The organism is Streptomyces sp. NPDC033845 (genome assembly GCF_055576225.1).
This window is the reverse complement of the sequence record NZ_JBVIRI010000011.1, coordinates 172,449-230,119: the sequence shown is the minus strand read 5'-3', so window position 1 is coordinate 230,119 and position 57,671 is coordinate 172,449. Positions and strand designations below refer to the sequence as shown.

37 protein-coding genes (1 of these 37 only partly in view) are annotated in these 57,671 nt (G+C 74.8%); 8 read left to right on the top strand and 29 right to left on the bottom strand.

What is annotated here, in order from left to right; genetic code table 11:
* From ACZ50K_RS24080 to ACZ50K_RS24030, 11 genes are all read right to left on the bottom strand, one after another.
* Nucleotides 1-490, bottom strand: the start of a protein-coding gene (locus ACZ50K_RS24080) for an amino acid adenylation domain-containing protein (RefSeq protein ID WP_468906517.1). The gene continues 13,829 nt to the left of window position 1, outside the view; only the first 490 of its 14,319 coding nucleotides appear in the window; its start codon is at nucleotides 488-490; the stop codon falls past the left edge of the window.
* A gap of 72 nt (nucleotides 491-562) precedes the next feature.
* A complete protein-coding gene (entS, locus tag ACZ50K_RS24075) occupies nucleotides 563-1,927 on the bottom strand; it encodes an enterobactin transporter EntS (protein WP_468906675.1) in 1,365 nt (454 codons plus the stop codon).
* Entirely contained in the window at nucleotides 1,924-2,202 is a 279-nt protein-coding gene (locus ACZ50K_RS24070; RefSeq protein WP_468906515.1) for a phosphopantetheine-binding protein, read from the bottom strand. The genes entS and ACZ50K_RS24070 overlap by 4 nt, the downstream gene beginning before the upstream one ends.
* A gap of 80 nt (nucleotides 2,203-2,282) precedes the next feature.
* Complete coding sequence (locus ACZ50K_RS24065; protein ID WP_468906512.1) at nucleotides 2,283-2,492, bottom strand: MbtH family protein; 210 nt, start codon at nucleotides 2,490-2,492, stop codon at nucleotides 2,283-2,285.
* 17 nt (nucleotides 2,493-2,509) lie between these two features.
* Nucleotides 2,510-4,024, bottom strand: coding sequence for a condensation domain-containing protein (locus ACZ50K_RS24060; RefSeq protein WP_468906509.1), 1,515 nt, complete (start codon nucleotides 4,022-4,024; stop codon nucleotides 2,510-2,512).
* A 287-nt stretch (nucleotides 4,025-4,311) separates the two neighbouring features.
* Nucleotides 4,312-5,088: a hypothetical protein gene (locus ACZ50K_RS24055; protein ID WP_468906506.1), complete on the bottom strand. Its 777-nt coding sequence runs from the start codon at nucleotides 5,086-5,088 to the stop codon at nucleotides 4,312-4,314.
* 47 nt (nucleotides 5,089-5,135) lie between these two features.
* Nucleotides 5,136-7,022 (bottom strand): SIP domain-containing protein, encoded by a 1,887-nt coding sequence (locus tag ACZ50K_RS24050; protein ID WP_468906504.1) that lies wholly within the window; start codon nucleotides 7,020-7,022, stop codon nucleotides 5,136-5,138.
* A gap of 84 nt (nucleotides 7,023-7,106) precedes the next feature.
* Entirely contained in the window at nucleotides 7,107-8,144 is a 1,038-nt protein-coding gene (locus ACZ50K_RS24045) for an ABC transporter substrate-binding protein (protein ID WP_468906503.1), read from the bottom strand.
* A 12-nt stretch (nucleotides 8,145-8,156) separates the two neighbouring features.
* Complete coding sequence (locus ACZ50K_RS24040) at nucleotides 8,157-8,981, bottom strand: ABC transporter ATP-binding protein (RefSeq protein ID WP_468906500.1); 825 nt, start codon at nucleotides 8,979-8,981, stop codon at nucleotides 8,157-8,159.
* Entirely contained in the window at nucleotides 8,978-10,093 is a 1,116-nt protein-coding gene (locus ACZ50K_RS24035; protein ID WP_468906498.1) for a FecCD family ABC transporter permease, read from the bottom strand. Before ACZ50K_RS24035 ends, ACZ50K_RS24040 begins: the two co-directional genes overlap by 4 nt.
* The gene (locus ACZ50K_RS24030; protein WP_468906495.1) at nucleotides 10,090-11,151 is read right to left on the bottom strand and encodes a FecCD family ABC transporter permease; all 1,062 of its coding nucleotides are present in this window, start codon (nucleotides 11,149-11,151) and stop codon (nucleotides 10,090-10,092) included. Before ACZ50K_RS24030 ends, ACZ50K_RS24035 begins: the two co-directional genes overlap by 4 nt.
* Nucleotides 11,152-11,396: 245 nt before the next feature.
* On the opposite strand from ACZ50K_RS24030, the gene ACZ50K_RS24025 reads away from it, so the two are divergent.
* Together ACZ50K_RS24025 and ACZ50K_RS24020 are read left to right on the top strand one after the other, a co-directional pair.
* Entirely contained in the window at nucleotides 11,397-15,344 is a 3,948-nt protein-coding gene (locus tag ACZ50K_RS24025; protein WP_468906493.1) for a Pls/PosA family non-ribosomal peptide synthetase, read from the top strand.
* Between the two features lie 16 nt (nucleotides 15,345-15,360).
* Nucleotides 15,361-16,683 (top strand): M1 family metallopeptidase, encoded by a 1,323-nt coding sequence (locus ACZ50K_RS24020; protein WP_468906491.1) that lies wholly within the window; start codon nucleotides 15,361-15,363, stop codon nucleotides 16,681-16,683.
* Between the two features lie 63 nt (nucleotides 16,684-16,746).
* Here the strand turns inward: ACZ50K_RS24020 and katG are convergent, their stop codons facing one another.
* Nucleotides 16,747-18,978 carry a catalase/peroxidase HPI gene (gene katG, locus ACZ50K_RS24015; RefSeq protein ID WP_468906488.1) on the bottom strand — a complete coding sequence of 744 codons (2,232 nt, stop codon included), beginning with the start codon at nucleotides 18,976-18,978 and terminating at the stop codon, nucleotides 16,747-16,749.
* A 224-nt stretch (nucleotides 18,979-19,202) separates the two neighbouring features.
* Here katG and ACZ50K_RS24010 point away from each other — a divergent pair, with 224 nt between their 5' ends.
* Nucleotides 19,203-19,622 carry a Fur family transcriptional regulator gene (locus ACZ50K_RS24010; RefSeq protein WP_468906485.1) on the top strand — a complete coding sequence of 140 codons (420 nt, stop codon included), beginning with the start codon at nucleotides 19,203-19,205 and terminating at the stop codon, nucleotides 19,620-19,622.
* Between the two features lie 100 nt (nucleotides 19,623-19,722).
* Nucleotides 19,723-20,451, top strand: coding sequence for a hypothetical protein (locus ACZ50K_RS24005; RefSeq protein WP_468906483.1), 729 nt, complete (start codon nucleotides 19,723-19,725; stop codon nucleotides 20,449-20,451).
* Nucleotides 20,452-20,540: 89 nt separating this feature from the next.
* Here the strand turns inward: ACZ50K_RS24005 and ACZ50K_RS24000 are convergent, their stop codons facing one another.
* A complete protein-coding gene (locus ACZ50K_RS24000) occupies nucleotides 20,541-21,764 on the bottom strand; it encodes an amidohydrolase (RefSeq protein WP_468906481.1) in 1,224 nt (407 codons plus the stop codon).
* Between the two features lie 161 nt (nucleotides 21,765-21,925).
* On the opposite strand from ACZ50K_RS24000, the gene ACZ50K_RS23995 reads away from it, so the two are divergent.
* Nucleotides 21,926-22,099 carry a thiazolylpeptide-type bacteriocin gene (locus tag ACZ50K_RS23995; protein ID WP_007268044.1) on the top strand — a complete coding sequence of 58 codons (174 nt, stop codon included), beginning with the start codon at nucleotides 21,926-21,928 and terminating at the stop codon, nucleotides 22,097-22,099.
* A gap of 73 nt (nucleotides 22,100-22,172) precedes the next feature.
* Here ACZ50K_RS23995 and ACZ50K_RS23990 read toward each other — a convergent pair whose 3' ends face one another.
* The 12 genes from ACZ50K_RS23990 to ACZ50K_RS23935 all read right to left on the bottom strand — a co-directional run bounded on the left by ACZ50K_RS23990 (nucleotide 22,173) and on the right by ACZ50K_RS23935 (nucleotide 40,423).
* Nucleotides 22,173-24,107 (bottom strand): TOMM precursor leader peptide-binding protein, encoded by a 1,935-nt coding sequence (locus ACZ50K_RS23990; RefSeq protein WP_468906479.1) that lies wholly within the window; start codon nucleotides 24,105-24,107, stop codon nucleotides 22,173-22,175.
* Nucleotides 24,104-24,859, bottom strand: coding sequence for an ABC transporter permease (locus tag ACZ50K_RS23985; protein WP_468906476.1), 756 nt, complete (start codon nucleotides 24,857-24,859; stop codon nucleotides 24,104-24,106). Before ACZ50K_RS23985 ends, ACZ50K_RS23990 begins: the two co-directional genes overlap by 4 nt.
* Nucleotides 24,856-25,782: an ABC transporter ATP-binding protein gene (locus ACZ50K_RS23980; protein ID WP_468906473.1), complete on the bottom strand. Its 927-nt coding sequence runs from the start codon at nucleotides 25,780-25,782 to the stop codon at nucleotides 24,856-24,858. The genes ACZ50K_RS23985 and ACZ50K_RS23980 overlap by 4 nt, the downstream gene beginning before the upstream one ends.
* A 44-nt stretch (nucleotides 25,783-25,826) precedes the next feature.
* Nucleotides 25,827-26,975, bottom strand: coding sequence for a peptidase M50 (locus tag ACZ50K_RS23975; protein WP_468906471.1), 1,149 nt, complete (start codon nucleotides 26,973-26,975; stop codon nucleotides 25,827-25,829).
* A complete protein-coding gene (locus tag ACZ50K_RS23970; RefSeq protein ID WP_468906468.1) occupies nucleotides 26,972-28,036 on the bottom strand; it encodes a thiopeptide-type bacteriocin biosynthesis protein in 1,065 nt (354 codons plus the stop codon). The genes ACZ50K_RS23975 and ACZ50K_RS23970 overlap by 4 nt, the downstream gene beginning before the upstream one ends.
* The gene (locus tag ACZ50K_RS23965) at nucleotides 28,024-30,858 is read right to left on the bottom strand and encodes a lantibiotic dehydratase (protein WP_468906466.1); all 2,835 of its coding nucleotides are present in this window, start codon (nucleotides 30,856-30,858) and stop codon (nucleotides 28,024-28,026) included. Before ACZ50K_RS23965 ends, ACZ50K_RS23970 begins: the two co-directional genes overlap by 13 nt.
* Nucleotides 30,859-30,905: 47 nt before the next feature.
* Nucleotides 30,906-32,450 carry a SagB family peptide dehydrogenase gene (locus tag ACZ50K_RS23960; protein WP_468906672.1) on the bottom strand — a complete coding sequence of 515 codons (1,545 nt, stop codon included), beginning with the start codon at nucleotides 32,448-32,450 and terminating at the stop codon, nucleotides 30,906-30,908.
* A gap of 185 nt (nucleotides 32,451-32,635) precedes the next feature.
* A complete protein-coding gene (locus ACZ50K_RS23955; RefSeq protein ID WP_468906464.1) occupies nucleotides 32,636-34,567 on the bottom strand; it encodes a TOMM precursor leader peptide-binding protein in 1,932 nt (643 codons plus the stop codon).
* A complete protein-coding gene (locus ACZ50K_RS23950; RefSeq protein ID WP_468906461.1) occupies nucleotides 34,557-36,809 on the bottom strand; it encodes a TOMM precursor leader peptide-binding protein in 2,253 nt (750 codons plus the stop codon). Before ACZ50K_RS23950 ends, ACZ50K_RS23955 begins: the two co-directional genes overlap by 11 nt.
* An 89-nt stretch (nucleotides 36,810-36,898) precedes the next feature.
* Nucleotides 36,899-38,956: an AfsR/SARP family transcriptional regulator gene (locus ACZ50K_RS23945; RefSeq protein ID WP_468906458.1), complete on the bottom strand. Its 2,058-nt coding sequence runs from the start codon at nucleotides 38,954-38,956 to the stop codon at nucleotides 36,899-36,901.
* A gap of 282 nt (nucleotides 38,957-39,238) precedes the next feature.
* Nucleotides 39,239-39,892 carry a nucleoside/nucleotide kinase family protein gene (locus ACZ50K_RS23940; protein ID WP_468906455.1) on the bottom strand — a complete coding sequence of 218 codons (654 nt, stop codon included), beginning with the start codon at nucleotides 39,890-39,892 and terminating at the stop codon, nucleotides 39,239-39,241.
* Nucleotides 39,893-39,904: 12 nt separating this feature from the next.
* Nucleotides 39,905-40,423, bottom strand: a complete 519-nt coding sequence (locus ACZ50K_RS23935; protein WP_468906452.1) for a nucleoside deaminase — start codon at nucleotides 40,421-40,423, stop codon at nucleotides 39,905-39,907.
* A gap of 108 nt (nucleotides 40,424-40,531) precedes the next feature.
* Here ACZ50K_RS23935 and ACZ50K_RS23930 point away from each other — a divergent pair, with 108 nt between their 5' ends.
* Nucleotides 40,532-43,195, top strand: a complete 2,664-nt coding sequence (locus ACZ50K_RS23930; RefSeq protein WP_468906450.1) for an FUSC family protein — start codon at nucleotides 40,532-40,534, stop codon at nucleotides 43,193-43,195.
* A gap of 19 nt (nucleotides 43,196-43,214) precedes the next feature.
* Here the strand turns inward: ACZ50K_RS23930 and ACZ50K_RS23925 are convergent, their stop codons facing one another.
* From ACZ50K_RS23925 to ACZ50K_RS23910, 4 genes are all read right to left on the bottom strand, one after another.
* Nucleotides 43,215-44,129 carry an anti-sigma factor gene (locus tag ACZ50K_RS23925; protein WP_468906447.1) on the bottom strand — a complete coding sequence of 305 codons (915 nt, stop codon included), beginning with the start codon at nucleotides 44,127-44,129 and terminating at the stop codon, nucleotides 43,215-43,217.
* Nucleotides 44,126-44,716, bottom strand: coding sequence for an ECF RNA polymerase sigma factor SigK (gene sigK / locus ACZ50K_RS23920; protein WP_468906445.1), 591 nt, complete (start codon nucleotides 44,714-44,716; stop codon nucleotides 44,126-44,128). The genes ACZ50K_RS23925 and sigK overlap by 4 nt, the downstream gene beginning before the upstream one ends.
* Nucleotides 44,717-44,898: 182 nt before the next feature.
* Complete coding sequence (locus ACZ50K_RS23915; protein ID WP_468906443.1) at nucleotides 44,899-45,585, bottom strand: NAD(P)H-binding protein; 687 nt, start codon at nucleotides 45,583-45,585, stop codon at nucleotides 44,899-44,901.
* 116 nt (nucleotides 45,586-45,701) lie between these two features.
* Complete coding sequence (locus tag ACZ50K_RS23910; protein ID WP_468906441.1) at nucleotides 45,702-50,429, bottom strand: FG-GAP-like repeat-containing protein; 4,728 nt, start codon at nucleotides 50,427-50,429, stop codon at nucleotides 45,702-45,704.
* Nucleotides 50,430-50,712: 283 nt separating this feature from the next.
* Between ACZ50K_RS23910 and ACZ50K_RS23905 the strand changes: the two genes are divergently transcribed.
* Nucleotides 50,713-57,276, top strand: a complete 6,564-nt coding sequence (locus ACZ50K_RS23905) for an RHS repeat domain-containing protein (RefSeq protein WP_468906439.1) — start codon at nucleotides 50,713-50,715, stop codon at nucleotides 57,274-57,276.
* 133 nt (nucleotides 57,277-57,409) lie between these two features.
* Complete coding sequence (locus tag ACZ50K_RS23900; protein ID WP_468906436.1) at nucleotides 57,410-57,526, top strand: cell envelope biogenesis protein OmpA; 117 nt, start codon at nucleotides 57,410-57,412, stop codon at nucleotides 57,524-57,526.
* The last annotated feature ends 145 nt before the right edge of the window (nucleotides 57,527-57,671 follow it).

Genomic DNA, 57,671 nt, shown 5'->3' with positions numbered 1-57,671 from the left:
CCGAGTAGACCTCGGCGGTCCGCCGGGACAGCAGCGCGAACCCGAAGGCGTCCAGGGTGATGTGGTGGGCGCGCTGGTACCACAGGACCCGCTCGGGGCCGACCCGGTGCAGGGCGAACCGGTAGAGGGTGTCGGCGGTCAGGTCGAGCGGGCGGCCCATGTCCTGGCGCATCGCCTCCACCGCCGCACCCACCGGGTCGCTGTCGGCGGAGTGGTCCAGTACCGCCACCAGCGGGCCGGAGGCCGGGCCCGGCCAGGTCTGCTGGTAGGGCTCGCCGGCCTCGTCCTCGGCGAACCGGGCGGTCAGCGCCTCGCTCTCGGCCACCGTCCGCCGCAGGGCGGCGAGGAACACGTCCGGGTCGAGCGGGCCTTCGATCGCGACGTACTGGCCCACGTTGTACACGGGGGAGGCGGGGTCGAGTCGCTGGCCGTACCAGACACCGGCCTGTGCCCCGGTGAGGGGAAGACGCTGGGAGGGGCGGTCGCTCATGGGATCGTGCTCCAGGATTCGGCAGCGGCGGAGAAGGGGGGAGGGGAGGGGGGAAGTGCCGGGCGGGGCCGGTCAGGGGAGCGGGGGCCCGGTGGGGGCGGGCGCCGGGGTGTCCTCGGCGACGGGCCCGGCCTGGTCCTCGTCGGACCCGTCCTCGCGGGGGAGGGTGGCGCGCCGCAGTCCCGGTACGGCCACGGCGACGGCCACGGCGGCCACGGCGCAGACCGCGCCGTTGACCAGTGCGGCCCCGGCCGGGCTGAACCAGCGCGCGACGGCGGCGACTTCGACGTCACCGACGATGTCCCCGGTGGTGCCCTGGGTGGTGATCACGCTGACGATCCGGCCGCGCAGCCGGTCCGGGGTGCTGTGCTGCACCAGTGCGTACTCCAGGATCTCGTACACGGTGCCGCAGGCCCCGCCCACGGCGAGGGCGGCGCAGGCGAGGAGCACGTTGCCGCTGAGGGCGAAGGCGATGGTGGCCAGGCCGCCGCCGAAGGCGGCCAGCAGCAGCAGCCGCCCGGGGCGGGCCGTACGGGTCAGCCAGCCGCTGGTCGCGGAGACCGCGACGGCGCCGACCGCCGGAGCGGAGTACAGCAGGCCCAGCATGACCTCGCCGCCGCCGAACTGGCGGTCCACCATCTCGGGGAACAGCACCACCGGCACGTTGAACAGCGCGGTGACCCCGCCGAGCAGCACCAGTCCGCCGACCACGCGGTTCTTCACGGCGTAGCGGAAGGCGACCAGCAGGGAGCCGGAGTCCTCCTCCTCGCCCTCCTCGTCGGGGTCGCCGGAGCCGGGCGGCAGCGGCCGGATCCGGGAGATCAGGAAGGTGGTCACGGCCGTGGTCACCGCGGCGAGGGCGAAGACCGGGGCGGGCCCGGTCGCCGCCAGCAGCAGACCGCCGAGGAAGGGGGCGGTGATGGAGCCGATCTCCCCGGTGAGGGAGATCAGCGCCCCGGCGGCGGGCAGTTGGTCGGACCGGACCAGGGTGGGGGCCACGGCCATCAGGGCGGTCACGCTGACGCCCGTGGCCAGCCCGTCCCAGGCGACGCACAGGTAGATGATCCACAGGGAGGGGTCGTCGAGCATCGCGTTGACGGCCAGTCCGGCGAAGGCGAGGGCGGCGGCACCGCGGGCCCGGACGATGAGCGTGCGGCGGTCGCCGCGGTCCGCCATCACCCCGCCCCACAGCGAGCCGAGCAGCACCGTGATGCTCATGATCATGCTGACGACGGCGACGTCGAAGGTGGAGCGGGTCATGCCGTACACCTGGGCGTACAGCGCGACGGTCGCCATGCCCAGGCCGAACAGCGAGACCACACGGGCGATGAAGATCGCCCGGAAGTCCGGGCTGGTGCGCAGTGGTTCGATGTCGATGACGAGGTCACGCAGGGGCACGGGGAGCTCCGGGGGAGGGGTGGCGGTCCGGGGGGTCAGGCGGCGGGGGCGAGGATCTCGGCCCAGGCGTCGAGCGTGGGGCGCTCGGCCAGGTCGACGAAGGAGACGGCGGCCCCTTCGGCGCGCCAGCGCTCGAACAGGGTCATCAGCCGGATGGAGTCCAGGCCCTGGTCGAGGAGGCTCTCGTCGGTGAGCACCTCGGCGGGTTCCACGTACAGCACCTCGGCCACGTCACGGACGAGCCGGTCCAGGGCGAAGGTCTCGGGGGTGGGGGAGGGGACGGGGGCGGGGGCGGGGGCGGGGCTCGGGTTCATGGGGGAGTTCCTGGGGTGGGGCCGGCCGGGAACGGCCGGCGGGCGGGCTCGGCGGGAGGGAGTCGCGGGAAGGGGTGGCGTCAGCCCTGGGCGATCAGGCTGGCGGGCCGCATGTCGGTCCAGTGCTCCTCGGTGTAGCGGGCGCAGCCCTCCCGGCTGTCCTCGCCGTGCGCGACGGTCCAGCCGGCCGGCACCTCGGCGAAGGAGGGCCAGAGCGAGTGCTGGTTCTCGGCGTTGACGAGCACGAAGAAGCGGCCGTTCTCGTCCTCGAACGGGTTGGTCGTGGCCATGGGAACTCCTAGGGGTGTCAGGGGGTGGTGGGCGGCGCGGTGCGCAGGCGGAGGGCGATGTCGGCCGCGTGTCCGGTGGCCTCGTCGCTCAGCTCCCGGGCCTCGGCCTCGGTGAACAGGGCGTCCGACCAGCGCCAGTCGAGGGTGGCGGTGCCCAGTCCGTCCGGCTCCGGCGCGAACCGGGTGACGGTGAGCCGCAGCGGTCCGGGCAGCGGGAGCCCGCCGCCCGAGGGATCGGTGGCGTACGGCTCGGGCCACAGCTCGGCGGCCGCCGGCGCCCAGCGGGCGTCGCCCGCCGACGGGCCGGGTGCCGAGCGGCGCTGGTACTGGACCCCTCGGCGGGGCAGATCGGCGAGCAACTGGGCGGTCTGCGGGTTGAGATGGCGCAGCTGCTCCAGACCGCGTCCCAGTGCGGGCGCCGCCCCCAGGGTCAGTACGGCCCGGTCGTACGCGTCCTCCGGGTCGGCCCGGCCCGTCGGCAGCGGCAGCCGGAGCAGGTGCACGGTGCTGAGCCGCCCGGCGGTCCGGGGTGCCCGGTCCGGGCGCGGCAGTTCCAGTTCCGCCACCAGGCCGGTGCCGTCGTGCAGCCGGGGCCGGGAGTGCGCGGTCCGCGCCAGGGCGGCTAGGAGCAGTACGTCGAGCGGGTGCGGGGCGCCCGTCGCGTCGGCCGATCCGGCGGATCCGGCGGATCGGACGGGTGCCGCGGGGTCCAGTCGGGTCGCGAGCCGGGTCACCATGCGGTGGCCCGTACCGGCGGGCGGCCAACTGCGGCCGGCCGGAGCCCTGGTGAGCTCCGCCCAGTGCCCGAGCTCGGCGACCCGCGGGGCCGAACCGGCCTCCGCCCCGAGCCGTCCGGCCCAGTCCAGCAGACCGCCGGCCGGGACGGCCGGGATCGCCGGGATGGTCGGGGTGATCGGCTGCGCCGCGAAATCGGCGTACAGCGCCGGGAGTTCGTCGATCAGCAGCTGCCAGCCGAGATCGTCCACACAGAGCAGATGGGCCACCAGGAGCAGCAGTCCGGGCTCGGTGGGACCGGAGTCGAACCAGACGGCCCGCAGGACCCTGGCCCGGTCCGGGTCGAGCTCGCCGACGGCCGTCCGCAGGGCGTCCCCGACCTGCCGGTCCCGGTCCCCGGCGGCGGCCCCGGCCACCGGGACCCGCCGCAGGGTGTCGGCCTCGGTGCCGGCGGGCGCCGAGGCGGCCGTCCTGATCTCCTGGCTCCAGACCCCGTGCGAGCGGTCCAGGGACAGCCGCAGGGCCGGGTGCCGGCGGGCCAGCCCGAACAGCGCCAGCCTGAGCGGCCCTTCGGCCAGTCCGGCCGGCACGCTCAGCAGTACGGCCTCGTGCGGGGAGTCCACCGGCCCGCCCGCCGCGCGCAGCCGGTGGGCCGAGGGCAGCAGGGGCATCGGTCCCGCCTCCTCGCCGGCCCGGGTCTCGGGGGCGGATCGGTCACGGGTGAGGGGATCGGGGGTGAGGGGTTCCGGGGCGGTCAGGAGTTCCCCGGGCCCCGGGTTCGCGTGTCGTGCGGGCATGCCCGTCCTTCCTTGGCCTCACCCGGGTAGTTAGGTAAGGCTTACCTAAGTTGAACCATAGGTCAGAGCTTGTCAAGTCGCCCTGGAACCGCCCGATTCGGGCATGCGAAACCCACCGCCCGGCCTCGCCGATCCGACAACCGATGCCGAAAGGGCGGCTGTTGGCATACGGGGGCGAGGGGACGGCGGAGCGGCCGCCGGACGCGCCGGCCGACGCGGGGCCATGCCCCGCCCGGGCGTGGCCGGCGGGTCACCCGGCGGTTACGCCCTGGTCCGGAAGGGACGGTCTAGAGCGGGCGGTCGGACGGGGAAGGGGAAGAGGAGGGCGAAGGGGGGTTCTCGGGGGATGGGTCGGCGGGGGCCGGGAGGTGGTGGAGGCGGCCCGGTGAGAGCAGTGGGTCGTCCAGGTGGACCAGGCGGTAGCCGGTGGAGGGCCGGGAGCGGGCGGAACGACCGGCCGGGGAGGAGCCCCGGGAACCGGCCGACCCGGTCCGGGCCACACCGGCCCGGGCGCTGGGCCGGGCCCGCTGGGCGGCCGACACCAGTGCCCCGACCGCCGGCACCTCCTGGCGCAGCCGGTTGAAGCCGCGGACGGAGAACCCGGCCAGCTTGGCCGCGTACGGCCATGGCGCGCCCTGCCGGACGGCCTTCAGCACCAGTTGGACCATCGCCGGGGTCGGCCCGTGCTCACCGTGCAGACCGCGCGAGGCGGCCAGCGAGCCGGCGGCGGCCATGGCGTGCGCGAACGCCGGGTCCCTGAGGAGCCATTCGCGGAGCATCCGCTCGCTCATCCCGGCCGCCGTCGCGGCGGCCTCCACGGTCAGGCCCTGGGCCGCGGCCTTCAGGGCCTCGGCCATCCGGCCGGCGATCTCCCAGCGGTGGCTGGACATCTCCGGCAGCGCCATCCGCAGACGGTGCTCCAGCCGCTCCTGTCCGTCGAGCCAGCCGATCAGCTCGGCGGCCCATTCCCGGCCCGCCGGGTCGCCGGCCGAGCCGCCGACCGGGTCACCGGCCGGGCCGCCCGCCGGGCCCGCCGCCGGTTCCGGAATCCTGTTCCCCCGCATCCTCCACACCCCCACTGCGATGTCATCCGGTCACTGTCGAGTACGGCCTACCGGCCGTCGTCCGGTGCGAGCACCCACAGCCGGTGGTCCCAGCCGATGTCCTTGCAGCCCCGCACGGCCAGCCCGGCCGCCTCCGCCAGGGCGGTGATCTCCGCCTGGGTCCGGACCGCCGAACCGAACGCCGCGGCCAGCCGCAGCTGGTGCAGCGCCGTCTCGGAGTCGTCGGTGCCGGCACCGGCCACCTGCTCCGCCAGCAGCAGCGTCCCGCCGGCCGGCAGGGCCGCGCCGGTCTCGCGCAGCACCAGCGCCGCGTCCTCGTCCGGCAGCAGGTCCAGCAGTCGGACCAGCAGCACGGTCTCGTCGCCCGGCGGCACCGGACCGGTGGTGCCCACGAGCCCCACCCGGGGCCGCACATCGGGGTCCAGCACCACCTCGTCCAGCGCCCGCAGGGCGGAGGGCTGCGCCGCGATGGTCACCTTCAGGCCCGGAAACTCCCGGACCAGCGAGTTGACCACGGCGCCCGCACCGTGCCCGCCGGCGGTCAGCGATCCGGCCGACGCCCAGTCGTGGCCGCCGACGACACCCGGCGCGATCCACAACGCCTCGTCCTCGATCGCCGTCCGCGCCGAGCCGGCCAGCCGCTCGTCCGAGGCCATCGCCTCGGCCAGGGGCAGCCCGGACAGGGTCCGGTAGCCGGCCCGCCCGGTCCACAGGCTCTCCGCCAGTCCGGACAGCGACAGGTCCAGGGCCGCCTGCGCACCGCGCAGGTCGTACTCCTCCCGGGAGTGGTCGTCCTCGACGAGTTCCTCGCCGACCGGGGTCAGCCGGTAGCCGCCCCCGCCGAACTCGGTGTCCTCGGCGAACACGTCCAGCTCCACCAGATAGGCCAGCAGCGCCTTGAGGGTCCGGGGGCTCGCCCCGGTGCGGGCCGCCAGCTCGGGAGCCGTGCGCACCCCCTGGTAGACCAGGTCCACCAGTCCGAGGGTGACGGCCGCCCGGATGGCCAGCCCCGGGGCGATGTCGGTCAGTTCGTGCAGCCGGTCGTGCGGGTCCTGCTCCTCCTCGGCGGAGTCGCCCGACTCGACGGCACCGACGGACCCGGCGGCGGTACCCGGCTCGGGCAGTGCCTCGGTGCGCCGCCAGTAGCCGGTGATGTGGGTGCGCTCCCGCGGCACCTGGCGGTCCGCGGCCAGATGGCGGCGGATCCCCTTCAGGGTGACCGCCTCGCCCGCGGCCCAGGCGAAGACCTCGCCCGGAAGCCACTCCATCCCGCGCACGGCCTGCTCCAGCAGGTCGCTGCGGCCCGCCGGGGCGCCGTGCCGGACCAGCCAGGTGATCTCCGCGTCCGCCCGGGTGGGCAGCTCCTGCCGGTGGTCCTCCTCGGCGACCTCGATGAACACCCGCGCCCGGGTCCCGGCCGGCATCTCGGCCAGCCACCGCCCGATCGCGGGCAGCGCGGTCTCGTCACCGATGACCAGCAGCCAGTCGGCGCCCTCGGGGTGCCCGTGCGACATCTTGGGCCCGGCGATCCAGGTCACGTCCCCCGGCTTCGCGGACAGTGCCCAGGAGGAGGCCACCCCGCCCTCGTGGTTGACGAAGTCGAAGTCGATCTCCCCGGCCTCCGGGTCGTACCGGACCGGGGTGTAGTCCTTGGTCAGCGGGCGGGCGTCCGGCCAGTCCAGGCTGGAGACGTTCTGCCCGGGCAGCACCGGAAGGTCCGCGCCCTCCTCGGCGAAGAAGAACTTCACATGGTCGTCGAAGCCCTCGGAGCGGAGCGCCGGAAGCTCCAGGCCGTCCTTGGCGAACGCGCCCAGCTGGGCGCCGCCCAGGGTGAGCCGCCGCATCCCCGGGGTGACGTCCCGTACGCGGAGCACGGTCAGTTCGCGCAGCACGATGGGGAAGGTGACGACCGGGCGGGGGTTGCGGCTGGACATCGGCAGGACTCCTGGAGGGTGCGGGAAGGGGCGGCGGGGCCCCGCGCCGGGCGCGGGGGCCGCCGGGTGGTGCGGCGGGGCCGGCTACTTGCCGGCGACCGCCTTGGCGAGGATCGGGACGAGCTTCTCGGTGACCCAGGGGGCGCTCAGCGCGTCCGGGTAGGCGATCGACTGCGCGAGGGAGTTGTCGGAGGGGATCACCGCGAAGTGCTTGGACTTCACCGAGTTCAGCGACGTGAAGAGCTTGTTGCCCTCCAGCTCCTTGGGGCTGATCACCCCGCGGTCGCCGAACGGGTAGGTGACCAGCAGCACGTCGGCGTCGAGCTGGTCCAGGTTCTCCAGGCTGACCTCGTTCTTGTCGGGCCCGTAGTTCTTCGCCTTGTCGGTCTTGGTGAAGCCGAGCTTCTCGAAGACGCCCGGGTCCTGGGCCGCGTAGGACATGAAGCTGATCTGCTCGGGGTGGACCACCGTGTAGGTGTAGGTCTTGCCCTTGAACTCCGGGTGCGCGGCGGCGGCGTCGGCGGTCGCCTTCTCGTTGGCGGCGATCACCTCGTCGGCCTTGGCGTCCAGGCCCAGCGCCTTCGCTGCCGTCTTCAGCCGCTCCTGCCAGGTCAGGGTGTCGGCCTGCGCCTTGTCCGTGTAGGTGACCACGGGGGCGATCGGGGACAGCTTCGCGTAGTCCTTGTCCATGTCCCAGGTGTTGATCCCGAGGATCACGTCCGGGGCCTCGGCGGCGATGGCCTCGTAGGCCGTGCCGTCGGTGTCGTCGTACGTCTTGGGCTTGGCGGCGCCGAGCTTGGTGAGGGCGCGCTGCTTGTACTCGGCGACCGGGTCGCCGTCCTCGACGTCCGGGGTGATGACGGGGACGATGCCGAGGGCCAGCGCGATCGCGGTGTCGCCGTCCGAGACGGTGGCGACCTTCAGCGGCTGCTTCTTGACCTCGGTGCTGCCCCAGGCGTTCTTCAGGCTGACGGGGAACGCCCCGGCCGCCGCGGCCGGGCCGGACGCGGCGGGCTTGTCCGCGGTGTCCTTCGAGCCGTCGCCGCAGGCGGTCAGCAGCCCGAGGCAGGCGGCGGTGGCGGTGAGGGCGGCGAGGCCGCGGCGTCTGGTCAGGTTGCGCATGGGGGGTCTCTCCTACTGGATGGTGCGACGGCCCAGGGGGAAGATCTGGGGCCGGTCGGTGCGGGGATGGGGGACGACGAGGCAGTCGAGGCCGAAGACCTCGGCGACGGTCCGCTCGGTGAGGACCTCTTCCGGGCTGCCCTGCCGCACGATCCGTCCGTCGCGCATGGCGGCGATGGTGGAGGCGTACAGGGCGGCCTGGTTGAGGTCGTGGGAGACCAGCACGATGGTCTTCCCGGACTGCTCGTTCAGTTCGGCGAGCAGGTCCATGACCTCGATCTGGTGGGCGATGTCGAGATAGGTGGTCGGTTCGTCCAGGAGCAGCAGCGGAGTCTCCTGGGCCAGGGCCAGGGCGATCCACACCCGCTGGCGCTGGCCGCCGGACAGCTGGTCCACCGGGCGGTCCACGAGGGCCTCGGTGCCGGTGGCGGCCAGCGAACGGGCGATGACCTCGTCCTCGGCCGGGGTGCGGCGCTGTCCGAACCGCTGGTGCGGATGGCGTCCGCGCCACACCAGGTCCGCGACCGTGATGCCTTCGGGGGCGATCGGCGACTGCGGCAGGATGCCGAGCCGGCGGGCCACCTCGCGGGTCGGCAGGGCGTGGATGTCCCGCCCGTCGAGGAGCACCGAGCCGGAGGCCACCGGCAGCAGCCGGGCGAGGGACTTCAGCAGCGTGGACTTGCCGCAGGCGTTCGGGCCGACCAGGGCGGTGACCCGGCCCGGCTCGATGTCGAGCGACAGCCCCTCGATGACCTTCCTCCGGTCGTAGCCGGCACTGATCGCCCGGGCTTCCAGCCCGGGGGCCGTTTCCGGCCCGGTGACCGAGACGTCGTTCATGAGGGAGCTCCTTGCCGCCGCCGCAGCAGCAGCCAGACGAAGTAGGGGGCGCCGATCAGCGCCGTCAGGACACCGGTGGGCACCGGGCTGACCAGGGGGCCGTGCTGGGCCAGGACGTCCGCGCCCAGCACGATCGCCGCGCCGACCGCGGGCGCCACCAGCAGGGCCCGCTCAGCGCCGACCAGCCGGACCGCGATGGGCCCGCTGATCAGCGAGACGAACCCGATCGGCCCGGTCACACCGGTGGCCAGGGCGGCGGCCGCGGCGCCGAGCAGCAGGGTGGCCGTACGGGTGGCCCGGACCCGGGAGCCCAGCCCGAAGGCCAGCTGGTCGCCCAGCGACAGCGCGGCCAGCCCCCGGTTCAGCGGGGCCGCGCACACCAGGGCGACGCCCAGGGAGACGGCGAGCACGCTCACCCCGGACCATTCGGCGCCGGAGACGCTGCCGACGAGCCAGCGGGTCACCTGGGCGATGCTGGCCTGACCGGCCATGGAGAACAGGTAGTTGACGTAGGCGGTGCCCACGGCGGCCAGTCCGATGCCGATCAGGACCAGCCGGTTGGTGTCGACCCGGCCGCCCCGCCGGCTGAGCGTCATGATCAGACCGACCATCAGGAAGGCGCCGGAGATGGCGGCGATCTCCACGCCGAAGGGCATGGCGGGGGCGAGCAGCAGCACGGTGACGGCGCCCGCGCCCGCGCCGGCCGAGACGCCGACGATGTCGGGCGTGGCCAGCGGGTTCCGGATGAGCCGCTGGTAGAGGACTCCGGAGAGGCCGAAGAGGGCGCCGGCCAGGGTCGCGGCCAGGGCGCGGGGCAGCCGGATCCGGTGGATGACGTAGTCGGAGAGGCCGGTGCGCATCCCGAAGGCGGCGGGGATGACGTCCGAGCCGGGGATGTTGCGGAGTCCGCCGAGCAGTACCGAGGCGACCAGCAGGCCCAGGACGAGGACCAGCAGCAGGGCCAGGACCAGGGCGGCACGGCGTCCGGCGGCCCGCCGGGCGCGGCGCAGCCGGACGGCGGTCTCGGCGACGGTCCGCTCGGAGCGGGCCGGGGTGCCGGGGGTCTGCTCGGGGCCCTTGGGGCCGTCGGTGGTGACGGTGAGGGCGCTCATGACTGTGCCCCCGCCCGGGTGCGGGCCAGCCAGACGAAGAAGGGGGTGCCCACGACGGCGGTCATCACCGATACCTGTACCTCGCTGTGGTCGAGCACGATCCGGCCCGCGGTGTCCGCGCCGACGAGCAGGACGGCGCCGCAGAGCGCGGACATGGGGAGGGACCAGCGGTTGTCGCTGCCGACGATGAGACGGGCGACGTGCGCGGCCACGAGTCCGACGAAGGCGACCGGTCCGACGGCGGCGGTGGCGGTGGCGCAGAGGACCACGGCGACGGCGGCGCAGGCGAGTTGGGCGCGCTCCACCCGGACCCCGAGTCCGCGCGCGGTGTCCTCGCCGAGGCCCAGCACGTTCAGGGTGCGGCCCAGGGGCAGCGCCAGCAGCAGTCCGACGATCGCGAACGGGGCGATTTCGTCGAGGACTTGGGAGCGGCCGGTGAGCTGTCCCACCGACCAGAAGCGCAAGGAGGAGTACACGGCCTCGTCGCGGACCACGAACAGGGTGACCACGGAGGCCAGTACGGCGGCGGTGGCGACCCCGGCCAGGATCAGGCCGATGGTCGAGTTCCCGGTGTCGGTCCGGGTGCCGATCAGATAGACGAAGGCCGCGGTGAACGCCGAACCGGCCAGTGCCAGCCAGAAGTACCCGCCGGCGTCCGAGACGTCGAGGAACAGGATCCCGGCCACCACGAACAGCGCGGCGCCCTGCTGGATGCCGAGGATCCCCGGGTCGGCCAGCGGGTTGAGGGTCAGGGCCTGCATCAGAAGACCGGAGGCGCCGAGCGAGGCGCCGACCAGCAGGCCGAGCAGGGTGCGGGGGATCCGTTCGGTCCACAGCACGTCGTGGTCGTATCCGCCGGCCCCCGGATGCAGCAGGATCTTGACGATCTCCAGCGCGGAGATGTCGCGGGCGCCGAGTCCGACGCTCGCGACGGTCACCGCCGCCAGGATCAGTGCGGCGGTCAGCAGCGCGACCGAGCCGCGCGAGAACCGGGTTCTCGGGGGCTCGGGCTGGGGACGGGGCGCGGCTGCGGCCACCGGCAGGGCCGATTGAGTCATGGGTGTGCGGGTGCTCCTCCGTGCGGATCGGTGTACTTAGGTTAGCCTTACCGAAGTAGACGGATGCATCGAAGCGGTCGGAACCATCCAAATCAGAGCCCGCGCCCCCGGGGCCGGAGGTTTCAAGAGGAAATCTCTTGATGACGCACTAAACTGGCGGGTTGTTTGGCGCCGAACCGGAACAACCCGGGCATACCCGGGCTCCGTCGGCGACCCGGGACACCGGGAACGACTCGCGAGGGCCGATGGCAGCGACACCTTTGAACGTGGACGTGGACGAGGGCGCGGACCCCGGCGCGGAGCCCGGCAAGGCAGCCCGGTTCACCGCCGGCCCGGCGGCCCCGCCCCGCACCCTCATGGACGTCTTCGAGGCCACCGTCCGGGCCCACCCCGACGAACCCGCCCTCGACGACGGCACCGAATCGCTCACCTACCGCGCCCTGGCCGCCGAGGTGGAACGCCGCCGCCGGGCCCTGGCCGCCGCCGGAGTGCGGCTCGGCGACCGGGTCGGCGTCCGGGTCCCCTCCGGCACGAACGAGCTGTACGCCTCGATCCTCGCCGTACTCGCCGCGGGCGCCGCCTACGTGCCCGTCGACGCCGAGGACCCCGAGGAGCGCGCCGCCCTGGTCTTCGCCGAGGCCGGAGTCCGGGCCGTACTCGGCGCCGACCGGCGGATCGACACCACCGGCCCGCACACCACCGGCCCGCACACCACCGGCCCGCACACCGCCCCCGGCGCCGCGGCCGGCCCGGCCGGCGGCCCCGCCCGCCCCGGCCCCGAGCACGACGCCTGGATCATCTTCACCTCCGGATCCACCGGCCGCCCCAAGGGCGTCGCCGTCACCCACCGCAGCGCCGCGGCCTTCGTGGACGCCGAGGCCGCCCTCTTCCTCGTCGACGAACCCATCGGCCCCGGCGACCGGGTCATGGCCGGACTCTCCGTGGCCTTCGACGCCTCCTGCGAGGAGATGTGGCTGGCCTGGCGCTACGGAGCCTGCCTGGTACCCGTACCGCGCTCCCAGGTCCGCAGCGGCGCCGACCTCGGCGGCTGGCTGGAGGAGCAGGAGATCACCGTGGTCTCCACCGTCCCCACCCTGGCCGCCCTCTGGGACCCCGGCACCCTGGACGAGGTCCGGCTGCTGATCTTCGGCGGCGAGGCCTGCCCGCCCGAACTCACCCAGCGCCTGGTCACCGAGGGCCGCGAGGTCTGGAACACCTACGGCCCCACCGAGGCCACCGTCGTCGCCTGTGCCGCCCTGCTGACCGGCGAGGAGCCCATCCGCATCGGCCTCCCCCTCCAGGGCTGGGAACTCGCCGTGGTCGACGAGTCCGGCGACCCCGTCCCCATGGGCGGCACCGGCCAGCTCGTCATCGGCGGCGTCGGCCTCGCCCGCTACCTGGACCCGCAGAAGGACGCCGAGAAGTACGCCCCGCTGGAATCCCTCGGCTGGCAGCGCGCCTACCGCAGCGGCGACCTGGTCCGCGCCGAACCCGAAGGACTCGTCTTCCTCGGCCGCGCCGACGAGCAGATCAAACTCGGCGGCCGCCGCATCGAACTCGGCGAGGTCGACGCCGCCCTCCAGGCCCTTCCCCAGGTCGCCGGCGCGGCCGCCGCCGTCCGCACCGCGCGCAGCGGCAACCAGCTGCTCGTCGGCTACCTGGTCACCCAGGACGGCTGGGACCAGGCCGCCGCCGTGGAACGGCTGCGCGCCGAACTCCCCGCCGCCCTGGTCCCGCTGCTCGCCCCCGTCGACACCCTCCCCACCCGCACCTCCGGCAAGGTCGACCGGGACGCCCTGCCCTGGCCGCTCCCCGACCTGGAGACCACCGGACCCGCCGAACAGCTCTACGGCACCGAGGCCTGGCTCGCCGAGCAGTGGAGCGAGACCCTCGGCGTCCCCGTCACCGGAGCCGCCGACGACTTCTTCGCCATCGGCGGCACCAGCCTCGCCGCCGCACAGCTCACCACCCGGCTCCGCACCCGCTACCCGAGCGCCGCGGTCCTCGACATCTACCAGCAGCCCACCCTGCGCAAGCTGGCCCGCCGGCTGGAGAAGTCCGCCCAGGACGACAACACCGCCCGCGCCGTCACCCCCGTAGCCCGCCGCACCCAGGCCGCCCAGACCCTGCTGCTGCTCCCGCTGTTCACCCTGGTCGGACTCCGCTGGACGGTCCCCCTGCTGGCCCTCGGCAACCTGCTCCACCACCTCGGCCCCCACCCCTGGGCCCCCACCGCCTCCTGGTGGGTCCTCGGCCCGGCCGCCCTCCTCCTCTTCAGCCCGCCCGGCCGGCTGGCCCTCGCCGCCGGAGGCGCCCGGCTCCTGCTCCGCGGGGTCGCCCCCGGCCGCCACCCGCGCGGCGGCGCCGTCCACCTGCGGCTCTGGACCGCCGAACGCCTCGCCGAATGCGCCGGGGCCACCTCCCTCACCGGAGTCTGGCTCCAGCGCTACGCCCGCGCCCTCGGCGCCCGGATCGGCCCCGAAGTGGACCTCCACTCGCTGCCCCCGGTCACCGGAATGCTCCGGCTCGGGCGCGGCTGCGCCGTCGAGTCCGAGGTCGACCTCTGCGGGCACTGGCTGGACGGCGACCACCTGGAGATCGGCCAGGTCCGGGTCGGCTCCGGCGCCGTCGTCGGCACCCGCAGCGTCCTGTTCCCCGGCGCCCGCGTCGGCAAGCGCGCCGAGGTCGCCCCCGGCTCCGCCGTTGCCGGACGCATCCCCACCGGCCAGCGCTGGGCCGGCGCACCCGCCGTCAAGCTCGGCAAGGCCAAACACGACTGGCCGTCCCAGCGCCCGCCCCGCCCGGCCCGCTGGCGCGCCCTCTACGGAGCCGCCGGCCTCTGGCTCGCCGCCCTGCCGCTGCTCTCCGCACTCCCCGCGCTGCTGGTCCTGGGCCGCTTCGTGCCCCCCGGCGCCGGACTCGGCACCGCCCTGCGCGGCGCCCTGCTCGCCGTGGTCCCCGGAGCACTGGCCTACGGCTTCGCCTACGCCCTGCTCCTGCTGCTCTCCGTACGCCTGCTCAGCCTGGGCCTGCGCACCGGCTCCCACCCCACCCACAGCCGGATCGGCTGGCAGCTGTGGACCGTCACCCAGCTGATGGACCGCTCCCGGGAGACCCTCTTCCCGCTCTACGCCGGACTGATCACCCCGGTCTGGCTGCGGCTGCTCGGCATGAAGATCGGCCGGGGCGCCGAGGTGTCCACCGTGCTCGCCGTGCCCAGCCTCACCACCGTCGGCGACGGCGCCTTCCTCGCCGACGACACCCTCACCGCCCCCGGCGAACTCGGCGGCGGCTGGGTCCGGATCGGCCACTCCGAGATCGGCCGACGGGCCTTCCTCGGCAACTCCGGCATGACCGCACCGGGCCGCACCGTCCCGGACGACGGACTGGTCGGCGTCCTCTCCGCCACCCCGAAGAAGGCCAAGAAGGGCAGCTCCTACCTGGGCCTGCCGCCGGTCCGGCTGCCCCGGCCGGTCGCCGAGGCCGACCGGAGCCGCACCTACGACCCGCCCGCCCGCCTGCTGTGGGCCCGCGGCCTGGTGGAGCTCTGCCGGCTCCTCCCGGTCTTCGCCTCCGCCGCCCTCGCCGTGCTCACCGCGGCCGCGCTGTGCGCCCTCGCCGCCGGTCCGGCCGGCCCCGCCGGGGCCGCCCTGCTCTCCGGAGCCGTGCTGCTGGCCGCCGGCACGGCCGCCTGCGCGGTCTCGGTGGCCGCGAAATGGCTGCTGGTCGGCCGCCACCGGACGGGCGAACACCCCCTGTGGAGCGGCTTCGTCTGGCGCAACGAACTCGCCGACACCTTCGTCGAGGTGCTGGCCGTGCCCTGGTTCGCCGGATCGGTGCCCGGCACCCCGCTGATGTCGCTCTGGCTGCGCGCCCTGGGCGCCCGGATCGGCCGCGGCGTCTGGTGCGAGAGCTACTGGCTGCCCGAGACGGACCTGGTCACCCTGGGTGCGGGGGCCACCGTGAACCGCGGCTGCGTGCTCCAGACCCACCTCTTCCACGACCGGATCTTGAGGACGGATACTGTGGTCCTCGATGAGGGCGCCACCCTCGGCCCGGGCGGCATCGTCCTGCCCGGGAGCACGGTCGGAGCCCGCAGCACCCTGGGTCCGGCCTCCCTCGTGATGGCCGGGGAGACCGTCCCCGCCGACACCCGCTGGCTGGGCAACCCGATCGAGGCATGGCGGGCGTGAAGGAGCGGAAACGGCAGTGACCGGGCAGAAGACAGTGGTGTCGGACCCCTACTTCCCGGCGAACGGGGACCCCCGGTACCGCGTGCACCGGTACGAGATCGACCTGGAGTACCGCCCGGTCCCCAACCGGCTGGCCGGCACCGCCCGGCTGAGCGCCATCGCCGGGCGGGCCCCGCTCACCGAGTTCCACCTCAACCTCGCCGAGTTCCGGATCGGCCGGGTCCTGGTCAACGGCCGGGCCCCGCAGTACACCCACCGCGGCGGCCGGCTCCGGATCCGGCCCGCCAAGCCGCTGCCGGCCGGCGCCGCCTTCACGGTGGAGGTCCACTGGGCCGGCAACCCGAAACCGGTCCGCAGCCCCTGGGGCGGCCTCGGCTGGGAGGAACTCACCGACGGCGCCCTGGTCGCCAGCCAGCCGGTCGGGGCACCCTCCTGGTACCCGTGCAACGACCGGCCCGCGGACAAGGCCTCGTACCAGATCTCCGTCAACACCCCCTCCGCCTACACGGTGGTGGCCGGCGGCCGGCTGCTCACCCGCACCACCAGGGCCTCCACCACCACCTGGGTGTACGAGCAGCCCGCGCCGACCTCCAGCTATCTGGTGGGCCTCTCCGTGGGCATGTACCAGATGGTCCTGCTCGGCGACCCCGGCCTCGGCGGGATCCCGCAGAGCGCCTACGTCCCGGCACACCTGCTGCCGAAGTTCTCCCGCGACTTCGCCCGGCAGCCCGCCATGATGGACCTGTTCCAGGACCTGTTCGGGCCCTACCCCTTCGGCGAGTACGCGGTGGTCGTCGCCGACGAGGAGCTCGACGTCCCGGTCGAGGCCCAGGGTCTGTCCACCTTCGGCGCCAACCACGTGGACGGCGCCCGCGGCTCCGAACGGCTGGTCGCCCACGAACTGGCCCACCAGTGGTTCGGCAACAGCGTCACCATCGCCGACTGGCGGCACATCTGGCTCAACGAGGGCTTCGCCAAGTACGCGGAATGGCTGTGGTCGGAACGCTCCGGCGGCCGGACCGCCCAGGACCTGGCCGCGGCCGCGCACCGGCTGCTGGCCGGGCTTCCCCAGGACCTGGTGCTGGCCGACCCCGGCCGCAAGCTGATGTTCGACGACCGGCTGTACCAGCGCGGCGGCCTCGCCGTGCACGCCGTCCGCCGGGCGCTGGGCGAGGACGCGTTCTTCCGCATGCTGCGCGGCTGGGCCGCCCTGCACCGGCACGGGGTGGTCACCACGGAGGCCTTCACCGCCCACGCGGCCCGCTACACGACCGCCCCCCTGGACGAACTGTTCGCGAACTGGCTGCACCGCCCGTCCCTGCCCCCGCTGCCGGTCTAGACGGCGGCGGGGGCGGGGCTCAGGCGGTGCGGGTCACACGGGTGGTGCGGGTGGTGCGGGGGATCAGACGAGGTCGAACCGGTCCAGGTTCATGACCTTGTCCCAGGCACGGACGAAGTCCTTCACGAACTTCTCCTTGGCGTCGTCCGAGGCGTAGACCTCGGCCAGCGCCCGCAGCTCGGAGTTCGACCCGAAGACCAGGTCGGCGCGGGTGCCGGTCCACTTGACCTCGCCGGTCGCCGCGTCCCGGCCCTCGAAGGCGCTCTGGTCCTCGGCGGTGGCCTTCCACGTCGTGCCCATGTCGAGCAGGTTGACGAAGAAGTCGTTGGTCAGCGTGCCGGGGGCGTTGGTGAGCACACCGTGCTTGGACTGCTGGTGGTTGGCGCCCAGCACGCGCAGACCGCCCACCAGGACCGTCAGCTCGGGAGCGCTCAGGTTCAGCAGGTTCGCCTTGTCGACCAGCAGGTACTCGGCGGGGAGCCGCTGGCCCTTGCCCACGTAGTTGCGGAACCCGTCGGCGGCCGGCTCCAGCGCGGCGAAGGACTCCACGTCGGTCTGCTCCTGCGTGGCGTCCACCCGGCCCGGGGTGAACGGCACCGCGACCTCGACACCGGCGTCCTTGGCGGCCCGCTCGACGGCGGCGGTGCCGGCCAGCACGATCAGGTCGGCCAGGGAGATCCGCTTGCCGCCCGACTGGGCCGCGTTGAAGGACTCCTGGATACCGGTCAGGGTGCGCAGCACCGAGGCCAGCTGGTCGGGCTCGTTGACCTCCCAGCCGCTCTGCGGCTGGAGGCGGATACGGGCGCCGTTGGCGCCGCCCCGCTTGTCGCTGCCGCGGAAGGACGAGGCGGCGGCCCAGGCGGTGGACACCAGCTGGGACACGGTGAGGTCCGAGGCGAGGACCTGCTCCTTGAGGGCGGCGACGTCGGCGGCGCCGACCGTCTCACCGGTGGCCGCGGGCAGCGGGTCCTGCCACAGCAGCACCTCGGAGGGGACCTCCGGGCCCAGGTAGCGGGCGACCGGGCCCAGGTCGCGGTGGGTCAGCTTGTACCAGGCGCGGGCGAAGGCGTCGGCGAACTCGGCCGGGTTCTCGTGGAAGCGCCGCGAGATCTGCTCGTAGGCCGGGTCGACGCGCAGCGACAGGTCGGTGGTGAGCATCGTCGGGGCGTGGGTCTTCGACGGGTCGTGCGCGTCCGGCACGGTACCGGCGCCGGCACCGTCCTTCGGCCGCCACTGGTTGGCGCCGGCCGGGCTCTGGAACAGCTCCCACTCGTAGCCGAAGAGGATGTCGAAGAAGCTGTTGTCCCAGGTGATGGGGGTGTTGGTCCAGATGCCTTCGAGGCCGCTGGTGATGGCGTCGCCGCCCTTGCCGGTGCCGAAGGAGTTGCTCCAGCCGAAGCCCTGCTGCTCCAGCCCGGCGGCCTCGGGGTCGTCGCCGACGCTCTCGGCCGGACCGGCGCCGTGGGTCTTGCCGAAGGTGTGGCCGCCCGCGATCAGGGCGACGGTCTCCTCGTCGTTCATCGCCATCCGGCGGAAGGTCTCACGGATGTCGCGGGCTGCGGCCAGCGGGTCCGGGGTGCCGTTGGGGCCCTCGGGGTTGACGTAGATCAGACCCATCTGCACGGCGCCGAGCGGGTTCTCCAGCTCGCGGTCGCCGGTGTAGCGCTCGTCGCCCAGCCAGGTGGTCTCGGGACCCCAGTAGACGTCCTCGTCGGGCTCCCAGACGTCGGCGCGGCCGCCGGCGAAGCCGAAGGTCTCGAAGCCCATGGTCTCCAGGGAGACGTTTCCGGCCAGGATCATCAGGTCGGCCCAGGAGATGTTCTGGCCGTACTTCTTCTTCACCGGCCACAGCAGACGGCGGGCCTTGTCCAGGTTGCCGTTGTCCGGCCAGCTGTTCAGGGGGGCGAACCGCTGCTGCCCGGTGCCGGCGCCGCCGCGGCCGTCGCTGATCCGGTAGGTGCCGGCACTGTGCCAGGCCATCCGGATCATCAGCGGGCCGTAGTGCCCGAAGTCGGCCGGCCACCAGTCCTGCGAGGTGGTCAGCACCTCGGCGATGTCCCGCTTCACCGCGGGCAGGTCCAGGGCGCCGAAGGCCGCCGCGTAGTCGAACTCCTCGCCCAGCGGGTTGGACACCGCGGGGTTCTTGGCCAGGATCTTCAGGTTGAGGCGATCCGGCCACCACTGGCGGTTGCCGCCGCCCTGGGTGGGGTGTGCGGCGCGCCCGTGCTGGACAGGGCAGCCGCCTCCGCCCTCCGCCTTCGGGTCCGTGACGATCGCATCGTGGTTCTCAGACATCGGAAAATCCTTCCGGACCGGGCGGGTCCTGGGTCTCAGGAACTGCGGTCAGTGGCGTGGCGTCGACCCCACTGAGGTCGTCCTGTCACTTGGCTGTCATCGAAACCGATCCTACGATGGACAGAATCCAAGTCAAGAAGGACACCAAATCCATATTCCATCGGATCCCGGATCTTCACCGATGAAATCCGGCCATCCGACCGATCGTGAATAGGTGAACCGATATGAGTGACCTGCTCGGACGGCTGCGGGGGCGCGGCTGGCGGATGACTTCCCAGCGGCGGGTCGTGGCGGAGGTCCTCGACGGCGACCACGTGCACCTCACCGCCGACGAGGTGCACGCACTGGCCGCCCGGCGGCTGCCCGAGATCTCCCGGGCGACGGTCTACAACGCCCTGGGCGAGCTGGTGGCCCTGGGCGAGGTGGTGGAGGTGTCCACCGACGGCCGGGCCAAACGGTACGACCCCAACGCCCACCGGCCGCACCAGCACCTGGTGTGCTCCGGCTGCGGCCTCATCCGGGACGTGCACCCGACCGGCGACCCGCTGGCCGAGCTCCCGGCCGACGGCCGCTTCGGCTTCGCCGTGTCGGGCGCGGAGATCACCTACCGCGGGCTCTGCCCAGGCTGCGCGGGAACAGGCTGAAAACCATCCGATGCGGTGGGTGAGGGAGCGGGCGGCGGGTTGACGTCGGGCGTCGGGCGCCGGCCGGGTCCGGCGGCGGCGCGTTTGGCAGACTGGACAGGTGGACGACTACCCGCAGGTACACCGGGACCCGGCTCCCGAACGGTACGGACTGCTGCGCATCGAGACCGCCGACCTCTCCGCCGCCCGCTGGCTGACCGAGCGGCGGCCCGGCTGGGGCGTGTTCGCCACCGTCGCCGGGGTCGGCGCGCCCGGCTTCCCGGCGTACGCCCGGATCCTGCACCCCGCCTCCCTGGACGAGGAACCGGTCCGCTGGGACACCGCGGCCGCCGCCCACGGCCGCCGGGTCGGGCCGCTCACCGACTGGCACGAGGTCATCGGCGCCGAACGCTTCTACCAGAACCTCCAGGAGTACGGCCTGCCCGGAGTCTGGGACGAGCACCCCGCCGAAGGCCCCACCCCCGGCGACGTGGCCCGCGCCCTGATCCCCGTGCTCGCCCGGCACACCACCACCCCGCAGGACTGCCACTACGGACTGTGGGAGGGGTACGGGCGCTGGAACTGGGACGGGGTGCCCACCTTCCCGACCCCCGAGCGGGACGAGGTCCTGCTCTCCGGACCGCTGGCCGACGCCGTGTCCCCGCTGCTGCTCGACCCCTTCGCGGAACTCCCCGACCTGTGGTGGCCGGCCGACCGCGCCTGGTGCGTGGGCGGCGACGTGGACCTGGTCAGCACCTACGTCGGCGGCTCCACGGAACTGATCGCCGAACTCCTCGCCGCCCCCGGGCTGGAGGCCCACCCGGTGGTGGCCGGCGACCGGGTCGGCTGACCCGCACCGCCCATGGGCCCGGCACCGCCTAGGGGCCCGGCACCGCCCATGGGCACCGCCCCGGGCCCGGCACCGCCGTACGCCCGCGCTCACCGCGGCGGGGACAGCCGGGCCAGGGCCGCCGAGGCCAGCGCCCGCACCCCGGCCGGCAGCGCGGTCCGGGGGTCCGGGGCGAACCCGGGGGAGTGGTTGGCCGGCAGCACCGCCAGCTTCTCCGCGGCCGTGCCGCCCGGCGCGGCCGCCCAGGCCGCCGGACCGATCACCCCGAACATCCAGTACCCCAGCCGGATCCCCTCGCCGCCGAACCGGGCGAAGTCCTCGGTGGCCAGCGACGGCGGCCACATCGCCACCCGCTCCGCCCCGAACTCGCCCTGGTGGACCGCCCGCAGCGCACCGGTCAGCCCCGGATCCGGATGGGTGGCCGGGGACTCCGACAGCCGCACCACCTCCGGCTCCCGCGGACAGGCAGCAGCCGCGCACTCGGCACGCACCACCCGCTCCACCGCCGCCGTCGCCGCGGCCAGCGCAGCCGCCCCCACCGCCCGTACCGTGACCGTCAGTTCGGCCCGGTCCGGGATCACGTTCGGCCGGTCCCCGGCATGGAAGGACCCGACGGTCACCGCCACCGGCTCGGTCGGCGCGGCCTCCCGGGACACCACCGTCTGCAACCGGGTCACCACGTGCGCGGCCGCCACCACCGGATCCACCGCCAGATGCGGGGCCCCGGCATGGCCGCCCCGGCCGTGGACCACCACCCGCAGGGTGACGCTGCCCGCCGTCATCGGCCCGTACCCGTGGGCCACCATCCCGGCCGGCAGCGGGGCCGCGTGCTGGGCCAGCACCTCGTCCGGCCGGCCGAACCGCTCGTACAGCCCGTCCGCCAGCATCCCGGCCGCCCCCGCCAGGGTCTCCTCGGCGGGCTGCCCCACCACCAGCAGGGTGCCCCGCCAGGACTCCCGGTCGGCGGCCAGCAGCGAGGCGGCCCCGGCCGCCGCCGCCAGATGCAGGTCATGACCGCAGGCGTGCGCCGCCTCGCCCCCACTGGCGTACGGCAGTCCGGTGGTCTCCCGCATCGGCAGCGCGTCCAGTTCGGCCCGCAGCATCACCAGCGGACCGTCCCCGTTGCGCAGCACCCCCGCCACCCCGTGCCCGCCGATCCCCCCGGTGACCCCGTACCCGGCGCCGGTCAGCCAGTCCGCGAACCGGCCCGCCGTCCGCACCTCCGCCCCGGACAGCTCCGGATGCCGGTGCAGGTCCAGATAGAGGGTGGTCAGCGGGCGCAGCAGCGGCGGGAGCCGGTCGGCCAGGGGCATCCGCCCATGATCCGCCGGACCGCCGCGCGGCCCCTGGCAGTTCGCTGACACTTTCTGTCAGCGGCCCGTCGGGGACCTGACGGCGGCCCGGGGTCTGATGGGACCTCGGGGGCCGGCCGGCCCCCGACCGCCGCAAGTGAACCGTGAAAGGAGGAACCGTCATGGAGAAGTCGCCGCTGGCCTCGCTCGCCGACGAGATCCTGGAGCTGGAGTCCGAGACCTTCGAGATCTCCGACTACTCGGACGCCAGCGAGGTCGTGCTCGCCGGTTCCACGAGCTGCAGCTCCACCTCCACCTGCTCGTCCACCACCAGCACCACCTCCTGCTCGGCCTGACGAGCCGCCACGGCACCACACGGATGCCCCCGGGGAAGACCCCCGGGGGCATCCGCGTGCCGGACCCGCCCGGTCAGGGGAACGGGTGCGGCACCATCCGGATCCCGGCCTCCGCCAGGTCCCGTTCCCGCAGCCCGGCCCGGCGGGCCGCCGTCCGCAGCCGCGGCATGTACGGGGCCCGCTGCCGGGACCAGCCGAAGTCGATCGGCAGCAGCCCCGGCACCACCGCGCGCACCGTCCGCAGCCCGATCCGCCGCTGCTCCGGAGTCGTCTGGTCCACGGCGATGACATCGTGGCCGGCCGCGGTCAGCTCGGCCACCACATGGGCCAGCGCCTCCCGCAGGTCCCCGAAGACCGGCGGACCTGCCGGTCCGGCGTCCAGCGGCCGCAGCCCGGTGGGTTCCAGATAGGGCCGGACGTGCTCGGTCATCACGGGCAGCCCGTAGAGCTGCGCATGGTCCTTCAGATGGCGCACCAGCCGGAAGTCGGCGGCCATCGCCTCCAGTTCCGCCCGCCGCTCGGCGACCTGCCCGGGCAGGTGCGGAATGTAGGTGAGGACCTCGGAGAGCGCGGCCTCCACGGCCGCCGCCGGATCCAGCGCGGCACCCGCCCCGAAGGAGTACAGGCCCGGCCCGCCGTCCCGGCGGACCGCCAGCGCGGTCACCACCGGCACGGCCAGGTCGATCCGGTTGTCGAAGGCGTGCACCCGGTAGCCCTGGAGAGCGGCCCGGTCGGCCATCGCGCGCACGGCGGCACCGGCCCGCCCCGGCACCGAGCCCAGCTCGATCTCCGGCAGCCGCAGACCGCCGTACCAGGCGACCAGGAAGGCGTCCCGCTCCACCAGCTCCAGCAGGGCGCCCAGCAGGGCCTCCTCCGCGCAACTGCCGATCGCACAGCCGTTGGAGCATTCGAACACGAAGTTGTCGGCGGCCAGCCCCGCGCTGTAGTGCACCAGTCGGGCCGGCACCAGCACCGGCCGGTCGTCCCGCAGCGAATGCCCGTACACCCAGGGGATGGGCCGCTCCGGGTCGAACGGGGAGACCAGCGGGTCCTCCCGGTAGGTGTGCGGCGGGTACAGACCGGTCGAGGCGGGGTGCAGGGCCCGGTCGCCCAGTTCGGCGTAGGAGGCGGTGAGCAGACGGCCGCCGGTCCGCCGGTGGGTGCCCGCGTAGCGCTCCAGGCCCTCCAGATGGGCCAGGTCCCGGCTGGCCGCGAAACTGTTGGCCTGGCCGCTCCAGGTCACGTCGGTGAGACCGGCGTAGCCCCGCATGAACACACTGCCCGCCACCGGGGCCGTGGTCGGCGAGGTCACGTTCGTCCAGGTGCCCCCGCCGAGCACCCCCGTCACCGGGTTCGCCAGCGCCGCGTACGGCATCGGATACGAATCGGCGGACCGCAGCCGCTGCGCCCCGGGCCGCGCCGTCGGCCGGGACCGCGGTACGAAGGGCACCGGGGCGTCCGCCCCGCGCGGCCCGCAGTCGGGGCACAGCGGATCGGCCAGCAGGGGCAGGGTGCGCTGCCGGAGGGTGGCCAGGTCCAGCCGGGTCACCTGGGGCAGCGCCCGGTCCGCGGCGGCCTCGGCGGGCGGCCGCCGCCCGGGGTCCCGGGCCGGGCCGAGGAGCGCTTCGTGCAGGGCGCGGACGGCGTCCACCGCGTACCGGGACAGCTCCGGCCACAGCGGGTCCACCGGGGTCAGCGGGCCCGTCCCGGTCTCCAGGGCGTCGCGTTCGCTGCGGCTGCGGAGCCGCTGCCAGCGCATGGCCAGGCACTGTCCGCAGGCGGGCGCGGTGCCGTCACCGCCCCAGGGGCCGATCAGCACCGCCCGGTCGGTGAGGTGCACGGTGGCGGCGGGCCGGTCGGCGGCCTGCGGGTCGGCGGCACGCGGCCCGAGGGCGTCGTACACGCCGACCGTCACCACCCGGGCGCCGGTCTCGGCCAGCGCTTCGGCCAGCAGGGCGCGGGCCGCCTCCAGCGGCGGCCGGACCCGGTCGGGGGAGGAGACGGTCATCGGCGGTTGCTCCAGCGGAAGGTCTTCAGGGCCAGCGCGCCGAACACCACGGCGAAGCCGAGCAGCACCGCGCAGCCGGTGCCGATGGCGCCCAGCGAGCCGCTGCCGGTCAGCGAGCCGGTCGCCGCGTCGTTGAGATAGCGCAGCGGCAGCAGCCGGGAGAACTGCCGCAGCCAGTCCGGCATCATGTCCAGCGGCAGGAACGAGCCGGACAGGAACGCCATGGGCACCATCAGGCAGTTGGCGATGGCGGCCACCGCCTCCGGGGTGTCCGCATAGCTGCCCACCAGCACCCCGATGGCCAGGAACGCGGTGATCCCGAGGACCAGGGCGGGCAGCACCAGCGGCCAGCGCCCGTCCAGTTCCAGCCCGAAACCGGGCAGCATCGCCACCGCCACGAACACCACCGCCTGGACCACGCCCACGGCGACGGCCAGCACGTAGCGGGAGGCGAGCACCGTGGTCAGCGGGGTCGGACTGAGCCGGATCAGCCGCAGCAGGTCGTCCCGCCGCCACTGCATCAGGGTGAAGGCGATCCCGAACACGGCCGCGTTGGCCACGCCCCAGGACATCACCCCCGGCGCGATGTACGAGATGTAGGGCCGCCCGGTCTCCTCCAGGTCCTGGCCGCTGAAGATCAGCCCGAACACCACGAGGAAGAGGAGGGGGAAGGCGAAGGTGAAGAACAGGGTGGCCCGGTCCCGGACCTGGGCCCGGTAGCCGGCCGCCGTCAGTGCCGTGTACGCGCTCATGCCTGCTGCTCCGTCCGCTCGCCGGCGGTGAGTTCGAGATAGACGTCTTCGAGGGTGGCGGTCCGGGTCAGCACCCCGTCGAGCCCGGTCAGGGCGTCCACGGCGTGCAGCACCCGGCCGGGCGCGGCGGTCTCCAGGACCAGTGAACCGCCTTGCAGGCTGGCCCGGTCCACCCCTGGCAGCGCGGCCGCCTCGGCCAGGGCGATCCGGCCCTCCGGCAGCAGCAGCCGGGACGGCGCGCCCGCCGAGGCCACCAGGTGGTGCGGGGAGTCCAGGGCGGCCAGCCGGCCCGCCACCAGGATCGCCACCCGGTCGCAGAGCGCCTCCGCCTCGTCCAGGTGGTGGGTGGTGAACACGATGGTGCGGCCGGCTCCCTTGAGCCCGCGCAGCACCTCCCACAGATCGCGGCGGGCCTGTGGGTCCAGGGCGGCCGTCGGCTCGTCCAGGAAGATCACCTCGGGGTCGTGGACCAGTGCCGAGGCGATGGCGAGCCGCTGCCGCTGGCCGCCGGAGAGGTTCTCCACCAGGACGTCCCGCTGCCCGGTGAGCCCGACCGAGGCCAGGGTCCGGTCCACGGCCGCCGCGCCGACCCGGTAGAGCCCGGCGACGGTGCCCAGGTGCTCGCGGGCGGTCTGCCGGACGAAGAACGCGGAGGCCTGGGTCTGGACCCCGATCCGGGGCAGCAGCACGGTGTCCCGGGGCCAGGGGCTGCGGCCCAGGACCCGGACGGTCCCGGAGTCGGCCTCCCGCAGCCCGACCATGATCTCGACCAGGGTGGTCTTCCCGGCGCCGTTCGGGCCGAGCAGCCCGAGGAACTCCCCGGGCCGCACGTCGAGGGAGATCCCGTCCACGGCGGACCGGTCCCCGTAGCGTTTGCGCACCTCGGTCACGGCGATGGACGGCGGACTGCTTTCAGCGCTCATGGTGGTGCTTCCCTCTGTGGGTGGGACGGGTGGGGGCGGGAGGGTCAGGAGACCGGGGCCGAGGCGACCGCGGCGATCAGGCCCGCGAGTGCCAGCAGCACCAGCAGCACCAGCACGGCGGACCCGATGCCGTACGCCAGATAGATCCGGCGGGCCCGGACCGGATACGCGGCCGCGTCGGCGGTGGCCGTGGCCGTGGCCGGGGGAGCGGGCCGTCGCATCCGGAGCCGCAGATAGGCCCCGGAGGCCGGGGCCAGCCGGGTCACCCGCAGGACGTGCCCGAGCAGGGTGTAGCCGTCCAGCGGCGGCAGCGGCAGCAGGTTGACCAGCGCCTGGGCACTGCCGAGCAGCAGCAGCACCGACAGGGTCCGGGCCGTCGGATCCCCGGCCGGCAGCACGGCCCGCCAGCCCCAGAACGGCAGCAGGAACAGCAGATTGACGAAGGCCCCGGCGGCGGCCACCGCCAACTGGTCGCGGCGGCGCCGCAGATGCCGGTAGGTGTCCACCCGGCAGTACATGATGGCCACCGGCAGCCGCCAGCGCAGCCCGATCTCGCCGACCGTGGCCCCGACGTGCCGGGCCGCGATCCCGTGCCCGAACTCGTGCAGGGCGGTGCTCAGCCACAGCAGGGTGGCCACCGCGAGCAGCGCGGCCGGATGCCGCAGGATCCACGCCAGGTCCTCCGCCAGCCGGCCGAAGCCGGCCGCCAGCGCCGCCTCCATCACCAGCGCGGCCAGCAGCAGCACCCCCAGCACGGCGGGGTGCAGCAGCGGGCGCAGCGCCCGGTGGCAGCGGCCGGTGGCCGCGTCGGCGTCCGCGACCAGCCGGACGCTGCCGCGCAGCAGCCCGCCCTCCCAGGGGGAGGCCCGCCGTTCCGGGGCGTCCGGGGGCGGGCCGCCGGCCAGCAGCCGCCGGCTGCCGAGCAGCCCGAGCAGCTGCTGCCAGTGCCGCTCGTCGATCCGCCGGCCGAACTCCGCCCCGTACCCCTCGCCGATCTGGCCCAGGGTGCGGGTCCCGTCGAGCCGGGACACCAGGAAGTACTCCCGGGGCCCGATCTCGAACGCGGCGCCCGACACCTGGTCCTTGACCAGGTGGACGGTGGCCGGGCCGTGCAGCAGCGGTGGCGAGAGGAGCACCTCCGGCCGCAGCGCGGGCCGCTGCCCGAGCAGGGCCGCCGTCCGGTCGGGGGTCACGGGGCGACCGCCGAGGGTTCCTCGCGCAACACCCGGCCCAGCAGGTGGGAGAGGTAGGCCTCGTCGCGGATGGTGACGTGCAGCCGGTTGTTGGTCATGTGGAGGTAGGGGGAGAGCAGCCGGGGCAGTGCCTCGGCGGGATCGGTGACCCGCTCGTCCCGGGTCCCGTCCCAGGACCGGAAGACGAGTTCCCCGGCGCGGGCCAGTTCCGCGGCCCGGTCGCGCAGGATCCGGCAGTGCTCGGCCCAGCCGGCCAGGAATTCGGGCAGCCGGCCGGTGTCCCCGGAGTCGAGTGCGGCCCGGACCGCAGCGAACCGGCGGGCCAGTCCCGGCGCGGTCCGGTCCCAGCTCTTGTCGTACTCCTCGGAGCCGATGAATCCGGTGCCGGGAAAGGCCTCGTGCCAGAAGCGGTAGTAGGAGTCGAGATAGTCGGCGAGTTCCTCCCGGTCCGGCAGGAACACCCCGGCCATCACCATCATCAGCTGCGCCGAGGTGCCCAGCAGCACCGTCCGCAGGTGCAGGTTCATCCGCCCCAGGGCGTCCGTGACCAGGTCGCTGGAGTGCGAGAAATGCCATTCGGCGAGGTCGATGCCGGCCGGTCCGCCGTATTTCCCGTATTCGGGTTCATAGGGTTCCCAGGAATACGAGTTGTTGGGGCGCAGGTTCATCCGGCCGTCGGCGCCGGTGAACGCGGAGCGGTCGGCCTCCGGGAATTCGATGTCGAAGAGGGTGTTGTAGAACTCGTTGAGGAAGCCCGAATCGACCTCGTACAGGGCCGGCCGGGATTTCAGGAACCCGGCCACGGCCTCCTCGGTGCGCCGCCGGACCTCCGCCTCGGCCCCGGGGGAGACGGGCCGCAGCCGCAGCCGGACGTGCGGGCCCTCCAGCCAGTAGTTGATGAAGAAGTGCCCGCGGACCAGGCCGTCGGCGGTCAGCCCGGCGACCAGCGGGCGGACGCAGTTCACCAGCAGCGGCTGCGGGTTGGCCGCGTAGAACACGTGCAGGGCCTGCCAGGAGCCGGCCGGACCGGTCGGCTCCGTGGGGTGGGTCAGCGGGGACATCGCGGTTCGCCTTCCTGCCGGGGGTGGACGGTGGTGAAGGTCTCCACCGCCAGTTCGGCGGCATGGCCGCCGGAAGCGGAACGGGGGTGCGGTCCGCCGGAGTCGGGGAGCGGCTCCCGGAACACCACCCGGTGGGCGGGGCCGGGCAGCAGCGCCTCGAAGGCGGCCAGCGAGAGCGGGCTCGCGAAGTCCACGTACACCGGCTTGGCGCCGATGCCGCCGGCCGCCCCGGCCCCGCCGCCCGCCGACACCGTCGCGAACACCTGGTCGGGCAGCCCGTGCCGGTGCCGCCAGCGCTGCCACTCCAGGAAGTCGGCGGCCCGCCGGGCCCCGTGCGCGGGCAGCTCGGCGACCGTGGTGGTCCAGCTGCGCCGGCTCAGCACCACGTCCCGGTGCACCACCCGGGGCCGGCCGGTGACCCCGGCCCGGACGGGCCCCTCGGGCACCCCCGCCCACACGTCCAGCGGGGACATCGAGGACGGTGACAGCAGCAGCAGGGTCCGCGGGATCGCGGGCAGCGCCAGCGGCACCAGATAGCCGAGGTAGACGGGGACGACCTCCAGGCCGAGGCGGTGCGAGCGCAGCGCCACCCGCCCGGTGCCCGGGTCGTGGACGGCGTACAGGTCGGCGAGCCGCAGCTGCCGGTCGGCGGGCAGGGTGCCGGTCTCGCCCGGGCAGACGATCTCGTAGTCGGTGAGCCGCCCGTGCAGGTTCAGATTGGTGGTCACCGGACCGCCGGTGACCTCGGCCAGCACCGTGCCCGGCGGGGTGGCCCGGGCCGCGGCGGCCCGCAGTTCGGCGGAGAGGGTGGGCCCGGCCGGGGCCCCGTCCCCGTCCGGGGCGTCATACACGTGGGTGAACCGGCTGAAGGGGAAGGCGAGTCCGCCGTAGGACCGGTTCAGTACGGTCCGGGGGGCGCCGGTCAGCGGGTCGCGGGCCTGCTGGATGTGGTGGCAGCGCGGTGCGAACCCGGGCCGGAGCGGCTCCAGGTGCCGGGCCACCGCCTCGATGTCGGCATCCGTCAGACGGAGTTCCCCGGGGTCCCCGGTCCGGACATCGGTCCGGGCACCGGTCCGGTCACCGGCCTGGTCGCCGGTCCGGCTCCCGGACCGGTCCCAGGCCTGCCGCATCCGGTCGATGAAGGCGGTGCGGGCCGCGTCCAGGGCCAGGATCCCGGGCAGTTTCAGCCAGTTCGTCTCCGGTACGTACGCACCGTGCTCGTCCACCGGGGTGCGGCGGGCCGAGAACGACAGGTACTGGTCGAAGAAGTCCTCGTGGAAGTCGTGGACCAGCCCGAGGAGGTCCTCGCAGCGGCCGCCCTCCCCGTACCGCGCGGTGAAGAACCCCTCGAAGGTCAGCCGCTGGGCGAGGGTCAGGTCGAAGGCGGGCAGGATCCGCTCCACCGAGCGCAGCCCGGACCAGTCGGGCGGCGGGCAGGTCAGGTCGCGGCCCGCGCTGACGTCCTCGTACAGCAGGGTCTGCGGGAGCGGCGCGTCGGGCGCCCCCAGCTCCGCCGTCACCAGCTGCAGCCCGGCCCGCAACTCGGCCAGCAGGGCGGGGCGTTCGGCCCGGCCGGCCGTGGGATAGCGCTCCAGGACCCGGCCGGGGCCCGCCAGCAGGGCCGCCAGCCGGTCCGCCCAGCCGGTGCCCAGCCCGGCCAGGGCCCGCCGGAAGGAGTCCAGCGGGTCGCCGCTGTGCACCTCGGTGTCCAGACAGGGCACCCGGATCATGCCCAGGTCGCGCAGGGCGCCCAGATAGGCCTCGCACTCCTCGGGAGCGGCCCCGTGCTCGGCGGCCAGCCAGTCGGCCAGCTCCTGGTGACGGACCTCGGACCGCTCCGCGAACAGGGCCAGCAGCCGGTCCAGGGTGCCGCTGCGGCGCAGGAAGAACAGCCGGTCGGAAGCGGCGTCGAAGGTGACCGCCGCACTGTCGTCCCCGGCCGTCACCGACCGGCGCACGTACCGGATGCGGTCCCCCTCGGCCCCCCAGCCCGAGGCGGGCCGCAACGGCAGGTCGCGGCGGCGCACCGGGTCGGCGAGGACCAGCTCGGCCAGCCGGGCCAGCACCACCACGTTCAGCCGGACGTGGCTGCTCCACTCCCCGGCGAGTTCGGGCCCGCTGCCGGGGCCGCCGGTGAAGGTGCCGGTGGCCAGCGCGGTCAGGGTGCTGAACGGGCTGGTCTTGACGGCCGTCCGGTACACGTAGGTGAGCGCCGAACGCTCCGCCTTGCGGGCCCGGTTGTCGGGCTCCCGGTCGGCCGGCAGGCCCAGATAGGCGTCCAGCCGGCCCTCCAGCGCGGGCGAGGCCAGCAGCAGCCCCGCCCGGAACCGCTCCCCGGCGAGCAGGGACCGCAGGGCGGTCCGGGCCAGCGCCGTCTCCCCGGCCAGCAGCGCCTCCCCCTCGCCGAGCAGCCGTTCCAGCCGGCGGCGCCGGTGCAGCCAGTGCGCGAGCGCGTCGCCGGCCTCCGGGGCGAGCTCGGCCAGCACTCCGGCGGCCGTCTCCGGCCGGTCCGGCAGCCGGCCGTTGTGGATCTGCCGGCGCAGCCGCAGCAGCGCCCGCCGCTGGCCGGCCCCCGGGCCGTCCGGCGCCGGGTCGGTGGCTCCCACCGCATGGTGCAGCAGCTCCCCGAGCCGGTCCGCCTCGGCCCGCAGCCCGGCCTCCGCGGCCAGGACGTCGGCCGCCCAGCGCACCGTGCCGGGACACCGCAGCCCCGCCACGGACGAGGCCGGCAGCCCGGCCACCCGCAGCATGAACCGGTTCCCGGCCCGCCACCGGACGACGGCCGGATCCGGGTCCGTACCCAAGGTGTTCGACGTGGTCATGCGCAGCACACCCTCCTTCGCGATCTCAGGACGTGACGACGTGGGGATCAGGCGATCTCGTGCCGGAAGTCGGCCGGGCGGGGCCGCTCGTGCCCGAGGAGCATGATCAGGAGCGGGGACTCGTCGGTGCCGGCCAGCCCGAGCTCCTCGGTGTACGACACGGCGTCGAACCCGAGGGCCACCCCGGCGCCGAGCCGGTGGGCGGCGGCCGAGGCGTAGAAGGTCTGGGCGATCGCGCCGATGGTGCCGCCGGCCAGCCGGTAGCCGCGCTCCCCGACGGCGTCCAGCACGGCGGTGGTGCGGACGGCCGGCACGAGCACGGCGGCCGCCTGCTCCAGGTTGTAGTTCGACAGGAAGTAGCTGCCCTGGAGGAACGGGCCGGGCGGCCCGTCCGTCAGCCGGTTCAGGGTCCGCCGCACCGGGTCGTAGGCGTAGCCGCCCGGGGCGATGCCCTCGACGTGGTTGACGAACGCGTACAGCGAGGCCAGCGGCGGCCCCCCGGCCCGCTCGGCCTCGCAGCCGAACGCGGTCCCGGCGCAGTCCGCGAGGATCCCGGCCAGCCGGTCGGCGGTCACCGGCCGGCTCGCGTCGAAGCGGCCGAAGCTGCTGCGCCGGTCGCGCAGCGCCGCCCGGGTGCCCAGCTCGGGTGCCGCCGGGGCCGGCAGCGGCAGCGGGTCGGTGCCCCGGGTCGGGCGGGCCGAGGCGGCGTCGAGCGCCCCGGGTTCCGGCCGGTCGGCGGCCCGGCCCAGGGTGGCCGTGTGGATCCGGTGCAGGGTCTCGAACTCCAGCACCCGGCGCGAGCGTTCCCGGTCCCGGTGCCGGACCCGGGGGGCCGGAACCGGCGCGGAGGCCCGGGCGGGCGGTGTGGCGCGGGCGGGCGGTGTGGCACGGTCGTGCCGCTGTTCCCAGTGCAGCGGCACGACCGCGAACAACCCTTCCTCGCGGGCCGACACGCCGAGCAGCCGCGCCAGGCGCTCCTCGTCGAACCAGATGACGGGGTCGATCCGCAGCCCGTGCCCGGCGGCCCACAGCCGCCAGGTCTGGATCAGCGCGCCCACGTCCATGCTGACCGCGTGGAAGGAGAAACTGTTGTACTTGAACGAGTTCTGCCAGTACTTGACCCCCAGGACCAGGTACTGGCCGGGGTCCCCGGCGGAACCGGGCCACGGCCCGAGCGCCTCCCGGACCTCCGGGGCTGGATCGCCGACCAGCAGCCGGCGCAGCCCGTGCCGGTGCGGGGCGTAGTGGTACAGGCCGGGCAGCACCGGGCCGCCCGGGCCGGCAGCCCAGTACACGGACACCGGGTAGAGGCCGCCGCCGGAGGCGGTGCCCCGGGACCAGTTGGCGTGGGTGTAGTGCGGCAGCGCGGACAGGTCGGTGTTGGCCTGGACGGCCAGCCGGCGGCCGGTCAGCCCGTAGCTGTCCTGGAGCATCCCGGCCAGCAGCGGCAGGGTGAACCCGGCGGCGGGGGAGTCCGGTTCGGCCGCCGGGCCGGGCAGCCGGGAGGGCAGCGGGAGCAGTTCGGCGTCCGGGTAGTACTTCGCCTTGCGCGGCCGGTCGGACCAGTCGGGGACGAAGTCCACGGGCTCCATCGGGATCCGGCCCCGGTGCACGATGGCGCGCGCGTAGGCGTGCGCGTAGGCGTGCCTGTCCGCGTCCGCCCGGTGCGGGGCGTCGGCCTGCGCCTGGTCCTGCGCTCGGTCCTGTTCCTGCGCCTGGTCCTGCGCTCGGTCATGGGACGGGCCCATGCGTCCTCCAGCGTTCGTGGGGGGTCGGGTCACGGGAAGGGGTGCGGAGCCGGGTTGAGGTCCCCGGGTCCGAGGTCGCGGGCGCGCAGCCCGGCGGCCCGCAGGGCGGTGCGCATCCGGGGCATGCCCAGGGCCCGCTGCCGGGACCATCCGAAGTCGATCGGCAGCAGTCCGGGCACCAGCACGCTCACCGTGTGCAGTCCCAGCGCCCGCTGCTCGGGCAGGGTCTGGTCGACGGCCACCACGTCGAAGCCCTCGGCGGCGACCGCCTCCACGCACCGCAGCAGATCGGCCCGGATGTCACCGGTGGCCCCGACGGCCGGGTCCGGTGCGCCGACCGGCCGCAGCGGGCCCTGCGGGGCCCGCAGCAGGAAGTCCGCGTGCCGCCCCATCTCCGGCAGCCCGTACACCAGCGGATGGTCGTGCAGGGCCGTCACCAGGGAGAAGTCCGCCGCCATCGCGCGGAGCCGGTCTCCGTCCCGCTCGGTGCGGCCGGGCAGGTTCACCGCGTCGGTGGCGATCTCGCACAGCGCCGAATGCAGGGCCGACTCCGGATCGAGCCCGGCACCCGCCCCGAAGCACATCCGGCCCGGGCCGCCGTCGTACCGCTCGGCGACCGCGGTCACCACCGGGACCGGGAAGGTGATCCGGGTGTCGAAGAACCGGGCCCGGTACCCGTACATGGCCAGCCGGTCGACCATGGCGCGGCTGGTGGGCCGGGTGCTGGTCCGCGGGTCGATCTCGGGCAGCGGCTGCCGGCCGTACCAGGCGAGCAGGAACGCGTCCCGCTCGATCACCTCCATCAGCCCGAAGTACACGGCCTCCGCATAACTCCCGCCGGAGGCACAGCCGTTGGAGCTCTCCTGGACGAAGCGGTTCTCCAGACCGGGCGCGTGGTAGTAGGTGAGGACCTCCGGGACCAGCCGGGGGGCCCGGTCGCGCAGCGACCAGCCCCAGACCCAGGGGATCTCCCGGTCCGGGTCGAAGGGCCGCACCCGCGGGTTGGCCCGGTGGAACTCCTCGTCGTACAGACCCACTTCGCGCGGGTCGACCGGGGCGGTCGCGCCCTCGACCCCCGGGAAGCCGGCCCCCGGGCCGTCGGCTCCCAGGGACTTCAGCGAGCCCGTCACCCGGGTGGTCCGGGAGCGGGCCCGCATCCCCGCGTACCGCTCCAGTCCCTCCAGCACCCCGACCCGGGCGCTGTGGTCGAACCGGTCGGTGTGCCCGCCCCAGAAGGTCTCCCGGAGATAGTCGCCCGAACGCATCGAGAAACAGCCGATGGTGGCGGAGGTGGAGGTGGAGGACACGTCCTGGACCAGGGTGGCGCCCAGCGAACCGCAGAGCGGGTTGGCGAAGGCGGCCACCTCGATGCCGTAGTCCTCCAGAGGGCGGGTGCGGAACACTCCGGGACGGTGGGCGGGCGCGGGCCCCAGCTCCGGTTCGGCGGGCGCGTCGGGCACCGGGGTCCCGCACAGCGGGCACTCGGGATCCGGCACCAGCGGATACCGGCGCAGGGTGCCGTGCCGCAGGTCCAGCAGCCGCAGTTCCCGGAACGGCCCGGCCGCTCCGGCCGGTTCGGTCCGTTCGGCCGCGGTGGCGGTGACCAGGGCGGCGAGCAGCCCGGCGGCGAACGGCTGGGCGTAGGGCCAGTCACCGGCCTGCCGGGTGCCCCCGCCCAGCTCCAGGGCGTCCCGGAGGGCCACCGACCGGACCGCCTGCCAGCGCCGTTCCAGACAGCGCGGGCAGCAGCCCGGCCCGCCCAGCACGGCATGCCGTCCGTACAGGTGCACCCGGACCGCCCGCTCCGCGTCGGGGACCGGCTCGGGCACGGGCGCCGTGAAGGCGTCCCGTACCCCGAGGGCGCACAGGGTCACGGGCGGCCCGCCCAGTTCGCGCAGCGCCCGGTCCAGCAGCCCGCCGAACCCTCCGAACAGCGGGCCGTCCTCCGGTTCAGGAGCCATCGAGGGACTCCCGGGCGGGGTTCGTCAGCAGCACCCGCACGGTGTGGATCCCGGCCCGGGCCAGATCCGCCGAGCCGGTCCGCACGGCGTACGCGTCCCGGCCGGCGGCGCGCAGCCGCTCCAGCACCTCCGCCCAGGTCACCACGGGCACGTCGGCCGCTCCTCCGGCCGGGCCGGACCCGGTGGTGAGAGTCCGCGGGTCCAGATCGCGGAGCAGCGGGTCCCCGGTGTCCACGGGGCCGCCGCCGGTGCTCTCCTCGCGCTCGTACTGCACCGCGCCCAGCAGGTCCCGCAGCGCGGCCATGGCGGCCGCCGCACGGTCGGGCTCGCTGCCGACCGCCCAGTGCGCACCGGACCGGGCCAGCAGCACATGGACCCCGCTGTACGCGCTCTCGCCGAGGTCGAGCAGCTCCACCGGCACTCCGAGCCGGTCCGCCGACCGGGCCAGGAACAGCAGCTCCGCGTCCGCACCGGGATCCGCTTCCGCACCGGGGCCGGTGTCCGGGTCGGCGGGGAGCGGCACGGGGACGGCCGGGGCGCCCCGGACCGCGCGGAGCAGCGCGTCGTGGGCCAGCGCGGAGAGCAGCCCGGCGGCGGCCGCGTCGGCCGCCGAGGGCCCGGCCCCGGCCCCCGCCCGGCTGCGCTCGAACAGCCGGTCGGCATTGTCCGGGCCGAACGGCCGCACCGCCCCGGCCGGCACCGCCACCGGCTCCTTGGTCAGCAGCGAAACCCCCTGCCGGTACCCGCGCACCGCCCCCGCCACCCCGCTCGCCAGCACCAACCTGTCCGCATCGAACCGTTGCTGAGCTACCGTCAGTTCCGGACCGGACGGCACCACGTGCTCGGCGTACACCAGCGCGGCCGCGTCCAGGGCCCGCATCCGGGCCCCGGCCACATGGTGGACGTCGAAGGCCGCCACGGTCCGCCGCCCGGTGTGCCCGATCCCGAGCTCCACCGCGCTCAGCTTGAGCGGTATCTGGGTCAGCGGCTCGTCCGCGTACCGGGTGAACACCCCGGCGTACGGGCGGACGAGCAGCTCGCGCCGGTTCAGCTCGGCCACCAGGTCGTCGGCCTCCCGGGCGGTCTCCAGGGTCGGCAGGGCGGGGGCGCCGGAGCTCCCCGCGGCCGTCAGCTCCACCGGGGCGGCGGCCGCCCGGGCGGCCTCGGCCGGGTCCTCGGCGCAGTGGGGGCAGCCCGGATGGGGGAGCAGCGGCTCCGCGGTCACGTCGAGGGACTCCAGGTCCTGCACCAGGACCTGGCCGGAGGTCTCGGCGGGCAGTGCTCCGGAGACGGCCCGGAACACCTCGTAGCCCAGCAGGTTGCCGAGCATCGCGGCCACCGGTCCGGTCGGCCCGTCCGGCCGCTCCTGGGCCGGGGGCAGGGCGAGTGACCGCCACAGGTCGGCAGCGGCGCCGGGCCCGCCCTCGATGGCCCCCGAGCCCAGCCGGAGGGCGGCGCAGGACCAGCAGCCGGGGACCCCGGGCCGGGAGAGCGGGCCGACGACGGCCTGGCCGCCGTACGTCCACAGGGGCAGCAGCAGCCTGCCCTCCGGCACCCCGGCGGCGAGCAGCGGCAGCAGCCGGGCCGGGGCCGCCGCGCCACCGGTGACCAGGACCACGTCGTAGCCGTCGAGGGCCGCCCAGTCCAGCGGTCCGGGCCCGGCGGGCAGCGGGCGGATCTCGGCGGGGCAGCCGTCGGCGGCGGCCTCCGCGGCCTCGGCCTCCGCCGGGCCGGTGTCCAGCCCGGGCAGCACCCCGATCCGGGCGCAGCCGTTGCGGACCAGGCTGAGCAGGCACCAGCCGGCCGCCGGGTCGGTGCCGAGCAGCGCCACCCGGGCGGCCCGGAAGGCGGCGAAGCGGGCCTCGGGCTCGTCGGAGTAGTGGTCGGCGTAGGCGATCTGCGGGGCGTAGCGGCGGGCCACCCCGGCCGGGAGCGGCTGCTCCCGGTCCCCGGCCGGGGCGGCCACCGGGCGGGCGAAGTCTCTTTCGTACAGGGTCTTCACCAGCTCCCCGACCATGGTCCGCTGGGCCTCGCCCAGCCCCGTACACAGCTCGGCGACGGTGTGGTCGCCGGTCAGGTGCGGGACGAGCAGGGTGGCGAACTTGTAGGCGGAGGCGGCGGTGAGCCGGAACCCGCCGTCGGCGTTGTGGAACAGCACCCCGTCCGGGGTCTTGGTGAACAGGACGTCCCGGCGGATCCGGGGCCGGGTCTCGGCGACGGTCTCGTAGGTCGTTCGTGCCATGGGGTCACCCCTGGGTGCGGAGGGCTGGGAGGGAGGCGGAACGGGAGCGGTGGGCGCGCTGGGCGCGGTGCAGAGGGGCGGCGCGGGGGTCAGGGGGCGAGGGCGGGCGGGGCCGTCTCGCGGTACTGCTCCGCACGCCAACGCGCGTAGCGTCGAAGCAGCGGGTGCATCCGGTACGGGCCGGGCGGGCCGTCTTCCAACAGCCCCGCGTCCACGAGCTGTTCGAGGATGCCCTCGGCCTCGGCCGGTCCGGACGGGGCCGTTTCGGGGGTCCCGGCGGAGGCGGCCGCCGCCCGGATCGGGCCGATCGGTCCGGCGCCGATCCGGAGGAAGGCCTCCCGGAGTTCGGCGGGCAGGGCGTCCAGGGCGTGCCCGAACACCTGGGGGACGGACATCCGGGGGTCCTCGGCGAGGGCGAGCCGGCCGGCCGGGTCCTGGGCCAGCCAGTCGGCGCAGTGCGCCACGGACAGTCCGGGCCGGGTGAGCAGCCGGCCCGCGGCGATCCGCAGGGCGAGCGGGAAGTAGCCGCACACGGCGGCCAGTTCGACGGTCGCCGCCGGTTCGGCGGCGATCCGGGCGGTGCCGACCAGTCCGGCCAGCAGGGCGTGTGCCTCCTCCGGGCGGAGCGGCTCCAGCCGGTGCACGGCCCCGCCGTGGGTGGCCACCACGGCGGCCAGTCCGCGCCGGCTGGTGATCACCACGGTGGCGTCGGCGGCACCCGCGGCGGGCAGCAGGGGCAGCACCTGTCCGGCGCCGGCGGCGTCGTCCAGGAGCACCAGACGGCGGGCCCCGGCCGGTTCGGGGATCAGCCGGCCCGCCTCGGCGGCGCCGGCCGGCGTGCCGTCGGGGCCGGTGAGGGGGAGGTGCAGGATCCCGCCGGGGAAGGCGGCGCGGGCGTCATGGGCGGCGGCCAGCGCGAGGGCCGACTTGCCGATCCCCGGAGCCCCGGACAGCACGACCAGCCGGGGCCCACCGGGCTCCGCCAACTGCGAGGCGAGGAGAGCCCGTTGGCCGCTCCGGCCGGTGAATCCGCCGGCCCGGGCCGCGTACCGCACGGGGGCCGTTCCGGCGGCGGGCGCCGCGGGAGGGATGTGTGCCGCGGGAGCCGTGGGCGCGCGGTGCGCCATGGGGCCGGCCGGGGCGGTGCCGGGCACCGATAACGCGGTGCCCACGGCGATGCCCCCGGCCGCCGGGGATCCGGCGGCCACGGGCAGCCGGGAACCGGCGGGTATCCCGCCGCCCGCCGGTGCGCCGAGGCCGGTGAATCCGGTGTCCGCGAACCCGGCGTCCGTGAATCCGGTGTCCGTGAATCCGGTGTCCGGTAAGGCGCCGGAGGCGAGGGCCGGCCGGGGACGGGCTCCGGGCGCGGGGCCCAGTTCCTCGGCGCGGAGGATGGACAGCTCCAGCCGCCGCAGGCCCGGCCCCGGGTCGATGCCCAGTTCCTCGCGGAGCCGGTCCCGTACGGACCGGTACTCGGCGAGGGCCTCCGCCTGCCGGCCGGTCCGGTACATGGCCTCGATCAGCTGCTCCGTGAACCGCTCCCGGACCGGGGTCCGGCGGGCCGTGTCGTACAGGTCGACCAGCACCTGATGGCAGTTCCCCGCGGCCAGTTCGAGATCGCAGACCCGTTCCAGCACGCGTAACCGCTCCTGCTCCAGCACCGGTACGGCGTCCCGGTGCAGCAGCCGGGATGCCACGTTGGCCAGCGGCTGGCCCAGCCACAGGGAGAGCGCCTCCCGCAGCCGGTACAGCTCCTCGCCCGACGCCGTATCCCCGGCCGCGGCCCCGGCGGCCCGGCTGGAGCGCACCGCCGCCGCCCGTGCCACGTGTTCCCGGAAGGCCACCAGGTCCAGGGTCCCGGCGTCGGCCCGCATCCGGTAGCCGCCGGGCACCGACTCGATGGTGGTCGCCGATATCCCGTACTTGGCGAACAGCCGCCGCAGCCGCAGCACACAGGTCTGCAGGGCGGCGCGCGCGGTCGCCGGAGGTTCCTCGTCCCAGACGGCGCGCATCAGGTAGCCGGCGGACACCACCGTCCCCGGGTGCAGCAGCAGGGCGGCGAGCAGGCTGGTCGGTTTCGAAGGTTTGAGAACGACTGTTTCGGGGCCGTGCGCAATACTCAGGGGCCCCAGGAGCTGGAACCGCATGGTCGATTCCCCCGGACGCGTGCGGAGGCATCGGTCCGGACCAATTCCGGCCGTTGTTACGCCCCCCGTTGGGCGGTGAATAGTCGGAACCCTACAACGGAATACGCGGAAGGGAACCCTGGCGGAGATCTCTCGCGACCTCGAACGGATTCTTCTCCTTTTGCGTCACCTGAGTGTTTGCGGCACGTTACGGAGGGTTCGTCAATACGCCCCCGCCATAAACGAATTACGGCCACTGGAGTGGCCGGTGGCCAAAAAGGTGGGGTTGCGGGCGGGGTCGGTTCAGTCAATGACCAGGTCGGCGCGGTTGCGGCCCGGGGCGACCAGCGCCGCGTTCGCCTCGTCCGAGCGGTGCACCCAGGCCGCCGCCGCCAAGGCGGGCTTTCCGAAACGCATATGACGCTCAATTAGTCGTTCCACCCGGAGCTCCTCCGGCGGCGCCAGGAACCACACTTCGTCGAGCAGCGGCCCGACCCTGGCCCACTCCCCGCCCTCGTACAGCAGGTAGTTCCCCTCGGTGATGACCAGCGGCACCTCTGCGCCGACCGGGATGCTCCCCGCGACCGGCTCCTCCAGGCTCCGGTCGAAGGCCGGCGCGTAGACCGTGTCCCCGTCCGGCGCGCGGAGCCGTGCCAGCAGGGCCGCGTACCCGGCCGCGTCGAAGGTGTCCGGGGCGCCCTTGCGGTCGGCGCGTCCCAGCCGGTCGAGTTCGCGCCCGGCCAGATGGAACCCGTCCATCGGGACCACCACCGCCAGACCGGGGCCCAGGGCCCCGGCCAGCCGTTCCGCCAGGGTGGACTTCCCGGCCCCGGGCGGACCGGCCAGCCCCAGGATCCGCCGGCCGCCCGCCCCCGCCAGGGCCCGCGCCCGCTCCTCCAGCCGGGACGCCGGCCCGCCGGCCGCTCCGCCCGCCGTACCCCTCACCGGCCCGCTCATCGGGCGCCGCCGTCAGCCACGGCCGTGGAAGCGGTACTGGAGGGCCCGGACCTCCTCCGCCAGGGCGGCCACCGGACCGGCCACCACCGCCCCCGGCACGATCTCCCGGACCGGCAGGGTACGCACCGGGGGCGCCGGCACCCCCAGCTCGGCGAGCCAGCCGCCGAGCTGCTCGGAGGAGGCCGCGTAGACGATCCGGCCCAGCCCGACCCAGCCGTGGGCGGCCGCGCACATCGGGCAGTGCTCGTTGGAGGTGTACACGGTGGCGGCGGCCCGCTCGGCGGGACTCAGCCGGTCGGCGGCCCAGCGGGCCAGCTCGAACTCGGGGTGCCGGGTGCGGTCACCGCGCGCCACCCGGTTGTGGTCCTCGGCGAGCACCGAACCGTCGGCCGCCACCAGCACCGAGCCGAAGGGCTCGTCGCCGGAGGCCAGGGCCTGCTCGGCCAGCTCCAGACAACGGCGCAACGGCCCCAGGTCGGCCTCGGTGACCACCGTCCCGGCTTCCGCCCGATCCACCTCGTCCTCGCCCACCGGAACCGCCTCTCACCCGCCGCGCCGACCTGCGCCGGCCCGCTCCGACCCGTACGGCCGCGATCCTATGCGGTGGCCGATCAGCGGCGGGGTGGCCATCCTGGTGTCATGTCTGCCAGGGGCAGCGGGGGCGCGGAGGATCCCGAGCGCGCCGCCCGCGTGCCCGGACCGTCCGCCCGGCTCCGGCTGCCCGCCGCCTACGCGGCCGCCGCCCGCCGCTCCGTGCGGGTCACGGTGGCCGCGAGCGCCGGATTCTTCCTCTTCCTCTACGGATTCGGGCAGCCGGTCGCCGCCACCTACGCCCTGTTCACCGCCGTGGCCCTGGCCGGCCTGTCCCGGATCCCCGGCACGGGCCGCCAGCGGGCCGCCGTGGTCGCCCGGCTGCTGCCCCCGGCCTGGGCGCTGGTCGCGGTCGGCACCTACCTCGCCGTACGCACCTGGGCCGCCGTCGCCGGAATGCTCGTCATCGGCTTCGCCCTCGCCTACCTGGCCGTGGGCGGCCCCCGCCCGGCCGGGGCCGCGCCCGGCCTCCAGCTGCTGTACATCCTCCCGTCCTTCCCGCCCTACGCCCCGGACACCCTGGACGAACGGCTGGCCGGCACCACGGTCGGCATCCTGCTGCTGGTCCTCGCCGAGGCCTTCCTCTTCCCCGACCCACCCACCGTCCCCTACCGGGAACTGGCCGCCCGGGCCGCCGACACCGCCGCCCGCTTCGCCCGGGCGGAAGCCGTGCCGCCGTACGCCCCGCCGCCCGGCGGGGAACCGGTCGCGGCGGCGGTCGCCGACGCCCTGCGCCCCTCCCGGGTCCCGGACGCCGAACGGCCGGCCGGGGCCGGGGTCCGGGACCGGGCCCTCTCGCACACCGGACTGGCCGCCCGCACCCTGCTGAACCGCCTGGTCAGACTGCCCGCCGTGGGCCCGGGCCGGGAACCGGACCCGGCCGGACTCGCCGTCCTGCTGGCGGCCGCCCGGCTCGCCGAGGAGAGCGCCACCCGGCTGCGCGGACCCGTCCGGCACACCGCCCCGTGGCGCCGGCCGGCCGCGCACCGGACCGCCGCGGACGGAGCCGTGTACGCCGAGGCGGTCCGGGCCCGGGCGGTGCTCGCCGGATCGGCGGGCCGGCCCGGCCACCCGTCCGGCCCGGCGGCGATGCGCCGGCACGCCGCCCTGCTGGAGCTGATCGACGCCGCGCTGGCCCTGTCCACGGCCGCCACGCTCGCGGTCCGGGGCCGCTCGGCGGCCACCGGACTGCACGCCGGACGCTTCTGGTACGCCGGCAAACACGCCCCCGAGCTGTGGTGGCGCCGACTCATCGGATACGCCGGAAGCCGCTCGGTGTTCTTCCAGAACGCGGTACGGATCAGCCTGGCGCTGGCCGCCGCCCGGGCCGTCGCCGGGCTGGCCGGGCTGCCGCACGGGTTCTGGACCATGCTGGCCACCCTCACCCTGACCCGCACCACCATGGGCGCCACCCGGGACACCATCCGCCAGGCCCTGACCGGCACCCTGATCGGGGCGCTGGTCACCGCACTGGTGCTGATCGCGGTCGGCTCCGACACCACCGTCTACGCGGCGGCACTGCCCCCGCTGATGCTGTTCGCCTTCACCGTCGGGCCGGTGAAGGGGGTGGGCTGGTCACAGGCCCTGTTCACCGTCCTGGTGGCGCTGGTCTTCGCCCAGCTGGCACCGGCCGGCTGGACCCTCGCCGGCATCCGGATGCTGGACGTGCTCATCGGCAGCGCGGTCGGCGCGGTCTTCGCCCTGCTGGCCTGGCCGCGCGGCGCCCAGACCGAGGTACGGAGATCGGGGGCGGTCCTGCTGCGCTCCGCCGCGGAGCAGGTGGTCGCCACCACGGCCGTGATGGTGGCGGGCGGCCCCCGGCAGCCGAGCACCCCGCCCGGCAACGGCTCGCTCCGGCACTCCCTGATCCTCGCCGAGTCCGCGTTCGCCCAGCTCCAGAGCGAACCGAGAGGACCGGTGGCCAGCACGGACGGCCACCGCGCCGCCGACTGGCAGGCGGTCCTGATGACCGGCCACCACACCCTGTGGGGCTCCGACCGCGTCCTCACCCCGGAGGTCGCCGGGGCTCCGGTGGCAGCCTGGACCCCGGAGGTGGCCGGGGCCCCGGAGGCGGCAGGGGCTCCAGACGTGGCCGGGGTCCCGGAGGTCGCCGGAACTCCAGAGGTGGCCAGGACTCCGGAGGTGGCCGGGGCTCCGGAGGTGGCCGGGGCTCCGGAGGTGGCCAGGACTCCGGAGGTGGCCAGGACTCCGGACGTGGCCAGGACTCCGGACGTGGCCGGGATCCCGGAGGTCGCCGGGGCTCCAGAGGCGGCCTGGACTCCTGTGGGCGCCGGGAGCCCGCAGGGCGACCCCGCCCCCGGCATGGCGCAGGCCCCAGAGGCCCGAGGCGCCCCAGAGGCGCCAACGGCGCCACAGGCGCCAGACGCCTCGCGGCCCCCGGGGCCCGGGGTGGCGCTCGGGTCCGATGAACCGCTGGTCGGGGAGGCGGCCGAGGCCGTGGCCCGGCTGGGGGACCAGGTCGCGGGCCGGATGCTGCTGCTCTCCGCGGTGCTCGACCCGGCCGGGGACAGCCCGCTGACCGGGCCGCCGGCCCCGGCGGTCCGGCCGGCCCCCTTCGAACCGCCCGGTGCCCCCAGCCGCTACTACGCCGCGGTCGCCTGGCTGGAGGCCCTCCTGACCGACCTCGACCGGGTCGCCGCCACCCCGCCCGACCCGTCCTCGCCCCGGGGCACGGGTGGCCGCCTGTGGTGACCTCCCGGGCCCGGGCGGTTCACGCGCCCAGGGCGACCACGGCCAGCGGATCGCTGGTCGGCCGCGGTGAACCACCGGAGGGCTCCAGGGTCAGCCCGACCGCCCCGGCCCGCCCGGGCGCGCCCTCCATGACCATGGCCCCGTCCCGGCCCAGCAGCCCGGCCGGCCGCATCAGGTCCCCGTCGGCGAACCACAGCTGGTAGGTCCGCCCGGCGGGCGCGGGCGGCAGTCCGGCGCTCGCGAACACGGCCTTGCCCAGCCGTCCCGAGGTCACCACCGACAGCTCGGCCCCCGCCGGGGTGCGGCCCCGTACGGTCCGGGCGTCGGGCGCCGCCAGCACGGCGGCCATCGCGTCGGCGGACTCGCGCAGCAGCCGGTCCGCCGCCCCGGCCTCGGCGCGGGCCTCCACGGCCCGCCGGTGCTCCCACACCGCGAACCCGCCGGAAGCCGCGGCCACCGCCACACAGGCCGCCAGCACCAGACTCCCCGCCTTGCCCCGCAGCCACCCGGCGCCCCGGACCCGCGGAAGACCGCCACCACCGCCCGAACCCGCCGGGGCGGCCCGGGGCGGCGGTACGTCCGCCCCCGCGGGACCGGGCGCCGGGAGCGGGGGAAGCTGGCGCACCGTGCCGATCCGCTCCAGCACGGCCTGCCGCATGGAGGCCGGCGGTGCCTCGGCCACCGCGCCGGCCAGCCGGGCGGCCGTGGCCGCGAACTCGGCGGCCTCCCGGGCACAGGTCGCACACCGCTCGGCATGCGCGGCGAAGGCCGCGTGCTCCTCGGGTGACAGGGCGTCCAGCGCGTACGCCCCGGTCAGCCCGTGCGGCTCGAAGCCCTCGGCCTCCGCAGCGCCCCCGAACCCGTAGTCCTGTCCGCAGTCCTGTCCGTGATCCGGCCCCTGATCCGGCCCGTGGTCCGGTCCTGTTCCCGTCATGCCGTCGCCCCCATGCAGTCGCGCAGCCGGATCAGCCCGTCCCGCATGCGCGTCTTGACGGTGGGCAGCGGGATCCGCAGGGCCTCGGCGACCTCCCGATAGGTCAGCCCCCGGTAGTAGGCCAGGGTGACGGACTGCCGCTGGAGCTCGGTCAGCCCGCCCAGACAGCGCCGTACCTGCTCGCCCTCCAGCCGGACCTCCACCTGCTCGGCGACCTCGTCGAACGGCCGGGAGTGCTCCCGGGCGGCCTGGTTCCGCTCGCGCCGGACCGAGGCCTGCGCCGACCGCACCCGGTCCACGGCCCGCCGGTGGGCGAGGGTGGACACCCAGGCCATCACCGAGCCCTGCTCGGGGCGGTAGCGGGCGGCCTGCCGCCAGAGGTCGATCATCACCTCCTGCGCCACCTCCTCGGACTGCGCACGGTCCCGCACCACGGCGAGGACCAGCCCGAACACGGCGCCGGACACCGCGTCGTAGAGGGCGGTGAAGGCGTCCTCGTCCCCGCAGGCCACCCGCCGCATCAGCTCCTCCGCCCGCGGGCCCGCCGCACCCGATCCGCCGGACGGCACCATCCGGGTCACCGCCATGCCGCACCCACCCCCGACCCGGACCCGTCGCCCGGCATCGCCGTCTGCTGCCACATACATCGCATGCAGAACCCTTCGTAGCCGCGCCCGCCCCGGACGGGTCCGGATCCCAGCTCTCACCCGATCGGGTGAGAACGGCGGGCCGGTCGCCGCGCGCAACGCCCGACCGGCCCCCGCCCGGGCTACCGGGCCGTCCGTCCGGCAGCCGCGGCCCGGTTGATCTCCGGGGTGCCCAGGATGTGCTCGCCCGCCCCCGCCTGCCCGGCCACCGTGAGCATCGCCCGCGCCAGGTCCTCGGTGGTGGTCACCTGCCCGGGGGCCACCCGGCGCAGCAGCGGGTAGAGCCAGGAGACCCCGACGTACAGCCATCGGTAGAGCGGGGTCCTCGACCGGGCGCCGTGCATCGGCTGGATGTAGCCGGGCCGGAACATGTAGGCGTGGAAGTCCATGGCGAGGAGCTCGTTCTCGGTCCGGCCCTTCACCCGCGCCCACGCAGACCGGCCCCGCTCCGTACTGTCCGTCCCGGCGCCCGACACGTACACGAAGGTCAGCTCCCGGCCGGCCGGCAGCGCCCGGGCGGCCGCCAGGGTGTAGTCCTCGGTGATCAGCCGGTACCGCTCGGCGTCCATGCCCGCGGAGGAGACCCCCAGACAGAAGAAGCAGGCGTCCGTCTCGGCGAACTCTCCGGCCACCGCCGAGAAGTCGGTGAAGTCCTCGTGCACCAGCTCGCGCAGCTTGGGATGGCTGAACCCCAGCGGGCGGCGCACCACCGCCAGCACCCGCTCCACCCGGTCGTCGAGCAGGCATTCGCGGAGCACGCCCTGACCGAGCATGCCGCTGGCACCGAAGAGCAGTACGTTCACAGACACTTCCCCATCGAACCCATCGAACCCATCGAACCCATCGAAGAACACCGGGCCCGGCCGACCCGCCACCGGAGGCGGCGACGGGTCAGCCGATTATCCGCGCCCCCGACCGCCCCCGGCTACCAGGTCCCCACCGGCGCGCTCCAACTCTTCAGCAACCGCCCCTTGTCGTACGTGCCGTCCGCCCCGGCCAGGAAGGTGAACGTGGCGTAGGAGCCGTTCCCGTAGTCGTACACGGTGGAGAGGTCGGCCCGGCCGTCCCCGTTCTCGTCCCCGGAGTTCGGCCAGGCGGCGTTCACGTCCCAGTTGCCGTATCCGGTGTCCACGGTCATCACCGGGGTGCCGAGGGTGCCGTCCGCCGCCCCGGGGAACTGGAACATCCCCATCCGATGGTTGGCGTAGCGGTACTGGGCGGTCAGGTCGGCCCGGCCGTCACCGTCGGTGTCCCCGGCGGTGACCTTCACCGGATCGCGCTCCCAGCTGCCCGCCGGGGCCGACCATCCGGACCGGTCGAACCCCGGATGGCTGCCGTCCGGCCTGGCCAGGCCGGAGAACACCCGCACCGAATTGTCCGCGTACACGTACAGGGCGATGATGTCGGTGCGCCCGTCGCCGTTCACGTCGCCGACCGCGTACCGCGCGTTCTCGTACCACCACCAGCCCGGGTGGGTCTCCTCGAAACCCTTGACCGGGACCTGGAAGCCGCCGGAGGTGAACTTCGAGGTGAAGTTCGCCATCCGGCCGTCGGCATAGCCGTAGATCGCGATCAGTTCGGCGCGCCGGTCCCCGTCGGTGTCCCCGGAGAACAGGGTGGTCCGGTACCAGTCCCAGCCCGAGGCCTGCTGCCAGCCGGCCGGCCCGGACGCGAACCCGCCGTCCGGTTTCGCCAGCCAGGACCACAGCCGGACCGAGCCGTCCCCGTACAGGTACAGGGCGGCGATGTCGGAGCGGCCGTCCCCGTCGAAGTCCCCGGCCGCGTACTTGGCGCTGGTCACGCACCAGTGGTTCGCCGGGGCCCGCCAGGACTCGAACGGCGCGCCGAGTCCGCTGTCCGCCGTCCCGAGGTGGGTCCACAGGGCGGCCCCGCAGCTGCCGTAGTCCACGATGGTGGCCAGGTCGGAGCGGCCGTCCGCGTCGAAGTCGCCTGACAGGGAGATCCGCGCCGTTCCCTCGCCGACGCCGTGCGGGCGGTCGACCAGGGCGTCGTTCGTCGCGTTCCACCGCATGTAGCCGCCGCTGAAGTCGGACCGGGCGCCGTTGGGCAGTTCGTACTCGTCCGAGGTCGGGAAGCCCAGATAGCCGTTCTCCCAGCCCTGTTCGGCCCAGCGCGTCCGGATCCCGCCCCGGACCAGATGGGCCCCGGTGTCCGGACTCCAGTAGACGGAGACGGTCTGCGGGTACTGCCCGCCCACCCGGAAGTGCACGAAGCGCCCGAACAGTCGCGGGGTGGGCAGGGTGTCCGTCTCCGGGACGGCGAAGGAAGTGCCGCCCAGCGAAAGGTACTTCGCCAGGATGGGCCCGCAGACCCGGTGCTCCCCGAACTCCGCCGAGGTGAAGGGCTGGCAGTCCGACCAGTTGGTGGTGGTGCTGTCCCTGAGCACCTTGGGCGGGGCGAAGCGCAGGCCCTCCCAGTCCGCCGCGGCGCCCTCCCAGGTGGTGATCCGGCCGTCCGTGCCCAGGCTCCAGAGGTCGGCCAGCCCGTCGCCGTCGGAGTCCCCGTCGCTGGACACCCGGTGGTGCGCGGCGTCCGTGAGGCCGCGCTGGATCGCCCCGGCGGCCCGTGCCCCGTACGCGTCGAGGACCGGTTTGCCGTCCGCGTCCCGTCGGGAGAGGTACTGGTACAGCCGGCCGTCCCGGCGGTCCCGGGCCCACAGGTCGGGCAGCCCGTCCTTGGGGCCGGCCGTGCTGCCGGTGTCCCCGGGCGCGGCCAGGGTCAGCTCGCCCCAGCCGCCCCGGCCGACCAGCCGGGGCGCGGTCAGCGCGTTGGTGCCGTTCGCGCCCTTGAACAGCCACAGGTTGGCGCCGGTCCCGGTGCCGTCGTCCTCGACGGTCAGCAGGTCGTAGCGGGGGGTCGAGGGCGGCTGGGTGCCGTCCGCGTCACCGAGGGCGAGGACCTGCCGCACCCTGGACCAGTCGGCCGCGTAGGCGGATCCGCATTTCTGCCCGACGGTGTCGAAGGGATTCACGCAGGAGGTTTCCGGCGGTCGGGTGGTGGGGAGCCGGCGGCCGCCCGCCACCGTGAAGTACTTGCCCTCGTTGGCTCCGGCACCGGTGTCGTTCTCGGTGTTCAGGTAGTAGTACAACTTGTCGTCCCCGGGCCGGTGCACCCACAGGTCGTCGGCGTACGAGCCGTTGCCGCCGCGGTGGGTGGTGTCCACGCCGGTCCAGCTGCCGCCCGGGGCGTCGGCCGCGTCCGAGGCCGGCTTGCCGCCCGCCGCGGGGTCCCGGTCCTTGGAGTACAGCCGCAGGTTCCCGGAGCCGTCCGGCACCAGCAGGTCCACGTAGCCGTCCTTGTCGATGTCGCCGAGGACGGTCCTGGCCTCCGGGTCGTCCGGCGCGTAGAACACGTACGCCGCCTCGGCGGAGCGGTTCCCGGCCCGGTCCACGGCCCGCACCCGCAGGATGTTGGTGCCCCAGGCGCCGACCGGCAGGTTCAGCACGCTGCCGCCCTCGGCGGCGGCCAGGGACTGGGCGCCCTGCGCGGGCAGCGGCCCGTTGAGGGACCACTCGAAGCGCAGCAGCCCGGAGCCGTTGTTCGGGTCGGTGCCGGAGAAGGTGAAGGCGCCCGTGGAACCGGCCCGTTTGCGAGGGGCGTCGGGGCTGCCGGCGGCCGGGAAGTCCACCGAGACCACGGTCGGCGGCGCGGGTTCGGTGAGGTCCACGGAGAAGCTGCAGCCCCGGGACCAGGGTCCGCTGTTCAGCCCGTCCCCGCCGCGCACGTACCAGTCGTAGCTGTGCCCGTCGATCAGCCGGCCCGCCATCGCGTCGATCTGACTGCCGTTGGGAACTGCCGGGTTGGGGATCCAGCCCCACTCGCGGAGGGTGCCGCCCGCGGTGATGTCCCACAGGTTGAAGTCGGCGTCCAGGTTGTCCCCGTCCGGGTCGGTCACCCGGGCGTGCAGCCCGACCCCGCCGGTCGCCGCGTTGGTGGCGCCGATCCAGCCGCAGTCCCCGCGGGTGGGGTTCTGCGGGGCCGGGGTCACGTACAGTCCGCCGGGCGCGTCCGGCAGGCTGTTGTACTCGACGTACAGGAACGGCAGCGAGTGAGGGTAGGGGCTGTTCTTGCGGGTGTACCGCTTGAAGCCGTTGCTGCTCGCACTCGTCTCGGTGGCCCCGTACAGGCCGAAGGTGAGGTCCGAGCGCCACCCCTCGTCGCGGATCAGCTGGGTGATGTTCCAGCCGATCTGGTTGGTGCCGCCGGTGCAGCCCGCGCCGCCCGCGCTGTTGGAGCTCGCCCGGCCCAGCGACCGCAGGTTCGGCGGCTGGTTGTTCCAGTTGGTGCCGGGGGCGATGGCTCCGGTCCAGTAGAGGTCCACGGCATGGGTGTTGGCGCAGGTGTTGTCCGCCGCGTACGACTGGACCGCGTTGAAACTCGCGAAGTTGATCGTCTTCCCGGCCGGGTTGAACGATCCGACCTGGGCGAAGGTGTGCTCACGGCCCTTGCAGGTGGTGGCCCAGCGCTGGTTCCCGACACCCATGTCGTACCGGTCGCCGTAGTCGTCGTAGTGGGTGGCCGTATTGCAGCCCTCCTGCACCCAGGTCCAGTGCTGGGTGCCCGTCCAGACCGGCTTCCAAGCCGGGTCGATGTACACCGGGAACACCGTGTCCGGGCCGTTCAGCAGCGCGGTGTCGGCCCGGACGGACAGCGAGTCCTTCGCCGGGGCCGCCCGCACCGGGGCGGTACGGGCGAAGTCCCCGGGACCGGAGCCGTCCGAGCGGGTCTTCACCGCGCCGGGCGGAGCCGCATCCGGGCCCGGGTCACCCTCGGGACCCGCCGCGCCCTTCCGGGAGGCCCCGGCGGACGCCGGCCCCCGCGAGTCCCACATGGTGGCCGGCGGTGAGGTGAACACCGTCTTCCCGGCCCGGTCGGTGGCGGTCAGCCCGCCGCCCGGCCGCTGCGCCACGCTCACACCGGAGGCCGACATGCCCATCCGGAAGGAGGCCACCTTCGGGTTCCTGGCCGCCTCCGGCGTCCGCACCACCAGCACCTGGGTGAAACCGCCGTCCACCGTGGCGGTCACGGCCAGGTCCACCCCCGGCATGACCTCCGGGTAGGTGGCGGTCGGCCCGGCCACCCGGGGCGCGGGCAGCGGGTCGGGCCAGCTGAAGGCGAGCCGCCGGCCGCCCGCGTCGGCCAGCCGGGCGAGCGGCACCCGGCCGCCGGGGGAGAAGACGAGCCCCTTGACCCCCGGCAGGGCCGCCTTCGGCCGCCAGGACCCGTCGGCGGCCCGCACCAGGGTCGCGTCCAGCGGCACCCAGGCGCCGTCCTGCCGGGTGCGGACCGGTGCCACCGTGCGGGTCAGGGCGTACGAACCGTCCGGCCGGGCCACCACGGTGTCGGTCTCCGAGGTCAGCGAGGGGACGGGCACCGGCTTTCCGGACCGTTTCGCCTCGGCCGAGGCGACCGCCTGCGCCGAGGCCTTCCGGGCCGCACCGGCCGGCCGCACCGTCTGGGTCCTCGGTGCTTCGAGGGCGGCGGCCGCCGGGGGCGGCGCGGCGGGGGCCGGGCCGGGCGGCCGCGGCGGCGCCGAGGCCGCGGGGGCCGCGGTCGGGAGTGCGAGGGCCAGCGCCAGGCCGGCCACCAGGGCCCACCGGACAGGCCCGCGCCGGGCTTCGAGGGCTCTCATTCGGGCTCTCATTCGGGCTCTCCAGGAGGGAGTCGGAGTCGGACGGGAGCGGGGCGCGAGGAGTGTCACACGGCGAACCGGCACCCCTCCCGTGCCGCCGAGCCGCCCCGCAGCCACCCCCGAGCCGTCCCGCAGTCCGCTCCCAGCGACCGCCGAGCGGCCTTCGAGCAGAGGTCCAGCAACTCCCCCTATTTCTTTGAAGGATCACCGACCGTCCTTCCGATCCCTTCCGGCCGTCCTTCCGTCCACGCGCATCGGACAGCCGAGTCACGGAGGCACCCTCGTGCGTTTCACCCGCCCTTCCCCGGCCGGACCGCAGCCGCCGCGCCGCCTGCTCGTACGGGGACTGGCCGCGGCCGTCACCGCGCTCGCACTCCTCGCACCGACCGCCGTCGCCTCGGCACAGGCGGAGGGCGGCGGAGGCGTGGGAGACCGCTCCGAGCGGGCCCGCGAGGACGGCCGGCCGTGGACCCCGGGGGACCTTCCCGCCCTCCGCTCCGTCGCCGGGAAACCGGCACCGCGCCCCGCCCCGGCGGCCCCCGCCGGGGACAAGTCCCCCCGCTGGCGTCCCACCGGCACCACCTGGCCCGCCGCGGCCACCGCCGAACTCCGCCTCGGCGCACCCACTCCGCCCCGCCCGGCCGGGGCGTCCCCGTCCGCCGGCGCCGCGGCCGCCGTACCGGTCACCCTGACCCCGGTCACCGCCCCCGCCACCCGGACCGGAGCCACGCCCGGCACCGCCACCGGGTCCGGCACCGCCACCGGGTCCGGCCCCTCCGGCCGCGTCGCAGTCACCCTGGCCGACCGGGCCGCCGCCGAACGGGCCGGCGTACGCGGCCTGCTGGTCTCCCTGGTCCCGCGCGAGCCGGCCGCCCGCGGCCGGGTGGGATTCGCCCTGGACTACCGCTCCGTCAAGGACGCCTACGGCGGCGACTGGGCCGGCCGGCTCCGTCTCGTCAGCCTGCCCGGCTGCGCCCTGACCACCCCCGAACTCGCCCGCTGCCGCACCCGGACACCGGTCCGCGGCACGGCCAACGACCTGCGCTCCTCCCGGCTGACCGCCCAGACCGCCCTCACCGCCGCCCCCACGGTCCTCGCCGCCGAAGCCGCCCCCGCCGGACCCGCCGGCGACTACCGGGCGACCTCCCTCGCCCCCACCGGCTCCTGGTCGGCCGGCGGAAACTCCGGCACCTTCGGCTGGGCCTATCCGATCACCGTGCCGCCCGCCCTCGGCGGCACCGCCCCGTCCGTCTCCCTCGGCTACAGCTCGGCCGCCGTGGACGGCCGCACCGTCAGCCGGAACGCCCAGTCCTCCTGGGCCGGCGACGGCTGGGACTACCACCCCGGCTTCATCGAGCGCTCGTACCGCAGCTGCAAGGACGACGGCAAGGACGGTACCGCCGAGGCCTGCTGGAGCGACCGGCAGCCCGTCACCCTGTCCCTCAACGGCACCAGCACCGCACTGATCCGCGACGACGCGAGCGGGCAGTGGCGCACCGCCGACGGATCCCGGACCCGGGTGGAACTCGCCACCCTCCCCGCCGGGGTGTCCAACGGGGACGAGGACGGCGAGTACTGGAAGATCACCACCACCGACGGCACCCAGTACTACTTCGGCGCCCAGGACAAGCCCGGGACCACCGGAGGACCCCACTCCGACTCCACCTGGACCCGACCCGTCTTCGCCAACGACTCCGGCGAGCCCTGCCACCAGGCGGACTTCGCCCGCGCCTGGTGCCGCCAGGCCTGGCGCTGGAACCTGGACTACGTGGTCGGAACCCGCGGCGGCCTGGTCTCCTACCGCTACGCCACCGAGACCAACCACTACGCGCGCAACCCCGACCAGGCCCACCCCGACGGCACCCTCACCCCCTACGTCCGGGGCGGCCGGCTGACCGAGATCGGCTACGGCTCCAAACTCACCGACACCACCGGCCCCACCGCCAAGGTGCTGTTCACCAGCGCCGAACGCTGCGACCCGGGCATCACCCCGAAGGCGGACTGCTCCCGCCCACCCACCAAGGCCACCGCGGCGAGCTGGCCGGACGTCCCCTTCGACCAGAACTGCGACGCCGGCACCCCGGCCAAGGACTGCGAGAACCAGGTGCCGACCTTCTGGTCCACCAAACGCCTCGCCAGGATCACCACCCAGACCGTCACCGGCGGCACGCCCACCACGGTCGACGAGTGGACCCTGAACCACGAGTACCCCAACCCCCAGGACGGCACCACACCCTCCCTGTGGCTCTCCTCGATCTCCCGCACCGCCTTCGACGGCACGGCGTCCCTCGCCCTGCCCCCGGTCGACTTCACCGGCCAGTTCCGGCCCAACCGGGTGGACACCGCGGGCGACAACCGGCCCCCGCTCAACCGCCGCCGGATGACGGCCATCACCACCGAGTCCGGCCTGCGGGTCGGCATCGAGTACGCCCCCGCCGACTGCGCGCCGGGACAGTTCCCGGCCCCGGACTCCAACGACCGCCGCTGCTACCCGGTCTACTGGAACCCGGACGCCGGCACCCCGATGGACCCGACCCTCGACTGGTTCCACAAGTACGTGGTCTCCGGAGTCTCCGAGGTCGACGCCACCTCGGCCGGAGCCGACCCCTCACCCACCCGCACCACCCGCTACGAGTACGTGGGCCCCGCCGCCTGGCACCGCGACGACAGCGAACTCACCGAGGCCAAGTCCCGCACCTGGAACGAGTTCCGCGGCTACGGCGAGGTCATCGTCCGCAAGGGCAACGCCCAGGCCGACCCCACCGAGAGGAACACCCAGTCCGCGACCGTCTACCTCCGCGGCATGGACGGCGACGTCAAGGCCGACGGCAGCCGCCGCTCCGTCCGCATCCCGGGCACCACCACCCCCGACGCCGGACCGCTGGCCGGATTCACCCGGGAGACCCGCGGTTACACCGGCGAAGGCGGCACCCTCGCCGCCCACACCGTCCACGACCCCTGGACCGGCCCCGTGGCCGCCCGGCACGCCCGCGGCACCGGACTCCCCGACGCCACCGCCCAACCGGTCCGCACCGCCAAGTCCACCACCAGGTCCCTCCTCTCCGACGGACGATGGCGCACCACCGCGCGATCCACCGGATACGACCCTGCCGAAGGCGTCCCGGTCACCGAACTCGACACCGCCGACGGCCTGCCCGACCAGTGCACCAGGACCTCCTACGCCACCAACGAGACGGCCAACATCCGGGCCCTGCCCACCGAGACGGTCTCGGTCACCGGAGACTGCTCCACCGCCCCCGGCGAACGCACCACCTACGCCCACACCCGCACCCGCTACGACGGCCAGGAGTTCGGCCGGATCGGCCCGGTCGGCGCGGCCACCACCAGCCAACTCGTCGACGCCTACACCGGCAGCACCCCCTCGCACACCCTGGACACCGTCACCGAGTACGACGAATACGGCCGCACCCGCAAACTGACCGACGCCCTCGGCAACACCACGACCACCACCTACACCCCCGCCACCGGCGGCCTCCCCACCCGGGTCGCGGTCACCGGCCCGCTGGGCGCCGACTGGACCACCACCACCGAATACGCCGCCGCCCGCAACCTGGAGGTGAAGACCACCGACGCCAACAACCGCGTCACGGAACGCGCCTACGACCCGGCGGGCCGCCTCACCCGCGTCTGGTCCCCGGGCCGCTCCCGCGCCACCCAGAGCCCGAACGCGGAGTTCTCCTACAGCCTGGGCAAGTCCATGCCGAGCGTCCTGACCGCGCGGACACTGCGCGACGACGGGGCGTACGACACCTCGTACCGGATCCTGGACGCCCACCTCCAGGTCCGGCAGAGCCAGACGGCGCCGGCCGACGGATCGCCCGGCCGGATCCTCACCGACACGTTCTACGACTCGCTGGGCCGCGTGGTGAAGACCAACGAGGCCTACTGGGACCGCACGGCCGCCCCGTCGGGGAACCGGTTCCTGGCCGAAGACACGCAGGTCCCCTCGCAGAAGGGCGTCTTCTACGACGGCCAGGGGCGCAAGACCGCCGAGACCCTGTCCTCCCACGCGGTCGAGAAATGGCGCACCAGCACGCTCCACGCCGGGGCGGAGAAGGTCAGCACCGTCCCTCCGGCCGGCGGCACGGCCGTCACCACGATCACCGACGCCCGGGGCAGGACCGCGGAGCTCCGGCAGTACCGGGATCCCGCGGACGCCGGCAGTGACACGCCGGCCGCGTTCACCCGCACCCGCTACACCTACGACCCGCGCGGACAGCTGGACAAGACGGTCGACGCGGCCGGGAACACCTGGTCGTACACCTACGACCTGCTGGGTCGCCTGACCTCCACCGACGACCCGGACAAGGGGAGGAGCGAGCGCCACTACGACGAGGGCGGCCGGGTGGACCGGACCGAGGACGCCCGCGGCCGCGTGCTGTACAACACCTACGACCGGCTGTCCCGGAAGACCGGGGTCTACCAGGACAGCGTCGGCGACGACAACCTCCTCGCCTCCTGGTCCTACGACCGGCTCGCCCGCGGACAGGCCGACGGCTCCGCCCGCTACACGGGAGGCAAGAACGGAGCGGTGTACCGGAACGAGATCACCGCTCTGGACGTCGGCTACCGCCCGCTGGGCGTGAAGATCACCGTTCCGGCCGCCGAGGGAGCCCTTGCCGGGTCCTACACGGCCACCACCTCGTACACGCCCGTCACCGGAAAGCCCGTGTCCGTCACCCTGCCCGCGGTCGGCGGCCTCCCGGCCGAGACCGTCACCACCGGCCTGAGCGAGACCGGACTCCCCACCACCCTGTGGAGCGAGGAGTCCAACTACATCAACCGCACGACCTACGACCCCTTCGGCCGGATCCGCCGCACCACCTACGGCGACGTCCCCAAGCAGCTCGCCTACACCCCCCTCTACGACGAGGCCACCGGCCGGCTCACCGCCACCCACGTGGACCGGCAGACCGGCCCGGGAGACACCCAGGTCACCGGCTCGGTGGACGCCACCGCCTACACCTACAAGCCCTCCGGGGACGTCACCTCCGTCTCCACCCGCCGCGACGAGGGCGCGGCCGGATTCACCACCGACCGCCAGTGCTTCACCTACGACCACCTGGCCCGGCTGACCGAGGCCTGGACCGCCAAGGGCACGCAGTGCGCCGCCGCGCCCAAGGCCGCGGACGTCGGCGGCCCCGTCCCGTACTGGCAGTCCTACGCCTTCGACGTCACCGGGAACCGGACCCGCCTGGTCGAACACGACCCGGCCGACCCCGGCGGAGCCGGGGACCGCACCACCACCTACACCTCACCGGCCCCGGGCGACGACCGCCCCCACACGGTGACGTCCACCTCGACGACCGGCCCCACCGGCACCGCCACGGCCGGCTACACCTATGACGCGGCGGGCAACACCCTGACCCGCCCGGGCGGCCAGACCCTCACCTGGGACCATGAGGGCCGCCTCGCCGCCAACACCGGCAGCACGTACCTGTACGACGCCGCGGGCGGCCGGCTGCTCCGCCGCGAACCCGGCAAGGTGACCCTCTACCTGGGCACGGACGAACTCACGCTGACGACGGCCACCGGCAAGGTCACCGGAACCCGCACGTACGCGGGCTTCGGCGGCGGCCCGTCCATCGTCCGCACCCCGACCTCGCTCGCCTATCTCGCCGGGGACCGCCAGGGCACCGCCCACACCACGCTCGACACGGCCACCCTCGGGATCACCCGGCGGGCCCAGAAGCCGTACGGAGAGGCGCGGGGCCCCGCCCCCGCCGTCTGGCCGGACAACAGGGGATTCCTCGGGATGGCCAAGGACTCCTCCGGCCTCACACACGTCGGAGCACGGGAGTACGACCCCGCACTGGGCCGCTTCATCAGCGTGGACCCGGTGATGAACCTCGCCGACCCCCAGCAGATGCACGGCTACACCTACGCGAACGCCAACCCGGTCACCCACAGCGACCCGACCGGCATGATCTGGGGGATCCCCTGCTACGAGACCGGTGACTGCGACGCCCCGAAGGGCGGCACGATCGGCGACGGCGGCAGCGGACCCAACAGCGTCAACGGCGGGGGCGCCTGCAACGGCGCCGTCTGCGGCGGCGACGCCCCCGCGGACGGCTGCGGCGGCTGGGAATGCGACGGCACGAACACGCCGCCGCCCCCGAAGGGGCAGGGCCGGAACCTGGGGTGCGACAGCTACTGCAAGGACATGCTCCAGTTGCTGCAGGAGAGGGCCCGTACCGCGGGGAAGAACACCAAGCTCGCCGCCGAACTGCAGAAGTACCTGATGGTTCGGTCCGGCCAGCAGGAATGCGTGCCGGACGGTTCCCCCGGGGTGCGGGCCGGCTGCCGGGAGGCGGCGGCCGGGGCGGGCTCGGGCGCCGGCATGGAAGACATCCTGCTCCAGTGGGCCATCGGCCGCGGCGGCGGGTTCGTGTTCGTCGGCAAGGACAGCCTCGTCAAGGAACTCGCGGGTAGCGGCCATGCGGAGGACATCCTGCGGGAGGCCTTCCGGGTCACCCGCAGGAACAACGCCGGCGGTCTCGGGGGGCCTGCCGATCACAAGGGCGGCACGGGTCTGGCCGACGTCGTCAATGACGGGCTGGGGATCCTCAGCCACTACGTGCCCGGGCCGGACGTGGGAACGCCCTGGCCCGAAGCCGTCCTCGGTTCCTACAACATGGTCTACCAAGTGGTGGCATCCAGCCCGGACCGCGTGCAGATCGCCGTCGCCGTCTACAACGAGACCAGTCTCAACTCGGCCGGGTACCACGTCCTGCCCGACGCCCCGAAGGGACATCCGGGCGCGACCGTGACCGAGCACTTCTTCTATACCGCGACAGTCACCAGCGCAGGGGTGAGGGTCGACTGAACCCGCAGCCCACTGCCCAGGCCTGCCCGCTCCGAAACCCCGGGCGGGCAGGCCGGTTGCTGCCCGTACCCGGTCCGTATCCGGTCGTGCGCGCAACCTTGACGGGTCACCGCCGGTTCACGAGACTGGCCGCGTGGACACGACCCGGGTGGTGAGCGAGGCGGCGCGGCCCCTGCGCCGCCTGTGGCTGACCCGTCGGCTCCACATCGACCTCCTGCGGGTGTGCAGCGCATTCGGCCGTCCCTCCTGACGCCGGCGACGGGCTCTCCGAGCCCCGCGCCGGCGTCTTGACGCGCCTCGACGTGCCCGGCCGCCCCGCGGCGGCCCGGCCATGCCGCCGCCCACCCACACGCGCACCCGGGAGAGTCAGCCATGTCCACCCAGACCACCACCGG

Bases quoted from the DNA above. Each gene is read 5' to 3' on its own strand.
- ACZ50K_RS24060 (WP_468906509.1), bottom strand. From the start codon at position 4,024: ATGCCCGCACGACACGCGAACCCGGGGCCCGGGGAACTCCTGACCGCC.
- ACZ50K_RS23970 (WP_468906468.1), bottom strand. From the start codon at position 28,036: ATGTCCCCGCTGACCCACCCCACGGAGCCGACCGGTCCGGCCGGCTCC.
- ACZ50K_RS23980 (WP_468906473.1), bottom strand. From the start codon at position 25,782: ATGAGCGCTGAAAGCAGTCCGCCGTCCATCGCCGTGACCGAGGTGCGC.
- ACZ50K_RS23985 (WP_468906476.1), bottom strand. From the start codon at position 24,859: ATGAGCGCGTACACGGCACTGACGGCGGCCGGCTACCGGGCCCAGGTC.
- ACZ50K_RS24025 (WP_468906493.1), top strand. From the start codon at position 11,397: ATGGCAGCGACACCTTTGAACGTGGACGTGGACGAGGGCGCGGACCCC.
- ACZ50K_RS23940 (WP_468906455.1), bottom strand. From the start codon at position 39,892: ATGAGCGGGCCGGTGAGGGGTACGGCGGGCGGAGCGGCCGGCGGGCCG.
- ACZ50K_RS23910 (WP_468906441.1), bottom strand. From the start codon at position 50,429: ATGAGAGCCCTCGAAGCCCGGCGCGGGCCTGTCCGGTGGGCCCTGGTG.
- ACZ50K_RS24040 (WP_468906500.1), bottom strand. From the start codon at position 8,981: ATGAACGACGTCTCGGTCACCGGGCCGGAAACGGCCCCCGGGCTGGAA.
- ACZ50K_RS23995 (WP_007268044.1), top strand. From the start codon at position 21,926: ATGGAGAAGTCGCCGCTGGCCTCGCTCGCCGACGAGATCCTGGAGCTG.
- sigK (WP_468906445.1), bottom strand. From the start codon at position 44,716: ATGGCGGTGACCCGGATGGTGCCGTCCGGCGGATCGGGTGCGGCGGGC.
- ACZ50K_RS24000 (WP_468906481.1), bottom strand. From the start codon at position 21,764: ATGCCCCTGGCCGACCGGCTCCCGCCGCTGCTGCGCCCGCTGACCACC.
- ACZ50K_RS24050 (WP_468906504.1), bottom strand. From the start codon at position 7,022: ATGTCCAGCCGCAACCCCCGCCCGGTCGTCACCTTCCCCATCGTGCTG.
- ACZ50K_RS24065 (WP_468906512.1), bottom strand. From the start codon at position 2,492: ATGGCCACGACCAACCCGTTCGAGGACGAGAACGGCCGCTTCTTCGTG.
- ACZ50K_RS23965 (WP_468906466.1), bottom strand. From the start codon at position 30,858: ATGACCACGTCGAACACCTTGGGTACGGACCCGGATCCGGCCGTCGTC.
- ACZ50K_RS24070 (WP_468906515.1), bottom strand. From the start codon at position 2,202: ATGAACCCGAGCCCCGCCCCCGCCCCCGCCCCCGTCCCCTCCCCCACC.
- ACZ50K_RS24035 (WP_468906498.1), bottom strand. From the start codon at position 10,093: ATGAGCGCCCTCACCGTCACCACCGACGGCCCCAAGGGCCCCGAGCAG.
- ACZ50K_RS23925 (WP_468906447.1), bottom strand. From the start codon at position 44,129: ATGACGGGAACAGGACCGGACCACGGGCCGGATCAGGGGCCGGATCAC.
- ACZ50K_RS24045 (WP_468906503.1), bottom strand. From the start codon at position 8,144: ATGCGCAACCTGACCAGACGCCGCGGCCTCGCCGCCCTCACCGCCACC.
- ACZ50K_RS24010 (WP_468906485.1), top strand. From the start codon at position 19,203: ATGAGTGACCTGCTCGGACGGCTGCGGGGGCGCGGCTGGCGGATGACT.
- ACZ50K_RS24030 (WP_468906495.1), bottom strand. From the start codon at position 11,151: ATGACTCAATCGGCCCTGCCGGTGGCCGCAGCCGCGCCCCGTCCCCAG.
- ACZ50K_RS23945 (WP_468906458.1), bottom strand. From the start codon at position 38,956: ATGCGGTTCCAGCTCCTGGGGCCCCTGAGTATTGCGCACGGCCCCGAA.
- ACZ50K_RS23930 (WP_468906450.1), top strand. From the start codon at position 40,532: ATGTCTGCCAGGGGCAGCGGGGGCGCGGAGGATCCCGAGCGCGCCGCC.
- ACZ50K_RS24055 (WP_468906506.1), bottom strand. From the start codon at position 5,088: ATGCGGGGGAACAGGATTCCGGAACCGGCGGCGGGCCCGGCGGGCGGC.
- ACZ50K_RS23960 (WP_468906672.1), bottom strand. From the start codon at position 32,450: ATGGAGCCCGTGGACTTCGTCCCCGACTGGTCCGACCGGCCGCGCAAG.
- ACZ50K_RS23950 (WP_468906461.1), bottom strand. From the start codon at position 36,809: ATGGCACGAACGACCTACGAGACCGTCGCCGAGACCCGGCCCCGGATC.
- ACZ50K_RS23955 (WP_468906464.1), bottom strand. From the start codon at position 34,567: ATGGCTCCTGAACCGGAGGACGGCCCGCTGTTCGGAGGGTTCGGCGGG.
- ACZ50K_RS23990 (WP_468906479.1), bottom strand. From the start codon at position 24,107: ATGACCGTCTCCTCCCCCGACCGGGTCCGGCCGCCGCTGGAGGCGGCC.
- katG (WP_468906488.1), bottom strand. From the start codon at position 18,978: ATGTCTGAGAACCACGATGCGATCGTCACGGACCCGAAGGCGGAGGGC.